This window comes from Variovorax sp. E3 (assembly GCF_016082275.1).
Taxonomy (GTDB): Bacteria; Pseudomonadota; Gammaproteobacteria; order Burkholderiales; family Burkholderiaceae_C; genus Variovorax.
The window spans coordinates 55,040-112,710 of the sequence record NZ_MOWM01000007.1 but is presented as its reverse complement, the minus strand read 5'-3'; the positions used below and the strand labels follow the sequence as shown (position 1 = coordinate 112,710).

Sequence of the window (57,671 nt, the reverse complement as noted above, 5' to 3'; positions counted from 1 at the left end):
ATCGAGGCCGGCGCGCAAGACTTCGAGCCGGCGGGCGAAGGCCACCCCGCGGTGTTCCTCACCGACCCCACCGACCTCGACCTCGTGAGCCGGGCGCTGCCGGCGCAGGGCTTCACCGTGCTGTCGGCCAAGCTGGGCTACAAGCCCAAGAATCCGGTCGACCCGGCGAGCCTGAGCGCGGAGCACCTGGAAGAAGTCGAGGCCTTCCTGGCCGCGATCGATGCGAACGACGACGTGCAGAACGTGTTCGTGGGGCTGGCGGGCTGAGGCCGTTTTTCTTCCGCCAGATGCTTGCCGGAAGATGCCTGTGTGGCGCCGTCCACTACACGGTGGCCGATGAGTTCGGCTACGCGCTGAACTGCCACTGCGCCGACTGCCGCCGCGCGACCGGCTCGGCCTTCAAGCCCTTTGCGGGCATCGAACGCCGCAAGCTGTCGATCACCCAGGGCGAAGAGCTGCTGATGGTCTACGGCCAGAAGGACGCGGGCGACCTGCACTGCGGCCAGTGCGGCTCGCTGCTTTACTCGGTGGTGCGCGACGGCCTGTTCGTGCACGTCACGCTGGGCACGCTGACGGATGCGCCAAGCATTCGCCCGAGCGCGCACATCTTCGTCGGCTCGAAGGCGCCGTGGTTCACGATCACCGACGACCTGCCGCAGTACGACGGCCATGTCGTCGACGCGCGGCCACGCGACGACCGGGCCTGAACCCGTTCAGTCAGCCGCCGCACGTGCGGCACAGCGCGCCGATCTTCAGGCGCTCGTGCGACAGCACCATGCCGTTGGCTTCGCAGGCATCGGCCAGGGCCTTGAACCACGCCTGCGCGTCCGACAGGTCGACAGTGCGCGCGCAAGCCCGGCACTCCAGCCTGCCGCGCACTTGCGCTTGCGGCGCAGGGCTTTGCACCGGAAGCCGGTACGAAGCCGACGCCCTGCCGTTGCGCTCGGACCATTCGCGCTCCAGGCGCCCCGCTTCGAACAGGTGCTTGAGCCCGCGGTACACGGTGTGCGGCCTCAGCACGGCGCCGACCCGCTGCACCACGTACTGGTTGATCTCGTTGGCGTTCAGGCTGCGCCCCTGCGCCTGCGCGATCGCCTCCAGTATCAAGGCATGCTGCTCCAGGGTCCGTTCGGTCACCGGCGCGCGCGCCCCGAAAACCGGGTGATGCGTTCTCGGCCGCCTGGCAAGGTAGCTCGGCGCGCCATCGATCGACGGACCCTGCATGGCATCAGAACTTCGCGTTGAGCGACACGCGGAACGCGCGCGGCGAGCCGGGCGTGATGTTGGTGTTGCTGTTCGCGTTGAGGAAATAGCGCTTGTTGAACAGGTTCTCGACGTTGAGCTGCATCTGCATGTTCTTGTTGAGTGTGAAGAACACCGCCGCGTCGACGCGCGTGTAGCCCGGCAGCGTGACGTTCGGGAACGGGCTGCCCGTGGTGACGATCTGCTGGCTCGACGCGAACATCTTCGACTGGCGGATCACGCCCAGGCCCGCGCCCCACATCGGCGAGAAGTCGTAGCGGTTCCACAGCGCCAGCGTGTGCTTGGGCACCATGCCCACGGTGGCGCCGGCACGGATGGTGGCGGAGGTGTCGGCGCTGAACTTGGCGTCGGTGTACGAGTAGCCGCCCGCCACGCTCCATGCCGGCGTGATGTTGCCGCTCAGGCCCAGTTCGAGGCCTTGCGTGCGCTGGCCCTTGCTGAGGATGGTGCGCGTGCCGGCCGGATCGGTCGGGTCGAGCACGATCACGTTCGAACGGTCGAGGCGGTACAGCGCGGCCGTGGCGGCCAGCGCGGGCGACACGTCCCACTTGGCGCCGATCTCGTAGTTCTTGAACTTCTCGGGCTGGAGGGCCGCGTTGCTCAGGCTCAGCGAGGCCAGCTGGTCGCCGGCGCGCGGCTGGTAGGCGATGCTGTAGTTGGCATACAGCGAGACCTGCTCCACCGGCTTGTAGATCACGCCCACGCGCGGTGACAGCAGGTCGTCGTTGGTCTTGAAGCGGTCGCCGTTGCGGTTGTTGCGGAAGTCGACCTTGAACTGGTCGTAGCGCAGGCCGGCCACCACCTGGAACTGCGGGCTCAGCTCGATCTGGTCCTGCACGTACAGCGCGGCCACCGTGGCCTTGCCGCTGTTGTTGGCATCGGTCGCGGCCTGGCGGTAGACCACCGGCAGGTTGGTGGTCGGGAACGCGAGCGGCACCGTCACGCTGGTCGCGGTGTTGTTGAAGTAGCCGGTGTTGCGGAAGTTGTCCGTGTCCTGCTGGCCGAGCTCGGCGCCCACGAGCAGCTTGTGCTTGATGCCGCCGGTGTTCAGCGAGAAGGTCAGGTCGGTTTGGTTGAAGATGCTCTTGCGCGACGTGGCGTTGTTGTAGGCGTTGATCGCCACGCCCGTTCCCGCGTTGTTCACCGCGCCGGGGAACACGTTCTGATAGAACTTGTCCTGGTTGGACCAGCGCGTGCGGTTGCGCAGCAGCACGCCGTTGTCGAACTCGTGCTCCACCAGCGCGTTGAAGGCGTCGAGCGTGGAGCCCGTCGGGCTGCCGGCCGCGTTGCCGAAGAAGGTCGAGGGCGACGTGACCACCGGCACACCGCGGAACGACGTGATGCCCCGGTCGGCGATGCGGTCGTCCTTGAAGTGCTCGTAGCCCAGCGTGACCAGCGTCTTGGCGTTCGGGCGCCAGCTGATGGTGGGGTTCACGCCCGAGCGCTCGAGCCACACGCCGTCGCGGTAGCTCTTCGAGTTTTCATACATGCCGTTCAGGCGGAACGCCAGCTGGTCGTTGATGGGCTGGTTCAGGTCGACCGTGAAGCGGCGGTTGTCGTGCGAGCCCAGCGTGACCGAGCCGCCGTAGAACGGCGTCCACTCGGGCTGCTTGCTCACGCGGTTGATCAGGCCGCCCGTGGCGCCACGGCCGAAGATCATCGCGTTGGGGCCCTTGAAGACTTCGACGCGCTCGATGTTGTACAGGTCGCGGTAGTACTGCACGTCGTCGCGGATGCCGTCGATGAAGAAGTCGCCGGTGGTGCTGATGCCGCGAAAGATCGGGGTCTCGCGGTTGCCTTCGCCCTGCGCGAAGTTCACGCCCGGCACGTAGCGCGTGGCTTCCGCAATGCTCTGCACGGCGCGGTCGCGCATGTCGTCGCCGGTGATGACGCTGATCGACTGGGGCGTGTCGCGCAGCAGCGTGTCGGTCTTGGTGGCGGTGGTGCTGCGCTTGGCGGCATAGCCCTGCTCGTTCTCCCCGGTGACCGTGACGGTGGGCAGCGCGCTGTTGTTGGCCGGCGTCTGGGCCCATGCGGCGCTGGCGCCGAAGGCCATGGTCGCGCCCGCGGTCAGGAGCTGGATGGCCTGGACGACCGAGCGTTGCGCAAAGCCGGTTCTTCCGGTCGGCTGGGCACACGGGCTGGAATTCTTGTTCATGTTGAAAACGGTGAGAAAGGGGAAGGCGTCGACGACGCCGGTAATGCGAACCATTCGCAAAATCGACGTGAATGTAGAAGCATGTAGTAGTACTGTCAAGTGCTACTAATTCCGAACGAAAGAAAACAAATTCCGTACGCAGCCGGTGACAAATGTGAAAAGCCGAAGAAGAAATTCAGTAGCCGCCAGGGCTACTACCGCGTGATCTCGGCGATCAGGGCGTCTTGCCCGGCGCCTTCTCGACGCGCGGCGTACGCACGCCGCTGATCTGGCCGCGCACGACCTTCCAGAAGTTCTTGGTGCCGTCGAGCAGGCGCCACGCGTTGGAGCGATGGGCCAGCACGCCGACCTCGGGCAGAACGTCGCGCAGGTTCTTCAGGCCGAGGATCTTGAGGTACTTGCGCACCGTGGTCGGGCTGTGAATCAGCAGCACCACGCGCCAGCCATAGTGGCGCCCGAGCATGAGCATGCCGATGGCACTTTCGAGGTCGTCGAGATCGCCATTGAAATCGTCCACCGCGCGATCGACGATGCCCAGAATTTCCTGGTCTTTCAGGGCCATGGCGACAGGGGGAGCGTGGGATTCGGCGGCACGGCGGGAGTTTCGCACGCCTCGCGCCGAGAGCGCATGAGATACTTCAATGAATGCAAATCATTGCCATTTCAAGCGCGTTGCGGTGCGCCATGTCGGCCTGACATGTTCGACGCATTTGCCATCACGGTGCGCGAAGTCGCCGAGCTGATCCTCATCGTCGGCTCGCTCGCCGCCTATTTGCGACAGGCCGGCCGCAACGATCTGATCACCAGCATCGGCTGGGGCCTGGCCGTCGGGCTGGTGCCGGCGTCGGCGCTGGCCATGGTGCTGATCGACGCGGAGTTCGGCAGCGGCGTCGAGGCCGTGCTGGCCGTCGCCATGGCCACCGGCGTGCTGCTGATGGCCGTGGGCATGGGCGCGTCGGCCGGCAAGATCCGCGGCCGCGTGCAGCTCTTCTTCGATGCGTGGCTCGAACGCCCGGCCGCCCCTGTGGCCGTGATCGTCTTCGTGGCGCTGGCCTCGTTTCGCGAGTCGCTCGAAATCGCGGTGTTCGCCCGCGCGATCCACGCGCGCGAAGGCACGGCGGACGCATTGGCCGGCGTCATCTTCGGCGTTGCCGCCGCCAGCCTGCTGCTGCCCGCATGGCGTTGGCTGCGCGTGCGCTCGGGCATGTTGATGGTGTTTCGCGCGTCGGCCCTGCTGCTGTCGCTGCTGTCGATCCAGTTGCTGCTGCACGGCGTGAGCGAACTGCTGCGCGCGCCCATGTTCTCCTCGAGCGGCCTCGACCTGGCCCGGATCGCCGAGCCCTTCCTCGAAGGCGGCCCGCAATACGGCTGGGTGTGCGCGGCACTCATGCTGGTGCCGGTGTCGCTGCTCGCGCGCGGCTGGTGGTCGCGCGTCGGCACTTCCGACTGAAGCTCGCAACCGAGCCGCTCGCTCAGCGCGAGTCAAAGCTCCGACGCTTCCCGGCCACCTTCTTCGGCCCCCGCCAGCTCCTCGAAAGCCTGCATCTCGCTTGTCGACAGGGGTTTGCCGATCGGCGCCGCCGCCTTGCCGACGCGGACCGCCGCCATGTCGGCCTCGTTCGGGTATTGCCCGGCAATCCAGTAGTCGAACACGCGGCGCACGATGGGCGCTGCGTGGGCCGCGCCGAAGCCCGCGTTCTCGACGATGGCGGCCACCGCGATGGTCGGCGCCTCCGCCGGCGCAAAGGCCATGTAGAGCGCGTGATCGCGTTGCCGCTCCTCGAGCGCCTTGCCGCTGGCGCGCGCCTTCGGCCCGAGGCTCACGGCCTGCGCCGTGCCCGTCTTGCCGGCCGAGGTGTAGGCCGCCCCCGAAAACACGCGAGTGCCCGTGCCGCCCTTGGTGACCGCCACCATCGCATTGCGCACCACCTCGACGTGCTTTTGCGCGTAGCCCAGGTCTTGCACCTGCGGCTGCAACTGCTGCACGACCTCCTCGGTGACCGTGTCCTTGATGGCGCGCACCAGGTGCGGCTGAAAGCGCTTGCCGCCGTTCGCCAGCGTGGCGTTGGCCGATGCGAGCTGCAGCATCGTGAAGCTGTTGTAGCCCTGACCGATGCCCAGCGAGATGGTTTCGCCGGGGTGCCAGGTCTTCATGTCGGGGCGCCGGTAGGCGGCGCGCTTCCATGCCTTGCTGGGCAGCACGCCGCGCGATTCGCCAAGCAGGTCGATGCCCGTGTACTGCCCGAAACCGAGGGGCGCCATGAAGTCGTGGATCAGGTCGACGCCCATCTCGTTGGCCAGCGAATAGAAATAGGTGTTGCTCGAGAACTGGATGGCGCGGTGCATGTCCACGCCGCCCAACCCGCCCCGGTGGCTGAGGAAGGTGCGCCCGCCGAAGCTGTAGGAGCCAGGGTCGTTCTCGATCTTGTCCGCGGGGCGCGTGCCGGTCTCCAGCGCCGCCAGCGCCATGAAGGGCTTGTACGTGGAGCCGGGCGGATAGGTGCCGCGCAGGGCGCGGTTCAGCAGCGGCTTGTCGATGGATTCAATGAGCGCCGCCCAGCTTTCGTGGTCGATGCCTTCGACGAACAGGTTGGGGTCGAAGGTGGGCTTGCTCACGAAGGCCAGGATCTCGCCGGTCTTCGGGTCGATGGCCACCAGCGCACCACGGCGCTCACCGTACATGTCTTCGACCAGCTTCTGCAGCTTGATGTCCAGCGACAGCATGACGGTGTTGCCCGGCGTGGCCGGGTGGCGCGCCAGGCGGCGCACGGCACGGCCGCCGGCGGAGGTCTCCATCTGCTCGACGCCGGTCTGGCCGTGCAGCGTCTTCTCGTAGCTCTGCTCGATGCCGAGCTTGCCGATGTAGTCGGTGCCCCTGTAGTTGGCCTGTTCTTCCTCGTCCCAGTCTTCCATCGCGGTCTTCTCGCGCTGGTTGATGCGGCCGATGTAGCCGATGACGTGCGATGCCACGTCGCCATGGGGATAAGTGCGAAACAGGCGCGCCTTGATCTCGATGCCCGGAAAGCGGTAGCGCTGGGCCGCGAAGCGCGCGACCTCTTCGTCGCTCAGGCGGGTGCGCACCGGAATGGAGTCGAAGCTGCGCGAGTCTTCGCGCAGGCGCTTGAAGCGGCGCCGGTCGTTCGGCGTGATCCCGACGATGGCGTCCAGCTCGTCCAGGGCCGCATCGAGGTCGCCCACTTTCGAGGGCGTGATCTCCAGCGTGTAGGCCGCATAGTTCGAGGCCAGCACGACGCCGTTGCGATCGAGGATCTGCCCCCGGTTGGGCACCACCGGCACGACGGCGGTGCGGTTGCTTTCCGCCCGGTCGGCCAGTTCCTCATGCCGCACCACCTGCAGGAAAGCCAGGCGCGCGCCGATCAGTCCGAAACCGAACAACACCACACAGCCGACCACCACCACACGGCGGCGAAAACGGGAAAGCTCGGCGGCGGCATTGCGGATTTCATTCATCTGGGTAAGAGAAAAACTGGGTAAGAGACCCCAGCCATCCGGAGGTTCCCGGAAGTTCCGCATGCGCGGGTCAACGCGCGCGCATCACCGCAGTTGAACGTGTGGCAGCAATTGCATGCCCACCCGCTGCGTCAGCTCCGCGTAGCTGATCGGTCGTCCGGCGCGGGCGTCCTCTGAATTCGGTTGCCAATGCGCCCAGGCCTTGCCCGTGCTCTCGTCGTAGACCAGCTTGAACAGGTGTGTCGGCACGCGCACGCGATTGGCGCCGACCGTCTGGCTGTCGGGGCCGAATACCGGCCCCGTGATCACGAACACGTTGCCCTTGGCACGCAACACATACCGGCGCGTGTCCTGCTCGATCTTCGACCAGGCACCCGAGTTCTGCGCGGGGTTCTGCGGGACCATGTTCGCCAGCGAGAAGCTCTGCGCCATCGCCGTCGGGTTCGACATGTCGCCGGCCGGGGCCATGTGCCCGCGCGCATACCCGGAGCCCTTGTAGTCGCTCAGTTCGGCGCGCTCGCCGCGCGGCAGCCGCGCGTCAGCGAAGAACCTGTTCGTGCGCTTCTCGTTGGCCTCTTCGATGCCCGCGCGCGTCAGCCGCTCGGCCACGAAAACCGGCGTCCTGCTGGCGCCGCTGTGCAAGATCGCAAACGCCTCGTAGCACAACTCGCGCTGCATGGGCGCCTGCGGAACCGACGGTGCGACGCCGCCAGCGAAAAATTGGCGGCAGCCTGAAAACCGGGTGGCGGTGGTCGGGCCCGAATGCTCCGCGGAAGGCGCCGGCGTCGACGATGGGGTGGGCAGGAATCCGCAGCTTGTCGCCTGGATCGAGATGGTGCCGGCGGTGATGAGCCAGACCGCGGTGCGGCGCAGGGTGATGGCGATGGCGCTGGTCGATGATTTGCTGCGCTTGCGTGGCTTCTTCTTGGGCATCGGGGGCGGAATGTTAACCCGCGACACACTCGTGAACAGTGTCAATTAGCCCCGCCGTCGCGCTGGGTTCCGATGCCTTGGCGCACCTTGCAGAGAACGCAGATGGCAGGGGCCATGCTGGCACCCTGGACGCGGAGCTCGCCCACGGCAGCGGGCCCGGAAAGACGTCGCCAGCCAGCACCGGCCCGTCAGCGCCGACGGGGCCGAACCCCTGCCCGGCCGAATGGCGGGCGACTCTTGATCGCCCGCCTCTTACTCGCTTGCGAACTGCTCGCTGCCTACCAGGCCGATCTTCACCACTCCCAGCCGTTGTGCGGCAGCCATGACGCCTGCCACGTGCTTGTACGGAACCAGCTTGCTGGGACGCAGATGCACCTCCGGCTGCTCGGGTTGCCTTGCAACGAGCCAGAGTCGTTTTTCAAGATCCGCGCGGCTTTGCACGATCTCGTCATTCCATTCAATGGTGCCATCGGCCGCGACGCTGATACGCACTTCCTCGGGCGGCTTGGGCGCCTGCGCGGCATTGCTCGGCACGGGCAGGTTCATCTTCACCGCGTGGGTCTGGATGGGGATCGTGATGATGAACATGATCAGGAGCACCAGCATCACGTCGATCAGCGGCGTGGTGTTGATGTCGATCATCATGTCGTCGCCGCCGGTCCCGCTGCTTGCACTGATTGCCATGTCGTTTTCTCCTAGGGGGTGTTGATGCCGGCGGGCGGCTCGGTGATGAAGCCGACCTTGTGGATGCCCGCGCGCTGGCAGGCCGCGACCAGGCGGCCGACAGCTTCGTAGCGCACCTGCGCGTCGCCGCGAATGTGGACCTCGGGCTGGGGCTGCCTGACGGCCGCGGCCTTCAACCGGTTTACGAGGACTTCCGCGTCGGGGAGCCGCTCCACACCCCAATAGATCTCGCCGGCACGGCTGACCGCCAGCACGATGTTCTCGGGCTTGGTCTGCGTCGGCACGTTCTTCTCTTTGGGCAGCTCCAGCTTGATCGACTGCGTGACGACCGGGATGGTGATCAGGAAGATGATCAGAAGCACCAGCATCACGTCCACGAGCGGCGTCGTATTGATGCTGGAGTTCAGCGCCTCTTCCTCGCTGTCGCCCGATGAAATGCTCATCGCCATGGTGTCATCCTTGACTCGATGGAGGGACCAGGCGAGAGCTCATCGCTTGCCGGCGATCAGCACGTTGTGCAGATCGCCGCTGAAGCTTCGCACCCGCTCCATGGCATTCTTGTTGCGGCGAATCAGCCAGTTGTAGCCCATCACGGCGGGCACGGCCACGGCCAGGCCGATGGCCGTCATGATCAGCGCTTCGCCCACGGGCCCCGCGACCTTGTCGATCGATGCCTGGCCCGAGATGCCGATCGCGGTCAGGGCGTGATAGATGCCCCAGACCGTGCCGAACAGTCCCACGAATGGCGCGGTCGATCCGACGGTGGCAAGAAAGGCCAACCCGTCCTGCAGGCGGCTGTTCACCTTGTCCACGGCGCGCTGGATGCTCATCGTGACCCAGGTGTGAAGGTCGATCTGCTCCACCAGCGTTCCCTCGTGATGCTCACTCGCCGTCACGCCCTGTTCGGCGATGTAGCGAAATGCGCTGCCCGTGCGCAACGTGTCGGCGCCGGCACGCACGCTGCCGGCCGTCCAGAATGACTTGCCGGCGGCGTTGGCGGCGTTGAGCAGCTTTTGCTGTTCGAACAGCTTGATGAAGATGATGTACCAGCTGCCGATGCTCATGATCACCATGATGATCAGCGTGCCCTTGGCGACCAGGTCGCCCTGTGCCCAGAGCGCGCCGAGACCATAGGGGTTGTCGACCGCCTCGCTGGCCGCAGCCGGCGCGAGGGCCGGGGCTTCCGTGGCCGCTGGCGTGGGGGCGGACGATTCCGCGAGCGCGGGTGCTTGCGCGGGCGCAGGGCCGGAAGCAGCGGCCGTCTGCGCAAGCGCGCTGACAGAAGGGGCAAGCGATGCAGCAGCGGCAACGGCCAGCACGGCAGCGCGCATGAATTTTTTCAACGACATGAAGGTTTTCTCCGTAGGGAACATGGGCCGGACATTTCCGGCGCGAGGGTGAATCAGTGGACGTATGGACGCATGGACGGCGGCGCGGCGCCTACTCCAGCTTCCACACGTAGTCGACGGTCGTGACAGCGCCGCCCACCGGTCGTCCTTCGGCATCGGTGCCGGGACGAAACGGACACTTGCTCAGCACTTCGACGGCCGCTGCATCGAGCGAGCGGTGTTCGCGGGTGGGTCCGGAGGGCCTCTCGATCTCTGCTTTCGAGACTCTGCCGGTCGCATCGATGGTGAATCGGATGCGCGTCGTGCCGATGGCCTCCGCGCGCAACGCTGCACGCGGGTACTCCGGTTTCTCGCAGGAGGACACGTCGATGCGCGCCGCCGTGCCGGTGGGGCGCGGTGCGGGGGCCGCCGGTGCCGGCGCGCTCACCGCAGGCGCCGGCGGCGGCACGACCTGCGTGGTCGTGATGGTGGGCGCCGGCTCCGGCGACGGTGCCACGCTGACCTCCGGCGGAGGCACGTAGCTGGGCGGTGGCGGCGCGGCCTTGCGTGGTGGCGGCGTTCGCTTGGGCGGCGGTTCGGGGGGCGGGGGCGGTGGAGGCGTGGGCTTTGCCTCGGGGAGGATGCTGACCTCCACCGGTGCCTTGATCACTTCGACGACGCGACGAGCAAGCCCGCTGACCAAGGCCCAACCCAGGAGCAAGTGAAGAAGCACCACGATGCCGAAGCCCGTGAGGTGCTTCGTAGGCCGGCGCTGATGTTCGGTGAAATCCATTCAATACCCTCCAGGCGTCGCCCGTGTCGGCGAGCCGTGTGCACGTGCCGCGCCAAGGACTTTGCGCGCCACGCGGCGATGCGGAAAACGTGGGGCCATGGCGTTCAGCACGGGAACCTCTCCGGCGAGAACGCTTGCGCCGCGGTGTACGGCTTGCGGCCTTCGATCAGGTCCGCCAACAGGCGCGCGCTGGCGGGCCCGAGCGTGAAACCGTGATGCCCGTGGCCGAAGTTGAACCACAGCCGCTTGTGGCGCTGCGCCGGGCCGATCACCGGCTTCATGTCGGCGCAGCATGGGCGGCAACCGAGCCAGGGTTGCGCTTCAACCGGCTCGCCCAGCTTCAGCAAGGTGCGCGCCTCGGCCTCCGCCCCCGCCAGTTGGCGCGACGTCGGCTTGGCGTCGATTCGCGCGATCTCCGCGCCGGTGGTGATGCGCAAGCCGCGCCGTTGCGGCGACATCACGTACCCGCGTTCGGCATCCAGCGTTGGAACCGCAACGCTGCCGCCGCCGACATAGTGCCTGTGGTAGCCGCGCTTGACGAAGAGCGGCACGCGGTAGCCCATGCGCCGCGTCAGCGCGCCGGCCCAGGGCCCCAATGCCACCACCGCATGGCGGGCCTTGACCGCGCCCCCTGCGGTCGCGACTTCCCAGCCACCCGCGCATTCGCGCAAGCTGCCTGCGTCGCCCATCGCCATGCGGCCACCTCTTTGCAGGAACGCGGACGCATAGCGCTCCACCAGCGCGCCGGGATCGCTCACGCTCCAGGACTCGAGCCAGTGAATCGCGCCGGCCAGCGGCACCAGGAACGCAGGCTCGGCCGACGCCAGCGCGCGCGTATCGAGCATGTCGAACGCAATGCCGTATTCGGTGCGAAGTCGCTGTGCCTGCGTCAAGGCAGCCTGCAGCGCCTGCTCGCTGCGATACATCAAGCGCAGCCCCTCGCGCCGCACCAGGTCGCCGGCTTCGGCCAGCGCGATGTAGCCCGCATGCTCGCTGGTCGAATGCGCGATCAGGCCCGCATACTCCTGGCTGATGCGGCGATGCCGCCGCGGCGCCGAATTTCTCCAGTAGCGGACCAATTGCGGAAGCGCGGCCATCAGGCCGGTCATCTGGTAGCGAACGTCCAGCGTCCGGCCGAACGCCGCGCACAGGATGGCGCGCAAGTCGCGCGGAAAAGCGTACGGCTCGACGGCCTCGCGCTGAATGACCCCGGCATTGCCGTAGGACGTCTCGCGGCCGGCCGGCTGCCGGTCCACGAGCGTCACGGCGTGGCCGCGCAGCGTCAGTTCCAGGGCAGTGCAAGCGCCGACCATGCCGGCGCCCAGCACCAGGATTTCTTGGGCCATGTGGGCTCCCGTTCTCAGTGCGGCGAACGCAACGCGGCGATCACGGTGATCTCGACGGCGGCCAGCGGCAAGAGCAACTGCGCGACAACCGTGGTGCGGGTCGGATAGGGGGCGCTGAAATGCCGGCGGTAGACGCTGTTGAATTCGGCAAAGTCTTCCTGCCGGGCGAGATGAACCGTGACCTGCACCACGTCCGCCAGGCCAAGCCCCACGCTGCCCAGGGAGGCGCCGATGCGGGAGAGCGTCAAGTCGGTCTGGGCCGCGATGCCTTCGGGCACGGCGCCGCGCTCGGGAATCGGCAGTTCGCCGGAAAGAAAAAGCAGGCCGTTGGCGGTGCGCAGCTTGGAAAAAGGCAGGGGGCTATCGACAAGAGACATGGAAAATTCGTCGCAGTACGAAGATGTTGAAGTTCGATTGAAAAATCGGCGGCGGCGGCAGGTGCGCCGCCCCCTGGGTCAGAGCAGATCGCGCAGCGTTTTCAGCAATCGCTCGATGTGCTCTGGTTGGTGATCGGCGAACGCGGCGATACGCAAGGCACCGCCGACCCCTGCGCCGACATAGGTCGAATAGGCGATGAAGATCCCTTGCGCCATCAATGCGGCCTGGATGCGCTGCATGTTCCGCGCGTCGCCATGCACGAACGTGGCAATCGGGCCTTCGTTCTCCTCGACGGCCAGACCCAACGCACGCAAGCCCACCTTGAGGACGCGCGCATTGGCGCGCAGCCGCGTCAATGCCTGGGGATGCCCGCGCACGTGCCGCAGGCTTGCCGCGGTCATGGCCGCGCCGGCCGAGCATCCCAGCGCGGCACCGCGCGCGGCGGGGGTCTTCCACAGTTGCGCAATCACGTCGGCGGCTCCCAGGGCCAGGCCGCCGTGGGCCGCGAAAGCCTTGGCCATCGATCCACCGGCCACCACGCGATCGCGTCGCAGCCCCGCGGCTTCCACGGCGCCGCGGCCGTGCGTGCCCAGCGTGCCGAAAGCATGCGATTCGTCGACCACCAGCCAACCGTCGTACGGCGCGATGACGCGGTCATAGTCTTCCAGCGGCGCGATCGAACCGAAGGTCGCGAACATGCCGTCCGTTGCCACCAGCGGCCGCTCGTCGGGGCGCAGCGCGCGGCTGATGGTGCGCGCAAGATCCTCGGGGTCGCGGTGCGCGAACGTGTGGACCGGCCGGCCCGTGATGCTCGCGCCGTCCTGCAGGCAGTAGTGCGCCGCTTCGTCGATGAAGATGGCATCGCAGCGCGGCGCAAGGCCGGTCAGGGCAATCAGGCCGAACAGATAGCCGGCGCCGAAGTACATCACCCCCTCTACGTCGAAGAACCGGCGCGCCTGGTCCTCCGCCTCGAGGTTCGCGCCCAGGTTGAACCCGTAGTGGCGCGCGAGCTGGGAGTGCGCGCCGTAGGTGCGCAACGCATCGCAGCCCGCGTCGATCAGTCCGGGCTCGCTCCCGAGGCCCAGATAGCCCGAGCCGCCGAAGCTCAGGAGCACGCGGCCGTCGACCGTTGCCAGCGCGCCGGTTGGTGATTCCACGCGGCCATGGGTGGTTTGGTGGGGGGCGTTCATGCGAGATGCGGCGCGGGGTTGCCGACAGCCGGGAAGAAGTTCAAGTCGCGCCGCTGGTACGGCAAGCGTGCGAAATCCATCGACAGCGCCGCGCCGGTTTCGACGACATGGCAGTCCGTGGAAAGCTTGGAGAACTCTCCGTAGTAGTGATGGCTCGACTTCACCGCGATGACGCGCGCCTCGTGAAGCGGCACGCCCAGTCCCGTGAGTGCGTCGGGAGACAGGATCTGTTGTCGCCTGCTGGCGAGCACGATGTCCGTCGGCCCTGACCTGACCCAGGCCGCGCGGCCCAGCGGATCGTCGATGTCCCCCACCCATTGCCGATGGCTGCGGGACAGTCCGCGCACCGTCACCTCCAGCGTCAACGGCTGCCCCGAGCTTGCCCCTGCCTTGCCGCCGATGCACAGCGTCAGTTGCGCACCGATTCCGGCGGCAAGGCAGGCGTCGACCGCCTCGGCGTCACAGACGATTCCGATCGCGCTGCGCAGCCCGGTGCGTCGCACGAGCGCCGCCAGCAAGACGGTGTGGTCCCCGGGCGCCCCGCCGCCGGGGTTGTCGCCCGCATCCGCCAGCACGCGCGGCATGAGGGCCTCCGGCCCCGGCACTGCCATGCCGTCGAGGGCTTCGTCGATCGTTTCCAGGCGCGGAAGCAACGCATGCCGCGCACGGTAGAACGCCTGGGCAAGCTCGGTCGCCACGCGCCCGGCCAGTGCGCTGTCGTCGTTCGCGACCACAAGCACCTTGGTTCCGGCATCGGCCACGTCGCCCCACGGAAAGCCGTGGACGAGGCTGGCGGACAGCACGCCGGGGCGCTGCTCGACCTCGTGCAGGCGGTCGACGAGACCGCGCATGGGCTGCGATGTCGTCGGATAGAAGCCCACCATGTGGCAGTCGGCAACGGCCATCACGGGCCGGGTCGCGCCGCTCGCCGCGGCGCGGCACAGCTCGAACAACTCGACGGCGCGCGCCTCGTAGTCGGTATGGGGATATTCGCGCATCAGGACGATGGCATCCGCGTGCTCGATCATCGCTTCGCTCATGTGGCAGTGCGGATCCAGCTCCACGCCGATCACGCAGTCCGAGCCGACGACCTCGCGCACAGCCTGGATCAGGTCGCCCTCGCAATCGTCGACGTCCTCCGAGACCATGGCACCGTGCAGAAAGAGCAGCACGATGTCGACCGGCATGGCCGCCTTCAGCGCGTCGAGAATCTCTACGCGCAAGCGGCGGTACGTCTCGGCCGGCACCCGCCCTGCCGGCTGCGCGATGGCATACAGCCCCTCGCGCACTTCGTCGCCGTAGCGGTGCGCGCACTGGCGCCATTGCGCCACGACGGGACCGACATCGGCCAGTGCCTTCGATGGCACGGGCCCACGGATGATTCCGAGCTCTTCGAAGGCGCGAGCGTGGTGGGAAATGCGGAAAAGGTGTTGGTCTCGGTGACCAGCGCCGACGTGAAAATCTTCATGTGATGAACACTCGTGTCAAAGCGCGCGCAGGCGCGAGGAAAGCGGGAAAGCCAGAACCAGGGCCAGCACGAGGATGGATGCGGGCGCAACCACCCACAGGCCTGCCAACCTGTCGAGCGACGCCGGATCTCCTTCCGGCGGCAGCCTCCCGACCCAGTCCAGGCCGAACCCGATCACGATGCCGCCCAGCGACTGGCCGAGTTTCTCGGCCGAGAACAGGATGCCGAGGTAAAGGCCCAGGCTCTCGCCCCGCGCAGAGGACTTGGTGGCGGTTTCCATCGCCATCGTCGTGATCAGCACCGTGAGGGCGCCGCTGGCAGCGCCGAACAAGGCGCCGCCCGCCACCATCGACGCAAGGCTGCGAGGGCCCGCGGCGAGCCACACGACGCCGACGAGCGACAGTGCCAGTGCGCCCGCCAGGACGCGTTCGGGCTTCACGCGACGCACCAGCCACGGCGCGGTGGCCACGCCGAGCAACAGGGCGACGAAGATCGGCGTCAGCAGAACCGAGAGGTTTTCGGGACCCGCTTTCAGCAGATGCTTGTTGGCATAGGGCAAAGCGCTGAAAAGGGCCGTCGAGCTGGTTCCGAGCAAGACCAGGATCAGTGCGATGCCGTAGAACGCCTTGTTGCGCAGCGTCGCGCGCAGCGCCGTCGGCAGCGCCGTCGGCAGCGTCGGCGTGCTCCGGCCTTCGATGCCCGAACGCAAGGGAACGCGGCGCGTGACCAGCCAGCAAATGCCCAGCGCGGCGAAGGCACCGACGGCCAGCACCGCGGCCATGCCGAGGTAGCCGCCGTGGAACGTGCTGAATCGCGCGACGATCTGTGGGGCCAGCAGCGTGACCAGCAACCCGGCGATCGTCTGCCCCAGCGCGCGGGAAGACATCAAGGTGCTGCGCCCCTGCATCGTGTCGCTCATGTCGCTCGCAATGGCGGTGTGGGCGACAGAAAACACGGTCAGGAGCAGCGACTGTGCAACCAGCAGCATGCCCAACAGCGCCACTCGCGCCATCGGCGGCAGCGACGTCACGGGCAGGAACAGCAGCACCAGAATGCTCGGCAGCGAGAAGGCGCTGAACCCGATGATCCGGCTCCTGCTTCCGATGGCCTGCGCGATGCCGTCGCTGCGGCGGCCGATCCACGGATCCAGCAGCAGGTCCGCCAGCTTCGGAATGGCCAGAAGCACACCGGCAATCGAAGGCGGTATCTGCGCTGTTTCCGTCAGATAGAAGAGAAACAGCAAGGGCACGACACCGGAGCTCAGGGTCGAACCCAGCGACCCCGTGCCGAAGGCCGCGCACACACCGGTGGACGGTTGGCGAGCGTCAGTCATGGGGTGCAACCGGCGCGAGCCGAAGGCCTCGGGTGCGCGCGGTGTCCAGCAACAGTTCGCCGCGGCCCTTCTGTGCGGCAACCAGGCGCAGCGTCCCGTACAGCGGCAGGGTCGGGTCTTCGCTCTTCATCAGGAGCGTGCCCAGGCGCAACGGCTCGAGCCTGAAGATGTTGCGGCCATACAGCCCTGCGACCTCCATCCGCTCGGGCCGGCCTTCTCCGATGACCACGTCCGCGCCCAGGTCCTCGCTGCGCCAGCGACCAGCGAAACGTCCGATGTCGCCGCGCTCGTCATGGCCGCCGTGCGCGTCGATGCGCTCGCACCGGAAGCAATTGCCCTGCTCCGTCACGTCGATCGCGACCACCTCGCCCGCGCCGTTCTCGACGAGTTCGACCTCGAGCGCAATGATCGACAGCAGGTTCACGCGCAATGCCCCCGGCGACGACTGCATCAAGGGCAAGGGCAAGCCGAAGTGTTGCAGGAACAGCGCGTCGTCGCGCCGGACGATGGAGAAGTGCCGTCCGTTCGCCGCGCAGTAGTAGTCTCCGCCCAGGGCTTCGACCAGTTCCGGGTTCGCCGGCGTGTCCGTCGGCGCGAGCACCTCTTCGAGCAGCGTCGTGAGCATTTTCTGCGCGACCTCTGTCGCAGTGACGTCGCTGCGGTTGCTCATGACGATGATCTGGATGCCGTGCTCCGGTGCGGCAAGCATCTGGCAGGTTCCGCCGACCACGCCGCCCGCATGATGGATGATGCGCACGCCTCGCCACGTCTCCCCGATCAGGCCGAACCCGTACGGATGCAGGAAGCCGTTGTTCAACCGGGTCGGCGCCAACATCTCCTCGGACAGGGCCTGCGGCCAGATCCTGGGCGACAGGAGATGCGTGATCCAGCGCTGCATGTCGTCCAGCGTGGAGGCGATGCCGCCCTCTCCCAGGATCACCGAAGGAAAGATGCCTTTCGAAAAACCGCCCTCCGGCTTGGCCACGTGCGAAGTGGCGCTGCCCAGCAGCGGGTCCATGTCGGTCACCCAGAGGAAGGTGTCGTGCATGGCAAGCGGCTCGAACAGCCGCTCGCGCAACCCCTGGGCCAGCGGCACACCGAGGACCCGCTCCAGCACAGCGGACAGCATGCGATAGCCGCCGTTGTTGTACATGAACTGCTCGCCGGGCGCGAAGTTTTCTTCCTGCTGCCGGCACTGATAGCCCAGTGCGCCGTCGGCGGGAACGATGGCCATGCCGTTCGAGATGAGCGAAAGGTCCAGGTAGTCGCGCGTGCCTCCCGTATGGTTCATGAAGTGGCGCAGGGTGCGGTTGCCCTGGCTCGCCGGAAGCTCCGGAAGCCAACGGGCCACCGGCTCGTCGATCGACAGCATCCCTTCGTTGCGCAGCAGCAAAGCGAGTGCGCAGGCAAAGTGCTTCGTCGTCGAGCCGATGCGCATCCTGGTGGACGGGGTATTGATCTGGCCCGAATCCAGGCTGGCCATGCCGTAGCCTTGGCGCAGCAATATCCTGCCCTGGCGTTGTACGCTGGCAATGAGCCCCGGTGCGTCGTTGCGATGGAGACCCGAAAGCAAGGCTTCCAGTTTTTGGGTGTCGGTCAAAGTCATGTCGCGTTTCGATCCTAAAATGAACGAGTAATCATTTATCTAAAAGACAGCATGCCCAAAAGAGACGAGAACCACATGGCCGCGGTGCGCCAGCAGATCCTCGATGCGGCCCGCGCCGTCTTCGAGCACAAGGGGGTGGCGGATGCGTCGATGAACGACGTCAGCACGCAGGCCGGCCTATCGGTGGGCTCCATCTACGTGCACTTCCGCTCCAAGGAAGACGTCCTTCTGCAGCTCATCGAGACGGCGAACGTCAACGCCACGCCGTTCGACGAATGCCAAAGCGCCGCCGACATGCTTGCCCTGGTGGAGCGGTTGCTGAAACTCCAGGAGCGTCCGGATGCGGCGAACCAGGCGGCCCGCACGGCACTGGAAGTCGCCGCGATCACGCGTCGCAATCCGGAGGTCCAGGCCGTGGTGTCGAAGAATTTCAAGAACCTGCGCCGCGCGGTCCTCGACGCTGTCGCGCGCATCGCGAGCGAGGCTGGCCATCTTGAAAAACCCGAGGTACTCGCCATCGGGGAGTCGCTGCTTTCGCTGCTCATTTCCGCGCAAGCGCAGATGCTGATCGGCGTGCCGACGAACACCGAGGCCAAGATGAAGTCGGCCCGGCTGATGATCAGGATGCTGCATGGCGCACCTCTGAAGCCGAAGCGTTGACCGGCGACGCTTCTTCGCGCGGCGGCGGAACAAAGGCGGCCGCCGGAAAGTCGACGAAGCCGTCCGAGTACGTGGCGGCGATTTCCGTATCGCATGCCATGAGCAGCGGCGCATCGAGGTCCACGAGGTCCGCGCCCTGCGCGGCGATGAACGCGGGAAGAATGGCGCGTGACCTGCCTCCCATGCAGCCGACCATCACCCGCAGGCCACGGTGGCGCGCCTCGTTGAGCAGCATCAGTGCCGCGGTGAGCCCGCCGCACTTGTCGAGCTTGATGTTCGCCACCTGGTAGCGCTGCGCCACGTGTTCGAGGTCTTCGATGGTCTGCAGCGATTCGTCCGCGGCGATCGGGATCGGAGATCCGCATCCCTCGAGTTCGGCGTCGCACGCCGCGGGCAGAGGTTGCTCGACAAGCTCGACGCGATTGGCGACGAGCACGCCCAGCATCCGATCGAAGTGGCGCAGGGTCCAGCCTTCGTTCGCATCGACGGACAGTCTTGCGTCGGGCCGCTCGCGCCGCACCGCCGCCACGCGCTCGGCGTCCTGCTCGCTGCCGTCAAGCTTCAGCTTGAGCGCTTGGCGGCAGGATACGAAAGGGCGGCCCGGGCCATCGATGGCGCATCGTCGACGCCCAGCGTCACCATCGTCAGTCGGGGTCGCACACGCTGCAGGAACGCCAGGCGATAGGCCGGCTCCCCGCGCTCGGCTGCAGCGAGTTGCCACATCACCCAGTCCAGCGCATTGCGCGCACCGCCCGCGGGCATCTGCTGTATCCGGCGCCAGGCGCCCGGCAGGTCGCTTGGCAACTGGTCTCGCACGCCCTGCACCTCGGCCAGCATGCGCGCACCCGTTTCGCCGCGATAGAACACGCCGGCGGCTTCCGCATGCGCGACATGGTTGCCGTGCCTGGCTTCGACGCAAAGCACCGACTGGCCCGCGAGCGTGCGGCCCGCAATGGCCAGCGGCTGCTTGAAGCGGATTTCTTCAATGGAGGCTGAAATTTGCATGGCAGTTCCAGCGCCTTCTCAAGAGAAGTCCATGCTCAACTGCAGCCCGATCGTGCGGGGCGCGATCAGATTCACGCGTGCGGGTCCGCCGGCGGTGCTCAGGGTCGTCTCCGCGGAAATCTGTCCGCGGCGGTTGGTGAGGTTGCGCACGTAGAGGCCGAGATTGACGCGCCCCATCTGCACGCCGCCGCGCAAGTCGACGGCGGCGTACGCGGGCAGCCGGTACTGCGGTACGCCGGGGGCCTCCCTGAAGCTGCTCCAACGGTCACCGGTGTAGCGTGCCGTGGCACCGACGTAGGCGGGGTACCCGGCGATCCTGAAGTCATAGTCCGCCTGCAGCGCGGCCGAGAGGCGCGATGTGTTGGGCAGGCGGTCGCCAGCCAGGCCGCCCAGGTCGGGGCTGGCGTCCACCAGCTTCGCATCGATCACGCTGAGCGCTGTGGCCACGCGCAGCGAATCGGTCGCGGCGGCGCGCATCGTCCATTCAAGCCCCCGGGAGCGCGCGCGCCCCGCGTTGCCGATCCCGGAAAAACCTGCGCTGGCCGTGAAGACTTGCATGTCCTTCCAGTCGATCTGGTAGAGCGCGACTTCGGTCGACAGGCGACCTGGCACCACCTCGCCCTTCCAGCCCACTTCGTAGCTCCAGAGGCTGTCGGATTTGAAGGAGGAGTTGCCGAGCGCAGCCCCCGTCAACGGATTCATGATGAGGGGGAGCGGGCCGCCGGGCCGGTAGCCGCTGGCGGCGCGCACGTAGACGGCCTGCTTCTCGGCTGGGCGCCACCTGCCCGTGATCAGCCACGTGGTGACGCCTTCGGAGGATCTCGAGGCTTGCTGCGGCGACGGCGCAAACAGGCCTGTGAACTGCTGCTCGAGCTGCTGGCTGTTTCGGCTGCGTCGCACCCCGAATGTGATGTCCGTCTCGGGCGTCAGATAGTAGGTGCCCGTGCCGAACAAGGCGGTCTCCCGGAATGTCGACGGAAACTTCGCATCCGCGAGCACCGGGTTTGCGGGCTGCAGACTGGCGTCGAACGGCTGCAGGAACTGCGTCTTGGACCCGGACTCGTTCGTGTAGAACATGCCGGCCAGCCATTCGAATTGCCGGCTGCGCGGTGAAGTCAGTCGGACCTCTTGCGTGACCTTGCGGTTGTAGAACGAATAGTCCAGGCCGTACACGGGGTTGACGATGCCCGCGGGCGCCAGAAGCGGTGCATAGAGCGCCGACGCATCGACGCGGCCCGCGCTCGACGAGCGTTGCCAACCGGTGATCGCATCGAGTGTGGCCCACTTGAGGTCGACCTTGAGCGCCGCCGACAGTAGATCGTTGCGCACCTCCATGGGCTCATCGAGAAGCAGTCTCTTGGTGAGAGGTCCATCCACCGGCCGCCCGGTTGCAAGGTCGACGTCTTCAGACGAGGAGCCGTCCCTGCGCTGTCTTTGGGTCAGCGCGGTGATGCGCAGCGAGACATCCTTCGACGGAGTGACCAGGAGCGCGACCCGCGCACCGTCCGTCTTCGATCCGTCGACCAGGCGATTGCCGTGGTTCGTGTCGCGCACGAAGCCGCTTTCGGAGCGCTGGTACACGGTCGCGCGCAGCCCCGCCACGCCTTCGCTGAGCGGGGCGTTCAGCACGCCGCGCAGGACATGGCCCGAGCCTCCACCACGAACGCTCGAAGTTTCCGCCGAGGCCTGCGCGCTGAAGTAGCCGGGATCCGGTTCGACGGCCACGTACTTGACCAGCCCGCCCATTGCGCCGGCGCCGTAGAGCGTTCCCTGCGGGCCGCGCAGCGACTCGACGCTGGCAAGATCGAAGAGGCCAAGATCGAGCGAACTGGAGCCCCCTCCGGCATAGGCGGAGCTCGACCCGAAAGGCACGTCGTCGACATACATACCGACAGTTGCGCCGACTTGGGCACCCGTGGAAATGCCGCGCATCGTGAGCTGGCTGCCGCCCGTCCCTCCGCCTGACTGGCTGTGGTTGACGCCAGGCAGCAGCGCCGCGAGGTCGCTCAGCGACTGATAGCCGCCGCGCTCCATGGCTTCGCCCTTGACCACATCGGCCGTCAGCGGCACCTCTCGAGCCGGCTCCCGGCGACGTTGCGCCGTGACGTTCACGGATTCGATTGCGCTGCTTGCAGGGGCCTTTGCGCCATCTGCATTGACCGAGCGTTCACGCTCGGCGGAACCATCTGTTTGCGCGTATGAAAGAAGGGGAACGCCGCCGCAGGCAAGCGCAACGGCCAGCCGCAAGCAATGCGCCTCAGATCGCGATCTGAAGCCCGAAAAACTGCCAGTCATTTGTCTCTCTCCTAAGTGAATGAGCATTCATTTTTTTAAGAATTATGGAGAGTTCCATCTGCCAACGCAAGCACTCGTTGGAGGAAAGCCTCGTCGCCCGCGGCACGTCAGGAAGGAGAGCAGGCCCACGAACCGGCACGGCCTGGATGGCGCGGTGCCGCGAAACGAATCAGGGTTTCTTGGGAAACGTACGCACGTACGGGGCGCTTGCGCTGAGAGAACAGAGACGCCCGACTTCCAGGCGATGGCGGCCTGTGAAGTGGCTGGCCCTCAATGCATGCATGCGGGCGTGCGCGAGGCCGGGCTGCGGAACCCAGGCGCGAAGAGAAGCTCGCCCCGGACGGCCCGGGCCTTCTGCTGCGCAGAGAACCCGGGCCGGCGAATGGTCGCAGCCACACGCGGGCCCCGATCGATGCACGGCCGCACCGCGCGAGTTCGATGGGGTGCGCCCGCTTGACCGCGGGATCGGAAGTCAGTTCAGCGAATCAAGGCGCAGGCGATACGCCACGCCGTCACGGCCGGGGTCGGCACCGCCATGCAGGCCATCGGCCTGCACCTGCACGCCGTGCACCCAGCCGATGGTGTAGTTGTACGGGTTGCGGCCGACGGCATAGCCCTGTGTTTCCAACATGCGCGTGGTGGAACGCGGAATGCGGTTGCACACGTCGATGGCGTTGCTGGTGGACGAGAAACGCGGCGCCGACACCGCGGCCTGCATCTCCATGCCGTGGTCGATCACGTTGAGCAGCACCTGCAGCACCCCCATCGCGATCTGCGTGCCGCCGGGGGCGCCGAGCACCACGTCGAGCTCGCCATCCTTGAAGGTCATGGTGGGGCATGACGAGGTGAAGCGGCTCTTGCCCGGCCGGATGCTGCCGGCGCGGCCCGGACGCGGATCGAACACGCCCATGCAACCGTTGTACAGGAAGCCCATGCCCGGGGTGATGATGCCCGAGGCATGGCCAGGGAGTGGGTCAGGGAGACGGCGTTGCCGTCGGCATCCACCACGCTCAGGTGGGTGGTGTCGCGCGGCACGGGCGCCCCGGGGTTCACGCGCTCCACGTTGAAGCGGTGGCCCGCGCGGATCTGCTGCGCCACCTCGCGGGCCATGTCCTTGGACAGCAACTGGTCCAGCGGAACGTCGAAGAACTTCGGGTCGCCGATGCAGCGGTCCTTGTCGATGGTCGCCTTCTTCATGGCCTCGCACACCGCCTGCAGGTAGGCGGGGCTGTTGTGCTCCAGGCTCGCCAGGTCGAAGTGCTCGAGGATGTTGAGCATCTCCAGCAGCATGGCGCCGCCGCCCGGCGGCTGGTTGGTGGTGATGGTGCGGTCGCGATAGCGGCCCACCAGCGGCGGGTTGCGCTGCACCTCGTAGCGGGCCAGGTCGTCGAGCGTGATCAGCGCGCCCAGCGACTGCAGGTGCGTCACCATCTTCTGCGCCAGGTCGCCCTGGTAGAACGGGCGCGCGCCTTCTTCGGCGACCTGGCGCAGCACGGCGGCCATGCCTTCGTTGCGCAGCGGCGCGCCGATGGGCTTGGGGCGGCCGTCGGGGCGGCAGTACAACTCGCGACTGTCCTGGCAGTACTGCAGGCGTTCCAGGTTGCCGACGCGGCCCATGCTGGGCTCGTCGATCCAGAAGGCGTGCATGCCGGGGCGCACGAAGTAGCCGTCCGCGGCCCAACGGATGGCGGGCTCCACCACCTGCCGCCACGGCAGGCGTCCGTGCGCCTGGTGCATGGCCTCCAGGCCCTTGAGCGTGGCCGGCGTACCGATGGACTGAGGGCCGATGTCGTTGACCCGGCCCTGGAGGATGAAGCCGAACCCGTCCTTGGTCTCGCCCTCCAGCAGGTGCTCCCACATGTCTTCCCTGGCCGCCAGCGGCGCGGGCGAGTGGAAGTCGAAATACTCGTGCACCCGGGCCGCGGGCAGGTACACGGCAGCGGTGCCGAAACCTGCGATGCCGCACATCAGCGGATCGACCACCGTCTGGGCCAGCGCGGTGGCCACCGCGGCGTCCACCGCGTTTCCGCCCGCGCGCAGGATTTCAATGCCGGACTCGGCGGCCTCCGGCTGCGGGCAGACCACCATGGCTTCTTTTTTCATGACTTGTACTGAGCAGCCCCCGGCTGTATCGGCGATACGGCAAGGGGTGAAGATGGAAGAAAAAAAGCGTCGCGCTTGCGCGGGTCGCCGGCTTACTTGGCGCTCAGGTTCAGTGCCCCGAGCGTGGGGCCCCAGGCCTTGGTGTCACGCGCCGCCGTTTCCATGACCAGCGCCGAAGGCCCGGACATGGGGATCACGCCCATGCTCTTGAGCTTGGCCTGCACGTCGGGGCTCTTGTGGAAGGCTTCCGTCGCCTTGTTGAGCTTTTCCACGATGTCGACCGGCGTGCCGGCGCGTGCCACCACGGCACTCCAGCCCATGTTGTCGAAGCCCTTGACGCCCAACTCGCCCAGGGTGGGCACATCGGGCAGCTCCGGGGTGCGTTGCGGCGACAACACGGCCAGTGGATTGAGCTTGTGGTTCTTAATGTGGGGCAAGGCGGTGCCATACACCGGCGCCATCACTTCGGTCTGTCCGCCGATGGTGGCCAGGATGCCGTCGGCCTCTCCCTTGTAGGGGATGTGGGTCATCGAAATGCCCAGGGCATTGCTCACCAGCTCGACCGCCAGATGGGTGGAATTGCCCAGGCCGGCGGATGCGAAGTTCAGCTTGCCGGGTGCCGCCTTGGCTTTTTCCGTCAGGTCCTTGAGCGTCTTGATGCCCGTGGCCGGATTGGCCGACAGCACGAACGGCACCGTGGTCAGCATGGTCACGCCAACGAAATCCTTCTCCGGGTTGTAGGGCAGCGGCTTGTAGGTGAACTGGTTGAGCACCATCAGTGACACGCTGCCCAACAGCAGGGTGTAGCCATCGGCGGGTGCATTCAGCGCGCTCTGCGCGGCAATGAGTCCGCCCGCGCCCGGCTTGTTTTCCACCACGATGGTGGCGCCAATGGCCTTGCCCGCGTGTTCGGCCCACAGGCGTGCGATCGTGTCGCTGCTGCCGCCCGGGGCCTGCGACACGACCAGGCGCACGGGACGGCTGGGGTAGGCGGCTTGCGCGTACACGGTGGTGGCCGTGGCGGCCGCGAACGCGGCGCCCATCAGGATCTTGTAGACGTTCGTGATTGCTTTGGACACAGGAATTCCTCAGAGGGCTGTCGTGAAAGATGAAGTAATTTTCATGACCAACCCCGCGATCCGCCTAGTGAAAATGCAAAATGGAACCATGAAGATTCACTCATGCTTGAACGCTTAGAAGGCCTGTCCTGGGCGCGTGGCATCAAGGTCCGGCATCTGGAATCCTTCCTGGTGCTGGACGAGGCAGGCACGCTGACCGAGGCGGCGGCGCGGCTGCATATGACGCAATCCGCCATGTCGCACTGGTTGGCGGAGCTCGAACGCGTGGCGGGCACGCCGCTGGTGGTGCGCGGGCGAAAGGTGCAGCTCACGCCGGCGGGGCATCTGCTCAAGCGGCTGGCCATCACCGTGCTGGGCGACGTCGCCCGCACCGGCCGGGAGATGCATGCGGTGGCCGCGGGCCGCGTGCCGCGTCTGAACGTGGGCAGCGTCTGGGCGGGCATCGCCGGCGGCCTGCCCGAAGCCGTGACCGCGTTCCAGCAGCGTCATGCCGACGTGGCCGTGTCCATCCACGACGGGCTGTTCGACGACCTGCTCAAAGGCCTGGACACGCGTGCCATGGACGCCGTGATCGGTGTTCTGGATGCGCGGGCGCACCAGCCGCAGTTGGCACACCGCGTGCTCTTCGACGATCAGGTGAGCATCGTCATCGGTCAGGGCAGCAAGCACTGGGACAGCAACCGGCCGCTGGGCTTTGCCGACGTGCTGCGCGAGAAATGGGTGATGCCGCCCCTTGGCACGCTCACCCGCATCCAGATGGATGCCTACCTCATAGAGCAACAGGCATCGTGGCTCGTGCCCAAGGCAGAAACCTCCTCGCTGGCCATGATGCAGGCACTGCTGCAAAAGGGCGACTATGTCGGCGTGTGCGCGGAATCCATGGCGGACTACATGGCCTCGCTGGGACTGTTCCGCAAGGTCGCCATCGATTCGAACATCCGCTTCGGCCCCATCACCGTGGTGTGGAACCGCGAGCACGTCTCGGCCACCCTCATGGACTTCATTGCCTGCCTCAAGGCGCATGCACGAGGCTTGCCTGGCGCTGCAGTGCATGCGGCGACCGGCGACTAGCGCGCGACTTTGCTCGCGGGTTTCGAGGCAGCAACCTGCCGCCTCTTGGGGCCCGCGGCTTGCGCCCTAGGCGCGACTCGCGGCCCACGACGCAAAGCGTGCCTGATTCTGCTCGTTGGGCGGGTACAGCCCCGGCAGCGCGGAACCGGCCTCCACCTCGCCCATGATCCAGGTTTCCAGGCGCTCCTGTGTCAGTGCTGCCTGCACCACCTCCTCCAGCATCCCTGCCGGGATCAGCACCGCACCGTCGTCATCGGCCACCACCACGTCGTTGGGAAAGACGGCAACGCCGCCGCAGTCGATGGGTTCCTGCCAGCCCACGAAAGTCAGTCCCGCCACCGAAGGCGGTGCGGCTGCGCCCCGGCACCAGATGGGCAGGCCGGTGGCCCGTACGCCCGCCAAGTCGCGCATCACGCCATCGGTCACCAATCCCGCCACGTCGCGCTTTTGCATGCGGGCACACAGGATGTCTCCGTAGATTCCGGCGTCGGCAACCCCCATGGCACCGACCACTGCGATGCAACCCACCGGCATCGCCTCGATGGCCGCGCGAGTCGAGATCGGCGAGGCCCACGCCGCGGGCGTGGCCAAGTCTTCGCGCGCCGGCACGAAGCGCAGCGTAAAGGCCCTGCCGACGCGGCGCGGCTGCCCCTGCGCGAGCGGGCGGGTGCCGCGCATCCAGACATTGCGCAGCCCGTGCTTGAGCAGCACGGTGGTGAGAGTCGCGGTGGAAACCGCGGCCAACGCATCGACCACGGCGGGGTCGAGCGCAAGAGTTTCGATGTTCGTCATGAGAGCGTTCCAGGAAAGCATTCAGATGCTGGCAATCAACCCGCCATCGACGCGCAGGGTCGAGCCGGTGATGTAGCCCGCGCGCGGGCTGGCAAGAAAGGCGACCGCATCGGCGTACTCGCGCGGCTCGCCGTAGCGCCCCAGCGGGATCGCGCCGGTGCTCTCTGCTGCTACGGCTTCAACGGTGCGGCCTTCGCGCTCGGCCTTCTGCGCATCGAGAAAGCGGATGCGTTGCGTGGCGATGCGGCCCGGCAGCACGACGTTGCAGGTGACACCGTCACGGCCCACTTCGCGCGCCAGCGTCTTCGACCACCCCACCAGGGACAGGCGCAGCGCATTGGACAGCCCGAGGTTCGCGATCGGCGCCACCACGCCCGACGACGCGCTGGTGATCACGCGGCCGAAGCCCCGTGCGCGCATGCCGGGCAACGCACGGTCGGTGACGGCGATCACCGACAGCACCATCGCTTCGAAGTGACGGCGCCACAGGTCCAACGCCTGGCCGTGCGCGGTGGTCGGCGGCGGGCCACCGGTGTTGTTGACGAGGATGTCGATCGGACCGAGCCCGCGTTCGATGCGCACCATGCGGTCGTCGATGCAGTCCAGGTCGGCCAGGTCCCACGCCATATCGAGGGCGCGCCCGCCTGCCTCGGTGATGGCCGCGGCGGTACTTGCCGCTGCCTGTGCATCCTTGTCTGCCACGCGACCTGTGCGCCTTCCGCTGCCAACGCCAGCGCGATCGCGCCGCCCAGGCCGCCGCCGCCTCCCATCACCAGGGCCGTGCGGCCCTGCAGTTGCAGATCCATCGGTCGGCCTCCTTCACGAATCGGCCGAGATCTTGCGATCACGGATGAGCTGCGCCCACTTGCGCTGTTCGCCGCGGATGTACTCGCCGAAGGCTTCGGGTGTTCCGCCGCCCTCCTCGGCACCGAACTCGGCCAGGCGCGTCGCCACCTCGGGCTGCGCCAGCACCTTGTTCAGGTCGATGTTCATGCGGCGCACCAGCTCGGGCGGCATCGCGGCCGGGCCGACCACGCCGAACCAGATACTGGCCTCGAAACCGGGAAAGCCCGACTCGGCCAGCGTCGGCACCTGCGACAAGGCGCTCGCACGCCGCGCGCCCGTCTGCGCCAGCGCCACGGCCTTGCCGTCCTTGAGCAGGCCCATCGCGGTGGTCATGCCCTCGAAGGCGAACTTCACGTGGCCGCCCAGCAGATCGTTGACCATCGGGGCCGATCCCTTGTACGGGACGTGCAGCACCTGCACGCCGGCGCGCTGCTCGAACAGCGCGAGCGCCAGGTGTTGCGCCGACCCCGCTCCGGCCGAACCGAAGCTCACCAGACCAGGATGCGCACGGCACGCCGCGAGCAGGCCCGCCAGTGTCGGCATGGGCGAGTCGCGCGATGCGATCAGCACCTGCGGCGTCTTGCCCACCAGCACGATGGGCGCGAAGTCGCGCTCGGCCGAATAGGGCATCTGCGGGTAGAGACCCGGCGCGATGCCCAGCGCGTTGATATGCCCCATCAGCAAGCTTCTGCCGTCGGGCGCGGCTTTGGCAGCCTCGGCGGTGGCGATCATGCCGGCGGCGCCGGCCTTGTTCTCCACCACCACCGGCACGCTCCACAGCGTGGTCAGCTTCACCGAGAGGATGCGCGCCAGGATGTCGGTGCCGCCACCGGGCGGAAAGCCGACAAGGATACGTATCGGGCCACGTGGCAGCGTGGCCTCGGCCCCATGGCTGGTGGCGTGCAGCGCAGGCAGCGCCGCCGCCGCGCCCAGCCAGCCGATGAGTTGACGACGTCTCAGTCTCATGATTTTTGTCTCCGGTCGTTCGTGTTTGTTGTTGGCGGCAGGATTCAGCCGCAGTGGCTCCAGCGGCCGTACTTCGCGACTTCCTTTTCGTCGAAACCGAAGCCCAGCCCCGGCGTCTGGTGCAGCACGACGCGACCGCCTTGATGCGACAGCTGCCGATCGACGAGGCGGCGGAAGTTCAGCACCTGGTCGTCCCAGAAGAACTCGACATAGCGCGCATTCGGCGTGGCGGCCACCAGCGGTGCATGCAGGTCATGGAACCAATGCGGGCACATCTGCACACCGTAACCGGCGGCCATGGCGGCGATGCGTTTCCACTCCGTGATGCCGCCGCACACCGCCGCATCGGTCTGCAGGATCGCGGCGCCGCCCATGTCGAGCAACTGCTTGTGGTACCAGCGGCCGTAGCCGATCTCGGCGGTGGCCACGGGGATGCGCGTCAGCTTCGCGAGCCGGGCGTGGCTCTCGATGTCGTCGGGGCCGAAGGGCTCCTCGATGAAGTACGGGTTGTAGGGCTCGATGCGGCGCAGGTACTCCATCGCCTGCACGGTGTCTACCCAGCCGTTGTTGCAGTCGAGCATCAGCGCCACGTCGGGGCCGATGGCCTCGCGCGCGGCGCGCACCCGCGCTTCTTCGCCCTTCGGGTCCCAGCGGCCGGTTTTCATCTTCACCGCGCCGAAGCCCAGCGCGGCGTAGCTGGCCATCTCTTCGCCGACCATCCCGGCGGTCTTGCCGTCGAGGTAGTAGCCGCCGCTGGCGTAGGCCGGCACGGTGTCGAGCTCGACCGCACCCAGGTATTTGTGCAGCGGCAGGCCGGCCGTGCGTGCGTTCAGGTCCCACAGCGCGATGTCGAGCGCGCTCAGCGCGCGCATCACCGTGCCCATTCGGCCCTGCAGCAGCGCCTCCTGGTACATGCGCTGCCACAGGCCTTCGATGGCCAACGAGTCCTGCCCGAGCAGCACCGGCGCCAGCAGTTGCTCCACCGCGACGCGAAAGAGTTCGCCCGCCGTGCTGCCCACATAGCAGAAGCCGATGCCCTCGACACCATCGGACGAGCGCACCTTCACCAGGCCGTAATGGCGCTCGTGGACAGTGCGGTTGGAAAAAGAGGTGACTTGGTCGAGCGGAACGCGGGCGACGCAGACGTCGATGGACTGGATGACGGGCACGGGAATCTCCGAGGCAGGGTTGTGAGGACGGCGCCAGTCTGCGTCCGATGAAGCATGAAAAACAGCATGCAATCAGGTGTTCAAACCACGCAAAATACGTGGTCATGGACACCAGCTTTCTCGAGACCTTCATCGCGGTCGCCGAAGCCGGCTCGCTCGCCGAAGCAGGACGCCGGCTCGACCTGGCGCGACCACGGTCGCGCAGCAGATCCGTGCGCTGGAGACCGACATCGGCAGCCAGCTCCTGCGCCGCGCCGGCCGCACGGTGCAGCCGACCGTGGCCGGCAACCGCATCCTGGCGCGCGCCCGCACGCTGCTGCGCGATGTGCGCGACCTGCGCTCCGAAGCCTCCGACAACGCGCTGCCCGCCGGCCCGCTGCGCCTGGGCGCCACGCCGACCGCGCTGATGGGCATGCTGCCTCCGGCCCTGGTGCGCTGGCGGCAGATGCATGAAGACATCGAGGTCTACATCGAGCCAGGTACCTCCACCGCGCTGATGGCCAAGGTGCTGGCCGGCGAACTCGACGCGGCGCTGCTGGTGCACCCCACGTTCGCGCTGCCGAAGACCTGCCACTGGGTGCCGCTGCGCCGCGAGCCGCTGATCCTGCTGGCGCCGGCTCAGCTGCGCGTGCGCGATCCGCTGGCCACCGCGGCGCGCGAACCCTTCATCCGCTACGACCGCGGCGTGGTGGCCGGCAAGCTGGCCGACGAGTACCTGCGCCGGCATGGCGTGCGTCCGCGCGTGCAGTTCGAGCTCGACGGCATCGAACACATCGCGAAGCTGGTGGCCGAGGGCCTGGGCGTGTCGGTGCTTCCTGACTGGGCCACGGTGGGCGCGCCGCAGGCCGACCTGAAGCGCTGGCCCTTGCCGGCGCCATGCCCGGTGCGCACGGTCGGGATGCTGTGGCTGCGCGGATCGGCCCGCGCGCCGCTGGCCGACGCGCTGGTGCAGTTGGTGAGCGCGCCCCGCTGAATATCACCGGCCTCAGGCGGGGGCATCCGAGTCCTTCGATCTATCCGCTCGATGCGTTCGGCGCGCATGCGGGCCAGGAAGGCTCCCGGCGGCGCTTTCGCGGAAGCTACCGCGCCATGGGTGAGAACTACGCCAGATACTCGATGGCATCGATCAGGCGGGTACTCGCGACAAAACCCGGACTGAAAAATGCAAAAAAGGCCCGCCCTTGGAAGAGCGAGCCTTGATTGAGAAACCGAAAAGCCGGCTTTTCTGATTTAGAACGGAATGTCGTCATCCATGTCGTCGAAGCCCGACGACGACTTGGCCGGTGCCTGGCGAGGCGCGGGGGCCGGCGCACGCGGAGCCGCCGCGGGCGCGCGCGGGGCGTAACCGCCACCACCACCGCCGCCGCCATTGCCGCCCTGCGAATAACCGCCGCCGCCACCGCCGCCTTGCGAGTAGCCGCCGTCGTCGTCGCTCGGACCCGACGGTCCGCCCTGGCCCTGGCGGGCGCGAGCATCTGCATCTGGTCGGCGCGGATTTCGGTGGTGTACTTTTCGATGCCGTCCTTGTCGGTCCACTTGCGCGTGCGCAGGCTTCCTTCGACATACACCTGCGAGCCCTTGCGCAGGTACTGGCCGGCGATTTCGGCCAGGCGGCCGTTGAAGACGATGCGGTGCCACTCGGTGGCTTCGCGCATTTCGCCGCTTTGCTTGTCTTTCCAGCGATCGGTGGTGGCCACTGTGACGTTCGCGACCTGATCGCCGCTCGGGAAGGTCCGCATTTCGGGGTCGCGCCCCAGGTTGCCGACGACGATGACTTTATTGACCGATGCCATATGCACTGCCCCTGATAAGTAGATGAAGGAGAAGGTTGAGAGGAACCCTCCATTGTGCCCGAAGGCGACTGGCCCGATTTCCCATCGGTGCCAGAATGGCCCTTCCCATGAACCGCGAACCCGACTTTTTCGAGCACCTGCGCAACGAGCTGTCCAGCGGACGCGTCTGGCTCGACCGGGCCATCGTGCTGGGCTACGCCATCGCGGCCGGGATCTTCGTGGTGGGCTTCACGCTCGCCAGCGACTGGGCCTTCGGCGAATTCCACCGTTTCTACCGCGCCTGGCCCTGGGCCGTGCTGCTGACGACGCCGCTCATCGCGGTCGGCATCGTGTGGTTCACGTTGCGCTTCTTCCCCGGCGCGGCCGGCTCGGGCATTCCGCAGATCAAGGCGGCGCTGCACCCGGCCCTGCCGGAGGAGCGGCGCTTCTTCTTCGCCTCGCTGCGGCTCACGGTCGCCAAGATCGGGCTCGGGGTGGCGGGCTTCGCGGCCGGCCTGTCGATCGGCCGCGAGGGGCCTTCGGTGCAGGTGGCGGCCGGCGTGATGCAGCATGCGCGCCGCTGGCTGTCGCCCAACACCACCATCGACAGCCGCGCGCTGCTGGTGGCCGGCGGGGCGGCCGGCATCGCGGCGGCCTTCAATGCGCCGCTGGCAGGTGTCGTCTTTGCCATCGAGGAGCTGTCGGGCCGGCTGGAGGCGCGCTCCAGCGGGCTGATCATCACGGCCATCGTGCTGGCGGGCCTGGTGGCGGTCTCGGCCTTCGGCAACACCAGCTATTTCGGCGTGATCCGCGTGCCCCGGCTGGGCTGGGACGCGCTCGGCCCGGGCCTGCTGGTCACGCTGCTCAGCGGCGCGGCGGGCGGGCTGTTCGCGCGGCTGCTGATTGCGTCGCTCACCGGCACGCCGGGACGCTTCAACCGCTGGCGGGCGCGCTTTCCGCTGCGCTTCGCGGCCGTGGGCGGGCTGGCGGTGGCCGTCATCGGGCTGGTCACGGGCGGTGTCACCTTCGGCGCGGGCTCCGAGGCGGTCAAGCAGATGCTGCAGGGCCACGACGAGCTGACGCCGCTGTACACGCTGCTCAAGTTCATCGCGACCTGGCTCACGGCGTGGTGCGGCGTGCCGGGCGGCATCTTCGCGCCGTCGCTGTCCATCGGCGCGGGCATCGGCGAGGCGGTGGGCCAGTTGGCCAGCAGCGACCTCGGGCCGGCGCTCATCGCCATGGGCATGGCCGGCTTCCTGGCCGCGGTGACGCAGGCGCCGCTCACGGCCTTCATCATCGTGATGGAAATGGTCGACGGCCACTCGATGGTGCTGAGCCTGATGGCCGCCGCCATGCTGGCCAGCCTGGTCTCGCGCATGATCAGCCGCCCGCTGTACGACACGCTGGCCGAGCACATGGTCGGCCGGGCCATCGGCAGCACCGAGCCGGTGCACGCCGCATCGCCGCCACCGGAAGCCCCCACGCCAGAGCCGCCAGAACCAGCCCGCTCGCCATGAATTCCCCGGCGGTCTATCATGTCCGGTTGCCCTCGGACGATCGCCCCCTTGAATTCAACATCCACTGAAGACACCGCGGAGCGCGACGCGCAACGCGAACGCGACACTTACCTCGGCGCGGTGCTGGCGCAGCAGCGCATCAGCATCCGAGGCGCGCGCACCCACAACCTGAAGAACGTCGATCTCGACATTCCGCGCAACAAGCTGGTGGTCATCACCGGCCTGTCGGGCTCGGGCAAGTCGAGCCTGGCGTTCGACACGCTGTACGCCGAAGGGCAGCGCCGCTACGTCGAGAGCCTGTCGGCCTATGCGCGGCAGTTCCTGCAGCTCATGGACAAGCCCGACGTCGACGTCATCGAGGGCCTGTCGCCCGCGATCAGCATCGAGCAGAAGGCCACCAGCCACAACCCGCGCTCCACCGTGGGCACGGTGACCGAGATCCACGACTACCTGCGCCTGCTGTTCGCGCGCGCCGGCACGCCCTACTGCCCCGACCACCACCTGCCGCTGCAGGCGCAGACGGTGTCGCAGATGGTCGACGCCACGCTGGCCCTGCCCGGCGAGCCGCGCCTGATGATCCTGGCGCCCGTGGCGCGCGAGAAGAAAGGCGAGTTCCTGGAACTGTTCGCCGAGATGCAGGCCGCCGGCTACGTGCGCTTTCGCGTCGACGGGCAGACCTACGAATACAACGACCTGCCCAAGCTCAAGAAGACCGAGAAGCACGACATCGACGTCGTCATCGACCGCCTGCGCGCGCGCGCCGACATGCAGCAGCGCCTGGCCGAAAGCTTCGAGGCCGCGCTGCGCCTGGCCGAAGGCCGCGCCATTGCGCTCGAACTCGGCACCGAGGGCGCGCCCGACAAGGAGCACCTGTTCAACGCCAAGTTCTCCTGCCCGATCTGCCACTACTCGCTGTCGGAACTCGAGCCGCGCCTGTTCTCGTTCAACTCGCCCGTGGGCGCCTGCCCCAGCTGCGACGGCCTGGGCCACCGCGAGGTGTTCGACCCGGCGCGCGTGGTGGCCTTCCCGTCGCTGTCGCTGGCCAGCGGCGCCATCAAGGGCTGGGACCGCCGCAACGGCTACTACTTCAGCATGATCGAGAGCGTCGCGAAGCACTACAAGTTCGACGTCGACGCGCCCTTCGAGTCGCTGCCCGCCTCGGTGCAGCAGGTGCTGCTGCAAGGCTCGGCGGCCGAAGAGATCAAGTTCAACTACACCATGGAGTCGGGCAACTTCGCGGGCAAGAAGCTCACGAAGAAGCACCCCTTCGAGGGGATCATCCCGAACATGGCGCGGCGCTACCGCGAGACCGACTCGGTCATGGTGCGCGAAGACCTGGCCCGCTTTCGCAACCTGCAGCCCTGCCCCGACTGCGGCGGCTCGCGCCTGCGCCGTGAAGCGCGCAACGTGTTCCTGGTCGACGAGTCGAGCCGGCCGGCCGACGGCGGCGAGCCGCCGCGCATGGCCATCTTCGAGCTGAGCCACCTCACGCTGCGCGACTCGCTCGCGTGGTTCCAGAACCTGCGGCTGCGCGGCTCCAAGGCCGACATCGCCGACAAGGTGGTGCGCGAAATCGGCCTGCGCCTGAAATTCCTCAACGACGTGGGCCTGAACTACCTGAGCCTGGACCGCAGCGCCGAGACGCTCTCGGGCGGCGAGGCGCAGCGCATTCGCCTGGCGTCGCAGATCGGCTCGGGCCTCACCGGCGTGATGTACGTGCTCGACGAGCCCAGCATCGGCCTGCACCAGCGCGACAACGACCGCCTGATCGGCACGCTGAAGCACCTGCGCGACATCGGCAACAGCGTGATCGTGGTCGAGCACGACGAGGACATGATCCACGCCGCCGACCACGTGATCGACATGGGCCCCGGCGCCGGCGTGCACGGCGGGCGCGTGATGGCGCAAGGCACCTACGCCGAGGTGTCGGCCAACCCCGACTCGCTCACCGGCCAGTACCTGTCGGGCACGCGCAAGATCGAGGTGCCGAAGCACCGCACCGCGTGGCTGCCGGCCGTGAAGAAGCCGGCCTTCAACGAAGGCAAGAAAGCATCGCGCTTTCCGCAGAGCCCCGCCGCCGAACGCCGCGCCGCGCGCGAAGCCGCGCACCTGGCCTCGCAGACCGACCTGCAGGAAATTCGCGTCGTCGGCGCCACCGGCAACAACCTGAAGAACGTGAGCGTCGCCTTCCCGGTCGGCCTGCTGACCTGCGTGACCGGCGTGTCGGGCTCGGGCAAGTCGACGCTGGTGAACGACACGCTCTACACCGCCGTGGCGCGCACGCTGTACCGCGCGCACGAGGAGCCGGCCGCGCATGAATCGGTGGAAGGCATCGAGTACTTCGACAAGGTCATCAACGTCGACCAGAGCCCCATCGGCCGCACGCCGCGCAGCAACCCGGCCACCTACACCGGGCTGTTCACGCCCATTCGCGAACTGATGGCCGAAACCAACACCGCGCGCGAGCGCGGCTACGGCCCGGGCCGCTTCAGCTTCAACGTGGCGGGCGGGCGCTGCGAGGCCTGCCAGGGCGACGGCGTGGTGAAGGTCGAGATGCACTTCCTGCCCGACGTGTACGTGCCCTGCGAGGTGTGCCACGGCCAGCGCTACAACCGCGAGACGCTCGAGGTGCTCTACAAGGGCAAGAACATCGCGCAGATCCTCGAGATGACGGTCGAGACCGCGCACGAGTTCCTCAAGGCCGTGCCGACCATCGAGCGCAAGCTGCGCACCCTGCTCGACGTGGGCCTGAGCTACATCAAGCTCGGCCAGTCGGCCACCACGTTGTCGGGCGGCGAGGCGCAGCGCGTGAAGCTTGCGCTGGAGCTCAGCAAGCGCGACACCGGCCGCACCCTGTACATCCTCGACGAGCCGACCACCGGCCTGCACTTCGCGGACATCGAGCTGCTGCTGAAGGTGCTGCACCAGCTGCGCGACGCGGGCAACACCATCGTCGTGATCGAGCACAACCTGGACGTCATCAAGACCGCCGACTGGCTGATCGACATGGGCCCGGAAGGCGGCGCGGGCGGCGGCACGGTGGTGGGCGAAGGCACGCCGGAGGACATCGCGGCGAACGAGGCGAGCCACACGGGGCGGTACTTGAAGCGGCTGCTGTAGCCATGCCCTCCTTCACCCCCCGCCAGTTCGTCATCCTCGTCCTCCTCACGCTCGCCTGGGGCTTCAACTGGCCCGTGATGAAGCTCGGCGTGGCCGACTACCCGCCGCTGGGTTTCCGCGCCATCTCGATCTGGCTCGGCCTGCCCGTGCTGGCGCTCGCGCTGGTGTGGCTCAAGGTGCCGTTCCATGTGCCGCGCAAGGCGTGGCCCGAGCTGCTGTGGCTGGGCGCCACGAACATGTTCGTCTGGCACGCCTGCATCATCCTCGCGGTGAAGGCGCTGTCGGGCGGGCGCGCGGCGATCCTGGGGTACACGATGCCGGTGTTCTCGGCCGTCCTCGGCGCGCTGCTGTTCTCCGCTGTGCTGGCACGGCGCGCATGGCTGGGCGTGGGCGCCTGCGCGGTGGGCGTGGGGCTGCTGCTGTGGCACGAGCTCACGGACTTCGCCGGCCGGCCGGGCTATGTCGCGCTCGCGCTGGTGGCGGCGGCGACATGGGCGCTCGGCACGCAACTGCTGCGCCACACGCGCATCGGGCTGCCGACGCTCACGCTGTCGTTCTGGATGACGGCGCTGACCGCCGTGGTGATGACCGTGCTGTCGCTGCTGTTCGAGCGCGACCGGCTCTACTGGCCGGGCGCCGTGACGTGGGGTTCGATCGGCTACAACGCGGTGCTGATCTTCGGCTTCGCGCACGCCGCGTGGTTCTACCTGGCGCGCGGCCTGCCGCCCGTGGCCTCGACCCTGAGCGTGATGTTCATCCCGGTGCTCGGCGTGTTCAGCGGCGCGGTGTGGCTCGGCGAAGTCGTGCACTGGCAGGACGGCGTGGCGGTGGCGCTGATGGTGGTCGCCATCGCCTCGGTGCTCTGGCCTTCGCGCGCCGCCGCGAAAGCCTGAAGAGCCACCCTCAGGTCGTCGTCTGCACGTGCAGGCGGCTGGTCTTGCAGCGGTGCAGCGCGCGGTAGTGCTCCAGCGGCCTGCCGTTCGCTCCGTACGCTATCGACTCGATGCGCAGCAACGGCTCCGGCGTGGGCAGGTTCAGCAGCTGGCAGGTGTCTGCATCGGGCAGCACCGCGTCGATCCAGCGTTCGGCGCGCACCAGCCGCAGGCCGTACTGGCGGCGCAGCACGTCGTACAGCGAGCGGTCGTCCAGGCGCGTGCGGTGCAGGCCCGGCGCCAAGTCAGCGGGCACCACGGTTTCCACCAGCAGGCGCAGCTCGCCGTCGACGCTGCGCAGCCGCTTGAGCGCGACCACCTGCGTGTCGTCGGTCAGCCCCAGTGACGCGGCCTCCTGTTCGGTCGGCATGCGCAGCTCCTGCGTGAGGATCTGCGTGCGCACCGAGCGGCCCTTGCGCTCCATTTCGTCGGAGAAGCCGAGCACGGTCGAGACGAAGTCTTCGTCGCGTTCGCGCGCCGACACGAAGGCGCCGCGCCCCTTGATCTTGTAGATGAGGTTGTTGCGCACCAGGTCGGCCAGCGCCTCGCGCACCACGATGCGCGAGATGCCGAACTGCTCGCCGAGCTCGGCTTCGGACGGCAGCTTGGCGCCGATGGGCAGCACGCCCTGCAATATCTGCAGGCGCAGTGCGTCGCGGAACTGGGCCCACAGGGGGGATTCGGAGCCGCGGTCGAGCACGGTCGACATTTCGTTCGGAGAGTTCACGTTAAGACTGGCCGATGGCCGAGCTGGTCGTCAATGATGCATCGAAAGGCATGGGCGCTTCTTGCGCCGCCATCGCCGGTGAAAGGGCCACGCCGTGGCGTTCCCGAAGCGCGGTCGCGCAAGCCTGCAGCTCCCCGCGCTCGTGCGCCGCGTCCCAGCCCAGCGCCTCGGCGGCAATGCCCGCCATTTCGGCGAGCGCGGCATCGGTGACGAGGCCGCGAATCGCGAGCAGCGTGCGGCGGATCACGAGGTCGTCGAGATGCACCACGCCGGTTTCGAGGCAGAGATAGGAAATTTCGGCCACGGAATAGTCGGGCGCGTGCTGCAGCGGCACGTCCCCCGAGGCGCCGAGCCGCTGCACGAGCGGCAAGGCCTTCGAGCCGTAGCGGCGCAGCAGCGCCTGCGCACGCGCGCGGCCCACGCCGGACGACGCCACCATGCGGTCGATGAAGCGTTCGGTTGCCGGCGCATCGGCCGGCAACTCCGCGCCGCCGCCGATCGGAATCAGCTCGGTCGATGCGGTGCGCGGGCGGCCCAGTTGCTGCAGCACTTCGTTCGTCGCCTCTTCGGCCAGCGCGCGGAAGGTGGTCCACTTGCCGCCGACGAGCCCGACGATGGGAATGTCGCGCGTCGCGTTCGGCAAGTCGACCACCACCGAGTGGTCGCGTGAGATCTGCCCCGGCTTGTCGGCGTCGGAGCGCGCGAGCGGCCGCACGCCGACATACGTGTAGACCACGTCGCCACGGTCGAACGACAGGTTCGGGAACACCTCGGCCAGCACGTCGAGCAGGTAGTCGACCTCGGCCGGCTCTGTGGCGATCTGGTCGGGGTCTTCCACCGGGATGTCGGTCGAACCCACCAGCACGCGGTCGAGGAACGGATAGACGATGCACACGCGCCCGTCCACCGCCTCGAAGTACGCCATGCGCCCCTGCAGCGCGTCGCGCAGCGCGGGGTGGTCGAGCACGAGGTGCGAGCCCTTGGTGCCCATCACGCGCGAGCCCGCGCCGCCGAGCACGGCCGTGCTGCGGTCCAGCCACGCGCCGCTCGCGTTCACCACGGTGTCGGCCGTCACGCGCACCACCGCGCCGGTGATCTCGTCGCGCAAGGTGAGGATGTTGCCCGCGCAGCCCATCACGCGGCAGTAGTTCGATGCGGCCGAGCGCGGCTGGTCGCGGCAGGCGTCGCCGATCAGCTCGAGGATGAGCCATTCGGGGTGGCTGATCCATGCATCGAAGAAGGTCGCGGTCCAGCGCACGGCCGCGCGAAACAGGCTGCGGTCGTTCGGCGGCACGCGGCTGATGCGGTGGTTGGGCATCACGCGCTGGCGGCGGCCCAGCAGGTCGTACAGGCGCAGGCCCGCGGCCACGGCCAGCAGCCCGCGCGTGCGCTGCGGCGGCGTGCGGCCGAAGAACTTGAGCGCGCTGCTCATCAGCCCGCCGAAGAAGCTCGACAGCGGCACCACCGTCTTCAGCGGCTGCACCAGGTGCGGGGCGTTGCGCAGCAGCAGGTTGCGCTCGCGCGTGGCCTCTGCCACGAGCGAGAAGCTGCCGTTCTCCAGGTAGCGCAGGCCGCCGTGGATCATGCGCGAGGGCGCGCTGCTGGCGCCCGCGCTGAAGTCGCCCTTGTCGACGATGAGGCAATCGACGCGCTGCAGGCTCAGGTCGCGGAACACGCCCACGCCGTTGATGCCGGCGCCGACGATCACCGTCGAGAAATGGCGGTCGGCCAGCGAAGCCGGGCGCACGAAAGGCAGTTGCCAGGCGCTCATTGCACGCCCCCGGCCAGGTGGGAAAACACAGGAGACATGGTGTCGATCAGTTCGTTGAAACCGGCGTTGAAGTCGGCATGGGCGCGCGCCTGCGCGCCGTCGGGTTCGACCGTGTCGCAGGGCGCGAGCAAGGCGCTGCCCTGCTGCGCGTGGTCGATGCCTTGCGACATGGCGGCGTAGAGCGCGGCGCCGCGCGCACCGGTCTCGTCGTCGGCGCAGCGCTCCACCGCATGGCCCAGAAAGCCCGCCAGCAGCCGCACGAGGCGCGTGTCGCTCGCGCCGCCGCCGAGCACGGTCACGGCCGACACCGGCAGCCCGCAGGCCGCGAGCCGCGCGATGTGGCGCGCATGCAATGCGGCCACCGCGTCGACCACGGCGCGCGCCATGTCGCCGCGCGTGTGGTGGCTCTGGAGGCCGACGAAGCCCGCCGTCAAGCCGCCGCCGCCGTTCACGAACGGCAGGAAGCGCAGGCCGCCCGCGCCCAGCGGCACCGACATCGCCAGGTCGACCACGGCGCGCGAATCGGGCAGGCCCAGCACGCCGGCCAGCCATGCGATGTTGGCCATCGACGAGGGGCTGTTCTCCATGTAGAGCCGCTTGTCGGCGCGCCCGAAATTCACGACCGCCGCCACGTCGGGCTTGGGCTCGATGACCGGGCCGATGACCGCGTTGACGCACCACGTGCCGAACACCGACACCGCGCGACCGCGCCCTTCGGCGCAGATCGCGGTCATCGACGCGAGCAGGTCGATGGCACCCATCGCCACGGGAATGCCCGCGGGCAGGCCGCACAGCGCGGCTTCCGAAGGCCGCAGCCTGCCGATCACCTCGCCGCTGGGCACCAGCGGCCCGAAGGCGCGCGGCCCGAGGTCGGCAATGCCCGATGCGTCGAAGGCCGCCTGCGACCACGTGCCGGTGGCAATCGACACCAGCCCCGCGGTACTGGCGTCGCTCGCGTCGGTCGCGATCTCGCCGGTCAGCAGGAAGCGAGGTAGTCCTTCGCGAACAGCAGCCGGTGCACCGCGCCGCGCTGCACGGCGTCGGTGCCCAGCAGCTCGGCCGCGATCACGGTGGGCTGCCCGGGCCACGGCCTGCAGCCGACGTCGGCGAACAGCGCGCTGCCATGGCCCAGCGACAGCGAGCGCGCCCGCGCGTCGGCCCGCTGGTCGGTCGAGGCGATGGCCCTGCCGCCCGCGAGTTCGTGGCGTGCGTCGAGCGCGTAGAGCCCCGCGCCGTGGCCCGTGCAGCCGATGGCGCGGACCTCGGCCGCGCGGGCGCCGAGTTGGTGGGCGACGTCGCGCAGCACGTGGGTCAGGGCGCAGCGGATGGCGTCCGCCTTCACCTCGCATCCCCCTGCGGGCAGCCGGTCGTGCGGCAGTGGCATGCGGGACAGGGCGACGGGCCGGCCGCTCCCGGCTTCGAGGGCCAGGGCTTTCAGGCTGCTCGACCCCATGTCGATGCCGATCAGTATTTTGGGCTTCATGTCATAACAGCTTCGGCGGAATAAAAGCACGTCGCCAGTAGCGTTTCCCCTAGTTATCCCGCCAAACAGGCAGCGCGTACATTCTAGCCTGTCATAACAACTGTCGTGACAACGAGGATCAGAGAGCTGCCTTGAAAAGCAGCATCAGCAAGCTGTGCCACTCAACGTGAGGAGACAAAAAATGAGGCGTAATTTCCTGAAGTCCGCCGCGGCCGCCGGTATCGGCCTGGCGGGCGCGAGCGCACTCGCGCAACAGCAGCCAGCCGCCCCGGCGGCGGGCGGCGGCCTGCGCGGCAACGCCAGCGACGTCTACGTGATGAACGTGATGGTGTCGGGCGTGGAGTACTGGTTTCCGGTCTACGAAATGATGAAGCAGCTCGGCCGCACGCTGGGCGTTCGCACCCGCTACACCGGCACGCCGGAGTACGACGTGAACAAGCAGCTCGCGTCGTTCGAACAGGAGCTGGCGCGCAAGCCCGCGGGCATTCTGCTGCACCCGATGAACCCCGACCCGTTCATCGAGCCGATCAATCGCGCGGCGGCCATGGGCATTCCGGTCGTCACCTTCGCGGCCGACTCGCCGAACTCCAAGCGCACCTCGTTCATCACGTCGGACAACGACCGCGAAGGCACGCAGGCGGCCGACGCCATTGCCGCGTCGATGGGTGGCAAGGGCGAATACGCCGTGCTCGAGAACCCCGGCCAGGACAACCACGACCGCCGCATCGCCGCCTTCGTGAACCGCATGAAGGCCAAGCACCCGGGCATGAAGCTGGTCGGCCGCGCCGCCAGCAACCAGGACCCGAACAAGGCCTACCAGGCGGTGCTGAGCCTGGCGCAGGCCAACCCGAACCTGGGCGCGCTGTTCATGCCCGAGGCCAACTCGGCGCTCGGCGCGGCGCAGGCCAAGGTCGAGACCAAGAAGAACATCAAGGTGATGTGCTGCGACGTGAACGCCAAGATCCTGGACATGATCAAGTCGGGCGACGTGTTCGGCTCCATCAACCCCAACCAGGGCATGCAGGGCTACATGGGCATGATGATGCTGTTCCTGGCCAAGAACCCCACGCTCATCGACCCGATGAACGACGCCAAGCGCAACGGCACCAACCCGATGGCCGTGCCCTTCCTGGACAACGGCCTGGCGGTGGTGAGCAAGGCCAACGCCGACGACTTCTACTGGGACAAGTACCTCGCGCGCCGTGGCACCAAGGGAATCGGCGAGTGAGTGAGCAAGACGCGATGAGCGCCCTGCTCCAGTTGCGTGGCATCAGCAAGCGCTTCGGCGCTTCGCGCGCGCTCACGGGCGTGGACTTCTCGCTGGCGCGCGGCGAGATCCACGCGCTGTGCGGCGAGAACGGCGCGGGCAAGTCCACGCTGATGAACATCATCGATGGCATCCACCAGCCGGACGAGGGTGAGATCTCGCTCGACGGACAGAAGGTGGTCATCGACGGCCCGGCGCATGCCATGCGCCTGGGCATCGGCCTGGTGCACCAGGAAATCGCCCTGTGCGGCGACGCCACCGTGGCCGAGAACATCTTCATGCCGGAGATCAACGCCGGCAAGCACGCGTGGATGAACTACGCGAGCCTGAACGCGCGCGCCGCCCAGGTGCTGCAGCGGCTGGGGCAGGACGTCGACCCCGCCGCGCTGGTCAAGGACCTGAGCATTTCCACGCAGCAGCTCATCGAGATCGCCAAGGCGCTCACGCTCGACTGCAAGGTGCTGATCCTCGACGAGCCCACCGCCGCGCTCACCGACAACGAATCGGCCGCGCTCTTCAAGGTGCTGCACGACCTGAAGGCGCAGGGCATCGGCATCATCTACATCAGCCACCGCATGGCCGAGATCTTTGCGCACTGCTCACGCGTGACGGTGCTGCGCGACGGGCGCAACGTGCACTGCGGCCCGCTGGCCGAACTCGACGCCGACGGCCTGGTGCGCCGCATGGTCGGGCGCGACCTGGGCAACTACTACCCGCCGAAGCAGGACGATGCAACGCACGGCGAGCCCGTGCTCGAAGTGCGCGACCTCGCCGACGGCGAGCGCGTGCACGGCGTGTCGTTCACGCTGCGGCGCGGCGAGATCCTCGGCATCGCGGGCCTCATGGGCGCCGGCCGCAGCGAGCTCGCCGAAACCGTGTGCGGCCTGCGCCCCGCGCGGCAAGGCAGCGTGCGCCTGCGCGGCAAGACGCTCGCCATCCGCAAGTACAGCGACGCGCTGCGCGAAGGCATTGCCTACCTCAGCGAAGACCGCAAGGCGGCGGGCGTGTACCTGGACCTGCCCATTGCGCAGAACATCGCGTCGATGGCGCTCAAGCGCGTGAGCTCGCGCTTCGGGCTGCTGCAGCGCGCGGCCGAGCACAAGCTGGCGGTGGAGCTGGGCGCCAAGCTCAAGCTCAAGTCCGACGGCGTGGACATCGACGTGGCCAGCCTGTCGGGCGGCAACCAGCAGAAGGTGGCCATCGCCAAGCTGCTGGCCACCAACCCGTCGGTGCTGCTGATGGACGAGCCCACGCGCGGCGTGGACGTGGGCGCCAAGTCGGAGATCCACCACATCCTGCGCGAGCTGGCGAGCCAGGGCGTGGGCGTGGTGGTGATCTCCTCGGAACTGCCCGAGATCATCGGGCTGTGCGACCGCGCGCTGGTGATCCGCGACGGCCGGCTGGCCGGCGAAGTGCAAGACGAAGACATGACGGAAGAGGCGCTGCTGCGGCTGGCCTCCGGACTATGCGAAGAGGAAACGACCCCATGAACTACCCGGCACAACTCGACGCGGGCCTGCCGCCGCGACAGCAGGACGGCGGCCCCATGACCCCCGCCAGCAAGCCCGCCAACAAACTCACCAGCATGCGCGAGATGGGCTTGCTGCTCATCATCGCGGTGCTGTGCGTGGGCATGAGCTTCGCGTCGCCCTACTTCCTGACCTGGGACAACGTGCGCGCGATGCTGCTGTCGTTCTCCATCGAGGGCATCGTGGTGGTGGGCATGACGATATTGCTGATCGTCGGCGGCATCGACCTGTCGGTGGGCTCGGTCGTGTGCTTCGCGATGGTGGTCACGGGCAAGCTCTTTCTCATGGGGTTCGACCCGTGGACGGCGGGGCTGGTGGCCATCGGCGCGAGCGCGCTCATCGGCGCCATGATCGGCGGCTGCGTCACGCGCATCGGGCTGAACCACTTCATCGCCTCGCTGGCGTTCATGGTCATCGTGCGCGGCCTGTGCCTGGCGCTCACGCAGGGCACGCCGCAGTCGCTGTTCTCGCTGCCGGCGGAGTTCAAGTTCATCGGCCAGGGCACGCTGTTCGGCGTTCCGGCGGTCATCCTGATCTTCCTGGCGATCGTGGTGGTGAGCGACTTCGTGCTGCGCCGCTCGACCCTGCTGCGCCGCGTGTTCTACACGGGCAGCAACGAGAAAGCCGCGCTGTACTCGGGCATTCGCGTGGGCAACGTGAAGTTCTGGGTCACGGTGCTGTGCTCGGCCTCGGCGGGCCTGGCCGGGGTGATCTACACGGCGCGCTTCGGCGCGGCCACGCCGACCTTCGGCATGGGCATGGAGCTCAACGTGATTGCCGCGGCCGTGATCGGCGGGGCCAGCCTCAAGGGCGGCTCGGGCACGGTGCTGGGCGCAGTGCTCGGCCTGGCGCTGCTGTCGGTGGTGACCAGCTCGCTGATCCTGCTCGACGTGTCGCCCTACTGGCAGGACGTGATCAAGGGCCTGATCCTGCTCGCGGCCGTGACCATCGACCACATCATGAACACCCGAAAGACCAAGCGATGAGCAACAGCAGCAACAAGACATCGATGAAGAAGACCACGCTCGGCCCCTCGGGCATCGAATGCTCGGCCATCGGCCTGGGCACCTGGGCCATGGGCGGCTGGATGTGGGGCGGCGGGGACAACGCCGCCGCCGTGCTGGCCATCCAGGCCTCGCTCGACGCGGGCGTGACCCTGATCGACACCGCGCCGGCCTATGGCCTGGGCCGCTCCGAGAGCATCGTCGGCACCGCGCTGAAAGGCCGCCGCCACGAGGCCGTGATCGCCACCAAGTGCGGCCTGGTGTGGCACACGCAAAAGGGAACGCACTTCTTTGAAGAAGACGGCCACCCGGTGTACCGCTACCTCGGGCGCGAGTCGATCATCCACGAGGCCGAAGAGAGCCTGAAGCGCCTGCAGACCGACTACATCGACCTGTACATCACGCACTGGCAGGACAGCACCACCCCGGTCGAAGAGACGATGGGCACGCTGCTCGAGCTCAAGAAGCAGGGAAAGATCCGCGCCATCGGCGTGAGCAACGTGAGCCCCGAAACGCTCGCCGAATACCTGCGCTACGGCCCGGTCGATGCGGCGCAGGAGCGCTACAGCCTGATCGACCGCGAGATCGAGCAGACGCTGGTGCCGCTGTGCACCGAGCACAACGTGGCGGTGCTGGGCTATTCGTCGCTCGCGCTCGGCCTGCTGGCTGGCCCGATCGACCCCGCGCGCCAGTTCACCGGCGACGACCAGCGCGCGAGCAACCCGCGCTTCAGCGCCGACAACCGCGCCAAGCTCAAGGCCTTCTTCGACGAACTGGAGCCGCTGCGCCAGCACCTGGAATGCTCCTTCGGCCAACTGATGATCGCGTGGACGCTGGCGCGCGGCAGCGTGTCGGTGGCACTGTGCGGCGCGCGCGTGAGCAAACAGGCCGTGGAGAACGCGGCTGCCGGCTCGGTGCAGCTGCGTGACGACGCGCTGCAACGCATCGACGCCGCCGCGGGCAGGCACCTGCACGCGCTGGCCTGACCCCCCCTTCACTCTCAACACACACACAAGGATTTCTTTCGTATGTCGAAGGACAAGACCGCACGCCTGAACCGGCTGCTGAACAACGGGCGCTGCCTGGACATCGCGCTCGACCACGGCGTGTGCAACGAGCCTCGTTCCTCAGCGGGCTGGAAGACATGCCCCAGGTGATCGACCGCCTCGTGGCGGCCGGCCCCGACGCCATCCAGCTGAACTACGGCCAGGCCGACCTGCTGCAGGACCGCCCGGGCCGCGACAAGCCCGCGCTGGTGCAGCGCATCGACATGGGCAACCCCTACAACGCCACCGCGCACCGCGTGATGTGGGCCGTGCTGCAGAACGAGCACGACCCGGTGCTGCCCGCCGTGCAGCGCGACGCGGCGTGCGTGGTGGTCAACCTGTTCATGCTGCCGAACGAGCCCGACCTGTTCCGCCAGTGCGTGCAGAACATCGCGCGCGTGCGCGCCGACTGCGACCGCTACGGCATGCCGCTGATGATCGAGCCGCTGGTGATGCGCCCGCACAGCGAGCAAGGTGGCTACATGGTCGACGGCGACGCCGAGAAGATCGTCACGCTCGTGCGCCTGGCGCGCGAGATGGGCGCCGACATCGTCAAGGCCGACCCCACCAGCGACCCCGCCGACTTCCACCGCGTGGTGCAGGCCGCGCGCTGCCCCGTGCTCGTGCGCGGCGGCGGGCGCGAAGACCTGCGGCAGGTGTTCGCGCGCTCGCGCGTGCTGATGGACCAGGGCGCGGTCGGCATGGTGTACGGGCGCAACGTGTACCAGCACGCCAACCCGTCGGCGGTGGTGGACGCGCTGATGGCCATGATCCACCGCGGCGCCAGCGCCAAGGAGGCGTGGGACATCTACGAATCGGGCGGCGCGACGAACAGGCATTGAGCTGAACCGAAGCGGCGCGCTCGCGCCGCCTAGAAAAACGAGGAGGGAGAGGCTGTACGGCCGGCGGCGCGAGTCGCCGGCCGGGGTGCGCCCTGCGCGCGTGCTTTTGCAAGTGACCGACACAACAACCTGGAGGCGACGATGAGAATCCGGTATTACTTGATGGCGTTCCTGCTGCCATTCGTCACGCTGATGACGCACGCGGCACTCACCGGGGTCAGTCCGATGACGACCCTGAACAACATGGCGTCGGCGGTTTCCGCGGCCGTGGCCGACCCGCTCCCGCTGCAGGGACCGGGCCTGGGCAACCTCACCTACACATCGGCCGAGCTGTTCAAGCCGGTGTCGATGATCACCAGCCCCGCGCACCCGCTCGACCCGGCGCACAGCAGCGCCTACGAGTCGCGCGAGGTGCCCGCCACCTACCCGGGCCGCAAGGACTACGGCATGAACGCCGGCATCATGGTCAACGGCTACTTCCTGACCTCCTTCGCGCCGGACAGCGGCCTGGGCCCGGGCGGCTTCCTGCTGTACGACGTGTCGAACCCGCGCCAGATCCAGCTCGTGAAGAAGATCTACGAGCCCGAGGCGCGCACCAAGGAGTTCCGCGAGACGCACTCCTTCGGCACCAGCACGATCGGCGGCAAGACCTACGTGGTGCTGCCCAGCATCAACGGCATCGAGTTCTGGGACTTCACCGACGTCAACGACATCAAGCAGGTCAAGAAGTTGGCGCTGCCCGGCGTCAACGGCGGCGACTACGAGAACGTGGCGTGGCAGCTCTGGTGGCAGGCGCCCTACGTGTACGTGGCGTCGGCGGGCCGGGGCATCTTCATCGTCGACGCGCGCGACCCGGCCAACGCCGTGGTCGCGAACCGCGGCGCGGGCAAGCCCAACCCGGTGCCCACGGGCGAGCTCGGCGGCTTTCGCATCGGCCCGATCTTCACCATGGGCAACCACATGGTGCTGACCGCGATGGAAAGCAACGGCGGCTTCGCGAGCCTGGACATTTCCGACCCGCTCAACCCCAAGGTGCTCGACTCCATCGTCGGCACCACGCCGTTCTATTACGCGACCTGCTTCGACGGCAAGAACCTGCATGCCTCGGCGCGCAACAGCGGCGCCAAGATGTACAGCTACGACCTGAGCGACCGCTCGCGCTTCGTGGCCGAGGACAACCGGCTGGTCATCGACGAGCAGCTGTACTGCGCCACGCAGGACAACTACGTCATTCAAGGCGCGCAGACCCGCATCCACAAGGTCGACGTGAGCAACCCGCTGAACCACGTGGAGGTGGGCCGCGGCAGCATCCTGCGCGAGGACGATCCGAACTTCTCGCATTCGGACAACGGCCAGGTCGCGATGTTCGGCAACCTGGTCTTCGTGGGCAACGACCACGGCTCGGGCAGCGGCTTCGTGGTGCACCAGGTCGACCCCGACACCACCAAGCCCGAGGTCAAGCAGGTCTCGCCCGCCAGCGGCGCGAAGCAGCAGGCGCTGACCTCGCGCATCGGCCTGGGCATGACCGACAACATCCGGCCCGAGAGCGTCAATTCCAACACCTTCATCGTGCGGCCGGTGGGCGGCAACACGCTGGCGGGCATCTACAGCGTGCAGCTGGGCATCATCAACTTCTCGCCCGACCAGCCGCTGCAACCGGGCACCAGCTATGAGGTGTTCCTGCCCGCCAACGGCGTGAAGGACTATGCGGGCAACGCCATCGCGGCCGACTACAAGTCGGTGTTCCACACCGGCAACGCGACCGACATCAGCCTCATGCACTACTGGACGCTGGCGGGCAGCCTGTCGGACCAGATCGGCGCCAACAACGGCACGCCCGCCACCGGCGACACGTTCGAGAGCATCGGCCTGAACTTCGCGAACCGCACGGCCGGCGTGCCGCTGAAGAACGACACCGTGGCCACCGTGCTCGGCGGCAGCGCGTCGCTGAGCTTCTACATGAAGACCACGCAGGCCGGCGGCGCCAACTCGTGGACCGCGCCCGGCATCTTCGGGCGCGACCAGTCGGGCGGCGCGGACGACGTGTTCTGGGGCTGGCTCGACAACGGCGGGCGCATCAAGCTGTCGGTCGGCAACGACGCGGGCACCACTTCTTCGGCGGTGGTGAACGACGGCAACTGGCACCACGTGGTGATGACGCGCGACGCGGCCTCGGGCGCGCAGGCGGTGTACGTCGACGGCGTGAAGACCACCTCCGCCGGGCTCACGGGCACCAAGGGCCTGGCCAACAAGTTCCAGCTGCTGGGGCAGATCCAGGGCAACGCCGCGCTCTTCAAGGGCACGCTGGCGGAGGTGCGCGTGTACGGCCGCGTGCTCAGCGACACCGACGTGGCCACGCTGCGCAGCCAGGCCATCATCGGCGACCCCGGCATCGGCGGCGGGCCCAAGCTGGTCAACGGCCAGCTGGTGTTCAACCCGGCCACGCTGGGCGCCAGCGGCGCGCAGTACCGCTGGAACTTCGGCAACGGCACGCAGACGGCCTACTCGAACCAGCCGAACTACACCTACACCTACTCGACGCCCGGCCACTACACGGTGACGCTGACGGTGCGCGACGCGCAGGGCCGCGAGACCTACTACACCTACAACCTCACGGTGATCGCACCGGTCACCGCGCGGGCTCCGACGCACACCACCAACATCGCGGGCGACGCCAACTCGGTGTACTCGGTCAACCCCGACAGCGGCACGGTGGCCGCCATCGACGCGCAGACCCTGGTCAAGCGCTGGGAGACGCGCGTGGGCGACGAGCCCAAGACGCTGGCGGTGGGCCCCGACGGGCGCATCTGGGTGCCGGTGCAGGGCGAGGACAAGCTGGTGGCGCTCAACCCCGCCGACGGCACCGTCTCCGCCACCGTGGCGCTGGCCTACGGCAGCGGCCCCTACGGCGTGGTCTTCACGCCCGACGGCGGCCGGGGCCTGCTCACGCTGGAAAGCAGGTCGGTGCTGATGAGCTTCGATCCGGCCAACGGCAACACCACCGGCGCGGTGGCGCTGCAAGGCGACGTGCGCGGCATTGCCGTGGCGGCCGACTCGCAGGTGGCGTATGTCACGCGCTTCAAGTCGAAGATGACCGGCGGCCAACTGCACAAGGTCAACCTGCAGAGCATGAGCGCCATGGGCACCATCGCGCTGCCGGTGGACACCACCACCGTCGACACCGAGAGCCGCGCGCGCGGCGTGGCCAACTACACGGCGCAGGTGGTGATCTCGCCCGACGGCACGCGCGCCGTGCTGCCCTCGAAGAAGGACAACATCGTGCGCGGCAAATTCCGCGACAACACGAACCTCGTGCACGACCAGACGGTGCGCTCCATCCTGTCGCAGGTCGACCTGCAGGCGGCGGCGGAGAAGTTCGACGAGCAGATCGACTTCGACGACCGGGCCCCGGCGCGCGCCGCGCTGTTCTCGCCGGCCGGCGACTACATCTTCGTGGCGCAGATGGAGGGCAACCGCGTGGCGATCGTCGACACCTACAGCCGGTCGACGCGCGGCGAGATCAACGCCAGCAGCGCGCCGCACGGCCTGTACCTGGACGCGGCGCGCAAGCGGCTGTTCGTCAACAACTTCCTGGCGCGCTCGGTGTCGGTGCACGACGTGGCCTCGGTGCTGAGCTCGGAGACCAACGCCCCGACCTTCCTGCAGAACGTGCAGACGGTGGCGGTGGAGCCGATGGCGGCCGCGGCGCTGCGCGGCAAGCAGGTGTTCTACAACGCGTCGGACCGCCGCATGAGCAAGGACAACTACCTGTCATGCGCGAGCTGCCACGCCGACGGCGGCGACGACGGCATGGTGTGGGACTTCACCCAGCGCGGCGAGGGTCTGCGCCGCACCATCAGCCTGCAGGGGCGGCGCGGCACGGGCCACGGCAAGCTGCACTGGACGGCCAACTTCGACGAGGTGCAGGACTTCGAGAACGACATCCGCAACGAGTTCGGCGGCACCGGCTTCCTGAGCAACGCCGACTTCGCGGCCACGTCCGACCCGCTGGGCGCGCCCAAGGCCGGCAAGAACGCGCAGCTGGACGACATGGCGGCCTACCTGAACTCGCTGAGCAAGTTCATGCGCAGCCCGGCGCGCAACGCCGACGGCAGCCTGAGCGCGGATGCGGTGCGCGGACAGACCCTGTTCAACACCACGGCCCAGTGCGCGACCTGCCACACCGGCGGCACCTTCCGCGACGGACTGCGGCACGACGTGGGCACCATCCAGGCCTCGTCGGGCAAGGGCAGCAACCAGCCGCTGGCGGGCGTGGGCTTCGACACGCCGACCTTGTCGGGCACGTGGAACACCACCGCGTTCTTCCACAACGGCCAGGCCGCCACGCTGCAGGACGTGCTGAACAGCGGGCACGGCAATGCGTCGAGCCTGCCGCCGACGGACGTGGTGGCGCTGCGCGAGTACGTGCGCTCGCTGGACACGGCCCCGGCCGTCGTCACGCGGCTGCGCTCCGACCTGAACCCGACGATGTGCGTGAACATCAAGGGCGCGCTGAACACCAGCGGCACGACCGCGGTGCAATGGCCGTGCGGCAACGCCGGCAACGAGAAGTTCACTGTCACCAGCATCACGGGCGGCTACGTGCAGTTCGTGGCCGAGCACAGCGGCCTGTGCCTGGCGCAGAGCGGCACGGCCACGACCAACGCGCCCGTGGTGCAACTGGCCTGCTCGGCCGGCAACACGACGCAGTGGAGCGTGATCGGCTCGACGCTGCGCAACCGCGCCTCGGGCTCGTGCCTGGACATTCCGAACAGCGCGACGGCGCAGGACACGGCGCTGATCACCTGGACCTGCAACGGAGGGAACAACCAGAACTGGACGCAGATGCCGTAACGGCGTTCGGCCGCTGAGAAAAGAAAAGGCCGCCGCACCGGGCTCTCCGGTGCGGCGGCCTTGCTTTTCAGGCGTGCATCAGCGAACGAACTGGAAGCCCGCGCCGCGCACCGCATGCAGCGGCAGGCGCAGGCCGGCCTGCATGGCCTTGCGGCGCAGCCGGCTGACGATGACGTCCAGGCGCTTCGGATCGTTGTCGTGCGGGGCAACGGCCATGCCGATGAACAGCGCCTCGCGGCTCACGACCTTGCCGTCCTCGCGCAGCAGGCAGGCGAGGAAGGCGCGCTCGGTGGTCGTGAGCTTCAGCGTGCGGCCGGCCGGGTCGCACAGCACCCAGTCGCCCTCGGCCAGTCGCCAGCGCGGGGACGACGGCGACGATGCCGGCGGCGCGGGCACGAGCGGCGCCACGGCGGCCTTCGGCATCATCGCGCGCACCCGGCGTCCCAGCGTGCGAACGGTGGCAATCAGTTCGTCGATGTGGATGGGCTTGACCATGTAGGCGTCGGCCCCCTCCTGCAGCGCCTCGACCCGGTCGTGCACCGCGCCGCGCGCGGACGCCATCACGATGCCGATCGGCCCGGTGGCGCGCAGGTTCGACGCGATCGACAAGCCGTCCTCGCCGTTCAGCGCAATGTCGAGCACCGCCACCTCGCAGGGCGCGAGCGCGTGGGCCTTGTAGAAGGCGGGCGCGTCGGGCACGCCCTGCACTTCGAGGCCGGCGCGGCTGAGCAGCAGCACCATCTCTTCGCGCAGGTCTTCGTCGTCCTCGACGAGGTAGACGCGCAGCGACTTCATGCGGTGCGCGCGCCGCTCATGGGCACCTCGACGCGAAAGACGCTGCCTTGCGGCCCCGAGCGCAACAGCACGGCGCGGCCGCCGTGGGCGCGCGCGATCTCGCTGCACAGGAACAGCCCCAGGCCGGTGCCGCTCGCTTTTCTCGAACTGGTTCCACGAAAAAATCTCTCGAAAATCCTGGCTTGCTCGTCGGGGGGAATGCCGTCGCCGAAGTCCTCGACGTCCACGCGGGCCATGCCGCCGTCGGCCAGCGCGAGGCTCACGCGCACGTCGCACTCGGCGGGCGAATAGTGCACGGCATTTTGCACAAGGTTGTGCAGCGCGATCTCCAGCAGCGCGGCGTCGCCGTCGGTCCAGGTCTCGCATGCGGGCAGCGAGAAATGGATGCGCGCGCGGTCGGTCGGCCCGAAGGCCAGCACGAGCCGCTCGACCAGCGCGCGCAGGTCGACGCGCGCCACCTTCAGCGACGCGCCCTCGGCGTGGAAGCGGTCGTCGGCCAGGCAGTTGACCACCAGCAGCGTGAGCCGCTGCACCGCGCGCCGTATCTTGGCCAGGCGCGGCTGGATCTCCACGCCCGGCAGTGCGATCGACTGCGCGGTGGCGTCGATCACCGCCAGCGGCGTGCGGAATTCGTGCGACACCAGCGACACGAACTGGCGCTGCTGCTGCATGGCCTCGCGCTCCGACGCCAGCGCGCGCTGCAGGCTGGCCTCGGCGAGGCGGCGGCCTTCGATCTCGGCCGCGAGCTGCGCGTTGCTGTGGCCCAGCTCGCGCGTGCGCTCGCGCACTTTGTCTTCCAGCTGGCGTTCGGCGCGCAGTGCATCGTCGAGCGCGCGGGTGCGCGTGGCGCGCAGCTGCAGTTCGGCCTGGCGCGTGCGGTCGGCCACCACGATGGCCAGCAGCAGCATGTAGGCCAGCCGCACGGCGGCCCAGGTCACGCCCAGCCCTTCGTCGGGGCCGACCTCGGTCCACCCCAGCCACTGCAGCCGGCCGAGGCCGCTCGAGAACGCGAGAAACAGCGTCAGCACCGCCGGCCACGCGAACTGCCATTGCCGCTGCACGAACAGCAGCCAGCCGGCCACCAGCACCGAGCCGCCCAGGCCCACGAGATCGATCGTCGCGACCCAGGGCTCGAGCGCTTCGTGGTAGCCAGCGCCGGCAGCCGCGCCGATCAGCAGGTTGAGCGCGGCAAAGACCTGCGCGGTGCGCCAGCGCCCGGCAGGTGCCGCTTCAGCTCGAACAGCCGCGCGACGAACAGCACGATGGCCGCCTGCATCAGCGCCTGCAGCGCGCCGCGCAGTGCCAGGTCGCCCAGGCGCTGCGGCTCCCAGGTCGCGGGAATCGTCTGCCATGCGTGCAGCAGCACGGCCGCGCACATGACGAACGCGAAGTGCAGGAACAGCGTGTCGCGCAGCCAGCGCCAGAACACCAGGTTGACCATCAGCAGCGCGAAGGCCACGCCCATGCTGATGTTCAGGTAGGTGCCGAACTGACGCTGCTGGCGCTCGAAGCCGTTGGGCTGGAGCAGCGAGAAACCGTCGGCACTGGGCGTGTCGTCCAGCCGCAGGTAGTAGGTGGCCGGCGATGCGTGCAGCTGCACCGGAAAGAACAGCTCGGTGGTCGCGAAGCGCCAGTTCAGCGGGAACTGGCGGCCGGTGAGGCTTTGTTCGTAAGCGCCGGCTTCCTTCGGCTCGTACAGCACCACGGAGCCCGGCCGCACCGCGCGCACGCGCAGCAGCCAGTCGTCGCTCGCCTGGGCGTCGCGGGCCAGCGAGAAGCGCACCCAGCACGCCGAGCCCTGCGCGCACTTCAGCGCACCGGCGGCCGTGTCGGCGCGCACGAAGTCGGCATCGCGGCGGCCCGAGAGCACGTCTTCCGCGCGCAGCGTGCCGCCCGGGCCGCGCAGCACCTCGAGCGCGGGCGCGAGGCTGAACGGCCGCGCGATGCCGTCGTCGCCGTCCACGCTCGCGGCATGCACGGCAACCGAAGGCAAGGCCCAGAAGCAGAGCAGCAACATCAGCCAGCGTGCGAGGCGAGCGGAATCGATCGATGGAATGGCGCGGTCTCCGGCGTGAACGACAAGCCCGCGATTCTCACACCGGGCCCATGACCTCCCAGGTCATGGACCGCGCGCACCGGTTTTGGGAAAGTACCTCCATCGATTCATCAACCACCAGGAGAAAACACCATGACCGGCTTCAACATCCTTCCCCTCGCAGTCGCCCTGCTGATCGGCGTCGCCGCCCTCGGCTCGTGCCTGGGCATCGGGCTGGTCGGCCAGAAGTTTCTGGAGAGCACGGCGCGCCAGCCCGAACTGGTCGACACGCTGCAGACCAAGTTCTTCCTGGTGGCGGGCGTGACCGACGGCGCCTTCATCATCGCCACCGGCATCGGCCTGTGGTTTGCCACCGCCAACCCCTTCGGCTGAACGGAACTGACACGGCGCACTGGCACCATTCGTGCTAGCACCGTTGACACCGAATTGTTTATGGTTAAAGTATTTAGCTATCAACGGTTCGATGTCGCCGGTGCCGCATGACGCGGTGCCGGTGCGTCGTTTCTTCCTTCCTTGCCGGAGAACCCATGAGCCATCTGTCGTCCCCGAAGTCGCCCGCGCTGCCGCGCACCCTGCTGTCGCTGCTGCTGTGCGGCGCAGCCCTTGGTTCCGCGGCGTCGGCCATGGCCGCGCCCGTGAAGGTGGGCCTGGCCCTTGACATCTCGGGGCCATTCGCGGCGCTGGGCGCCGAGGCGCGCGACGGCTTCGCGCTCGGCATCAAGCAGCTCAATGGCAAGCTCGGCGGGCAAGACGTGGAGTTCGTGCAGGCCGACATGGCCGGCAGCCCCGACCAGGCCAAGCAGCTGGTCGACCGCATGATCCAGCGCGACAAGATCGACATCTTCAGCGGCCCCATCGGCTCCAACGTGGCGCTGGCCGTGGGCCCGACGCTGTTCAACGCCAAGGTACCGTACCTGTCGGCCAACGCGGGCCCCAGCCAGTTCGCGGGCGCGCAGTGCAATGCCTACTTCTTCGGCACCGCTACCAGAACGACCAGTTCCACGAGGCCGCCGGCAAGTTCGCGCAAGACCGCGCGTTCAAGAAGATCGTGCTGATCGCCCCCAACTACCCCGCCGGCAAGGACGCGCTGGGCGGCTTCAAGCGCCAGTTCAAGGGCCAGGTGGCCGACGAGCTGTACACCAAGCTCGGCCAGATCGACTACGCCGCCGAGCTCGCGCAACTGCGCGCGGCCAAGCCCGACTCGATCTACTTCTTCCTGCCCGGCGCGATGGGCATCAACTTCATCAAGCAGTTCGTGGGCGCGGGCCTGTCGAAGGACATCACGCTGGTCACGAGCGGCTTCTCGGCCGACGAGGACGTGATCGGCGCCGTGGGCGAGCCCATGCTCGGCCTGTTCAACACCTCGCACTGGGCGCACGACCTGGACAACGCGGCCAACAAGCAGTTCGTGGCCGCGTTCCGCAAGGAATACAACGGCCGCTACCCGTCGGTGTACGCCGCGCAGGCCTACGACGCGATCCTGGCGATGGACGCGGCCGTGAAGCAGGCCGGCGGCAACGCGCAGAACCGCGAAGCCGTGGTGGCCGCGCTGAAGAAGGCCAACTACGCATCGACGCGCGGCAACTTCAAGTACGCGAACAACCACTACCCCATCGAGAACTTCTACCTGCGCGTGATCGGCAAGGACGCGCAGGGCAAGGTCACGAACAAGCTGATCAACACGGTGCTGACGAACTACGGCGACTCCTACGCCGACAAGTGCCAACTCAAGTAGCTCGCCCCCAGGCTTCGCGGCACTTCGTGTCCGCTTCTCCTTCCCCCTACCGGGGGCAACACCTGAGGCCCGGCGAAGCCGGTTCCTCGGTGTTTCTCGAATGAAACGCGGGCAACCCTGTTGGATCTATGAGTGGAATTCTTGTTCTCGAGCAGCTGCTCAACGGCCTCGGCTACGGGCTGATGCTGTTCCTGCTGGCGGCCGGGCTCACGCTGGTGTTCGGCATCATGGACGTGCTGAACCTGGCGCACGGCTCGCTGTTCATGGCGGGGGCCTACGTGGCGGCCGAGGCGCACACGCGCACGGGCTCGTTCACGGCGGCCATCGTCATCGCGGTGGCGGTCACGGTGGTGGTGGCGCTGCTGCTCGAAGTGCTGCTGATGCGCCGGCTCTACACGCGCGACCACCTCGCGCAGGTGCTGGCCACCTTCGGCGTGATCCTGGTGGCCGACGACATCGTGACCATGGCCTGGGGCCCGTCGCCGGTGATGGCGCCGACGCCGGCCGCGCTCTCGGGGCCGGTGCAACTGATGGACGGCCTGCCCTACCCCGCCTATCGCCTCGTGATCCTGGTCGGCGGGCTGCTGGTGGCGCTGGCGCTGTATTTGCTGGTGAACCACACGCGCATCGGCATGCGGGTGCGCGCGGGCGCGTCCGACCGGCCGATGGCCGAGCTGATGGGCGTGCGCGTGGGCCGCATCTTCAACGGGGTGTTCCTGCTGGGCGCGGCGCTGGCCGCGCTGGCGGGCGCGCTGATGGGGCCGATCGTCGCGGTGCAGGTCGGCATGGGCGAGGCCATATTGATTCCGGCGCTGGTGGTGCTGGTGATCGGGGGCATCGGTTCGGTGCGCGGGGCCTTCGTGGCCGCACTGCTCGTGGGCGTGGTCGACACCGTGGGGCGCGCTTTCGTGCCGATGCTGCTGCGCGCCACCCTGCCGCCGGCCACCGCGGCCGACCTGGGGCCGCTGTTCGCCGAAGTCGCGATGTACGCGCTGATGGTGGTGGTCTTGATCTTCCGGCCCTCGGGGCTGTTCTCGGCACGCGCATGAAGCAAAGCACTCTCTCTTCACGCCACCTCGGCGTCGGCCTGCTCTTCGTGCTGCTGGCGGCGTTCCCGCTGGTGGCGCCGCTGTTCGGGCTCGAGTTCTACATCGGCTTCGTGCGGCGCGTGCTCATCGTGGCGCTGGCCGCGGCCAGCCTCAACTTCATCCTCGGCTTCGGCGGCATGGTGGCGCTGGGGCATGCGGGCTTCATCGGCGTGGGCGCGTACACGGTGGTGGCGCT

The 57,671-nt window shown here is 68.0% G+C and carries 43 protein-coding genes and 7 pseudogenes (2 of these 50 running past the window's edge); 19 read left to right on the top strand and 31 right to left on the bottom strand.

Features of this window, described 5'->3' with window-relative positions; all coding sequences use genetic code 11:
• Together BMG07_RS04650 and BMG07_RS04645 are read left to right on the top strand one after the other, a co-directional pair.
• Positions 1-267, top strand: partial view of a YebC/PmpR family DNA-binding transcriptional regulator gene (locus tag BMG07_RS04650; RefSeq protein ID WP_198083568.1) — the 3' portion only. The gene continues 447 nt to the left of window position 1, outside the view; only the last 267 of its 714 coding nucleotides appear in the window; the start codon falls outside the window, past its left edge; the stop codon is at positions 265-267.
• 20 nt (positions 268-287) lie between these two features.
• Complete coding sequence (locus BMG07_RS04645) at positions 288-707, top strand: GFA family protein (RefSeq protein WP_198083567.1); 420 nt, start codon at positions 288-290, stop codon at positions 705-707.
• 10 nt (positions 708-717) lie between these two features.
• Here the strand turns inward: BMG07_RS04645 and BMG07_RS04640 are convergent, their stop codons facing one another.
• The 3 genes from BMG07_RS04640 to BMG07_RS04630 all read right to left on the bottom strand — a co-directional run bounded on the left by BMG07_RS04640 (position 718) and on the right by BMG07_RS04630 (position 3,983).
• The gene (locus tag BMG07_RS04640; protein WP_198083566.1) at positions 718-1,137 is read right to left on the bottom strand and encodes a hypothetical protein; all 420 of its coding nucleotides are present in this window, start codon (positions 1,135-1,137) and stop codon (positions 718-720) included.
• Positions 1,138-1,228: 91 nt separating this feature from the next.
• Positions 1,229-3,421, bottom strand: a complete 2,193-nt coding sequence (locus BMG07_RS04635; protein ID WP_198083565.1) for a TonB-dependent siderophore receptor — start codon at positions 3,419-3,421, stop codon at positions 1,229-1,231.
• Positions 3,422-3,635: 214 nt separating this feature from the next.
• Complete coding sequence (locus BMG07_RS04630) at positions 3,636-3,983, bottom strand: hypothetical protein (protein WP_269758642.1); 348 nt, start codon at positions 3,981-3,983, stop codon at positions 3,636-3,638.
• Positions 3,984-4,118: 135 nt separating this feature from the next.
• On the opposite strand from BMG07_RS04630, the gene BMG07_RS04625 reads away from it, so the two are divergent.
• Positions 4,119-4,871: an FTR1 family protein gene (locus tag BMG07_RS04625; protein ID WP_198083564.1), complete on the top strand. Its 753-nt coding sequence runs from the start codon at positions 4,119-4,121 to the stop codon at positions 4,869-4,871.
• 32 nt (positions 4,872-4,903) lie between these two features.
• Here the strand turns inward: BMG07_RS04625 and mrdA are convergent, their stop codons facing one another.
• From mrdA to BMG07_RS04565, 12 genes are all read right to left on the bottom strand, one after another.
• Positions 4,904-6,892 carry a penicillin-binding protein 2 gene (gene mrdA, locus BMG07_RS04620; protein WP_198083563.1) on the bottom strand — a complete coding sequence of 663 codons (1,989 nt, stop codon included), beginning with the start codon at positions 6,890-6,892 and terminating at the stop codon, positions 4,904-4,906.
• A gap of 84 nt (positions 6,893-6,976) precedes the next feature.
• Positions 6,977-7,825, bottom strand: coding sequence for a DNA/RNA non-specific endonuclease (locus BMG07_RS04615; protein WP_198083562.1), 849 nt, complete (start codon positions 7,823-7,825; stop codon positions 6,977-6,979).
• 252 nt (positions 7,826-8,077) lie between these two features.
• Positions 8,078-8,509: a biopolymer transporter ExbD gene (locus BMG07_RS04610; protein WP_198083561.1), complete on the bottom strand. Its 432-nt coding sequence runs from the start codon at positions 8,507-8,509 to the stop codon at positions 8,078-8,080.
• An 11-nt stretch (positions 8,510-8,520) separates the two neighbouring features.
• Positions 8,521-8,952 carry a biopolymer transporter ExbD gene (locus BMG07_RS04605; protein WP_198083577.1) on the bottom strand — a complete coding sequence of 144 codons (432 nt, stop codon included), beginning with the start codon at positions 8,950-8,952 and terminating at the stop codon, positions 8,521-8,523.
• Positions 8,953-8,997: 45 nt separating this feature from the next.
• Positions 8,998-9,858, bottom strand: a complete 861-nt coding sequence (locus tag BMG07_RS04600; protein ID WP_198083560.1) for a MotA/TolQ/ExbB proton channel family protein — start codon at positions 9,856-9,858, stop codon at positions 8,998-9,000.
• A 91-nt stretch (positions 9,859-9,949) separates the two neighbouring features.
• Positions 9,950-10,630, bottom strand: a complete 681-nt coding sequence (locus BMG07_RS04595; protein WP_198083559.1) for an energy transducer TonB — start codon at positions 10,628-10,630, stop codon at positions 9,950-9,952.
• 104 nt (positions 10,631-10,734) lie between these two features.
• Positions 10,735-11,976 (bottom strand): FAD-binding oxidoreductase, encoded by a 1,242-nt coding sequence (locus BMG07_RS04590; RefSeq protein ID WP_198083558.1) that lies wholly within the window; start codon positions 11,974-11,976, stop codon positions 10,735-10,737.
• A gap of 14 nt (positions 11,977-11,990) precedes the next feature.
• Positions 11,991-12,353, bottom strand: coding sequence for a RidA family protein (locus BMG07_RS04585; protein ID WP_198083557.1), 363 nt, complete (start codon positions 12,351-12,353; stop codon positions 11,991-11,993).
• Positions 12,354-12,431: 78 nt separating this feature from the next.
• On the bottom strand, positions 12,432-13,544 hold the full coding sequence (locus BMG07_RS04580) for a pyridoxal phosphate-dependent aminotransferase family protein (RefSeq protein WP_198083556.1): 1,113 nt from the start codon (positions 13,542-13,544) through the stop codon (positions 12,432-12,434).
• Positions 13,541-14,962, bottom strand: a complete 1,422-nt coding sequence (locus tag BMG07_RS43980) for a M81 family metallopeptidase (RefSeq protein WP_307866873.1) — start codon at positions 14,960-14,962, stop codon at positions 13,541-13,543. Before BMG07_RS43980 ends, BMG07_RS04580 begins: the two co-directional genes overlap by 4 nt.
• 66 nt (positions 14,963-15,028) lie before the next feature.
• Positions 15,029-16,345: an MFS transporter gene (locus BMG07_RS04570; protein WP_198083554.1), complete on the bottom strand. Its 1,317-nt coding sequence runs from the start codon at positions 16,343-16,345 to the stop codon at positions 15,029-15,031.
• Positions 16,338-17,951: a serine hydrolase gene (locus BMG07_RS04565; RefSeq protein ID WP_198083553.1), complete on the bottom strand. Its 1,614-nt coding sequence runs from the start codon at positions 17,949-17,951 to the stop codon at positions 16,338-16,340. The genes BMG07_RS04570 and BMG07_RS04565 overlap by 8 nt, the downstream gene beginning before the upstream one ends.
• Before the next feature lie 75 nt (positions 17,952-18,026).
• Here BMG07_RS04565 and BMG07_RS04560 point away from each other — a divergent pair, with 75 nt between their 5' ends.
• Positions 18,027-18,611, top strand: coding sequence for a TetR/AcrR family transcriptional regulator (locus BMG07_RS04560; RefSeq protein ID WP_198083552.1), 585 nt, complete (start codon positions 18,027-18,029; stop codon positions 18,609-18,611).
• Here the strand turns inward: BMG07_RS04560 and BMG07_RS04555 are convergent.
• The 5 genes and pseudogenes from BMG07_RS04555 to BMG07_RS04540 form a co-directional block, all read right to left on the bottom strand.
• Complete coding sequence (locus BMG07_RS04555) at positions 18,571-19,140, bottom strand: enolase C-terminal domain-like protein (RefSeq protein ID WP_307866870.1); 570 nt, start codon at positions 19,138-19,140, stop codon at positions 18,571-18,573. The genes BMG07_RS04560 and BMG07_RS04555 overlap by 41 nt on opposite strands.
• 32 nt (positions 19,141-19,172) lie before the next feature.
• Positions 19,173-19,616, bottom strand: coding sequence for a hypothetical protein (locus BMG07_RS41475; RefSeq protein ID WP_269758641.1), 444 nt, complete (start codon positions 19,614-19,616; stop codon positions 19,173-19,175).
• 18 nt (positions 19,617-19,634) lie between these two features.
• Complete coding sequence (locus BMG07_RS04550) at positions 19,635-21,911, bottom strand: TonB-dependent receptor (protein WP_198083550.1); 2,277 nt, start codon at positions 21,909-21,911, stop codon at positions 19,635-19,637.
• Between the two features lie 472 nt (positions 21,912-22,383).
• A pseudogene (ggt, locus tag BMG07_RS04545) lies at positions 22,384-24,014 on the bottom strand (gamma-glutamyltransferase).
• Positions 24,015-24,106: 92 nt separating this feature from the next.
• A complete protein-coding gene (locus BMG07_RS04540) occupies positions 24,107-25,093 on the bottom strand; it encodes a tripartite tricarboxylate transporter substrate binding protein (protein WP_198083549.1) in 987 nt (328 codons plus the stop codon).
• Positions 25,094-25,195: 102 nt separating this feature from the next.
• Here BMG07_RS04540 and BMG07_RS04535 point away from each other — a divergent pair, with 102 nt between their 5' ends.
• A complete protein-coding gene (locus tag BMG07_RS04535) occupies positions 25,196-26,164 on the top strand; it encodes a LysR family transcriptional regulator (RefSeq protein ID WP_198083548.1) in 969 nt (322 codons plus the stop codon).
• Positions 26,165-26,230: 66 nt separating this feature from the next.
• Here BMG07_RS04535 and BMG07_RS04530 read toward each other — a convergent pair whose 3' ends face one another.
• From BMG07_RS04530 to BMG07_RS04515, 4 genes and pseudogenes are all read right to left on the bottom strand, one after another.
• Positions 26,231-26,956 (bottom strand): ribonuclease activity regulator RraA, encoded by a 726-nt coding sequence (locus BMG07_RS04530; protein ID WP_198083547.1) that lies wholly within the window; start codon positions 26,954-26,956, stop codon positions 26,231-26,233.
• 21 nt (positions 26,957-26,977) lie between these two features.
• Positions 26,978-27,762 (bottom strand): annotated as a pseudogene (locus tag BMG07_RS04525) (SDR family oxidoreductase).
• A gap of 13 nt (positions 27,763-27,775) precedes the next feature.
• A complete protein-coding gene (locus BMG07_RS04520; RefSeq protein ID WP_374221235.1) occupies positions 27,776-28,762 on the bottom strand; it encodes a tripartite tricarboxylate transporter substrate binding protein in 987 nt (328 codons plus the stop codon).
• Between the two features lie 50 nt (positions 28,763-28,812).
• Entirely contained in the window at positions 28,813-29,937 is a 1,125-nt protein-coding gene (locus tag BMG07_RS04515; protein ID WP_198083545.1) for a mandelate racemase/muconate lactonizing enzyme family protein, read from the bottom strand.
• Between the two features lie 104 nt (positions 29,938-30,041).
• On the opposite strand from BMG07_RS04515, the pseudogene BMG07_RS04510 reads away from it, so the two are divergent.
• A pseudogene (locus BMG07_RS04510) lies at positions 30,042-30,910 on the top strand (LysR family transcriptional regulator).
• A gap of 257 nt (positions 30,911-31,167) precedes the next feature.
• Here BMG07_RS04510 and ssb read toward each other — a convergent pair.
• Positions 31,168-31,730: pseudogene (ssb, locus tag BMG07_RS04505) on the bottom strand (single-stranded DNA-binding protein).
• A 107-nt stretch (positions 31,731-31,837) separates the two neighbouring features.
• Between ssb and BMG07_RS04500 the strand changes: the two are divergent.
• Genes BMG07_RS04500 through BMG07_RS04490 form a run of 3 tightly spaced genes read left to right on the top strand, consistent with a single transcriptional unit; the run spans position 31,838 to position 37,239 of the window.
• Positions 31,838-33,226, top strand: coding sequence for a chloride channel protein (locus BMG07_RS04500; protein ID WP_198083544.1), 1,389 nt, complete (start codon positions 31,838-31,840; stop codon positions 33,224-33,226).
• Between the two features lie 18 nt (positions 33,227-33,244).
• On the top strand, positions 33,245-36,346 hold the full coding sequence (gene uvrA, locus BMG07_RS04495) for an excinuclease ABC subunit UvrA (protein ID WP_198083543.1): 3,102 nt from the start codon (positions 33,245-33,247) through the stop codon (positions 36,344-36,346).
• 2 nt (positions 36,347-36,348) lie between these two features.
• On the top strand, positions 36,349-37,239 hold the full coding sequence (locus BMG07_RS04490; protein ID WP_198083542.1) for a DMT family transporter: 891 nt from the start codon (positions 36,349-36,351) through the stop codon (positions 37,237-37,239).
• A 10-nt stretch (positions 37,240-37,249) separates the two neighbouring features.
• On the opposite strand, the gene BMG07_RS04485 is transcribed toward BMG07_RS04490, so the two are convergent.
• From BMG07_RS04485 to BMG07_RS04475, 3 genes and pseudogenes are all read right to left on the bottom strand, one after another.
• The gene (locus BMG07_RS04485) at positions 37,250-37,987 is read right to left on the bottom strand and encodes a GntR family transcriptional regulator (RefSeq protein ID WP_269758651.1); all 738 of its coding nucleotides are present in this window, start codon (positions 37,985-37,987) and stop codon (positions 37,250-37,252) included.
• Between the two features lie 19 nt (positions 37,988-38,006).
• Positions 38,007-39,776 carry a glycerol-3-phosphate dehydrogenase/oxidase gene (locus tag BMG07_RS04480; RefSeq protein ID WP_198083540.1) on the bottom strand — a complete coding sequence of 590 codons (1,770 nt, stop codon included), beginning with the start codon at positions 39,774-39,776 and terminating at the stop codon, positions 38,007-38,009.
• Positions 39,773-41,259: pseudogene (locus tag BMG07_RS04475) on the bottom strand (FGGY family carbohydrate kinase). The gene BMG07_RS04480 and the pseudogene BMG07_RS04475 overlap by 4 nt, the downstream one beginning before the upstream one ends.
• Before the next feature lie 181 nt (positions 41,260-41,440).
• Between BMG07_RS04475 and BMG07_RS04470 the strand changes: the two are divergent.
• The 6 genes and pseudogenes from BMG07_RS04470 (at position 41,441) to BMG07_RS04445 (ending at position 51,801) form a co-directional block, all read left to right on the top strand.
• Positions 41,441-42,487: a substrate-binding domain-containing protein gene (locus BMG07_RS04470; RefSeq protein WP_198083539.1), complete on the top strand. Its 1,047-nt coding sequence runs from the start codon at positions 41,441-41,443 to the stop codon at positions 42,485-42,487.
• 14 nt (positions 42,488-42,501) lie between these two features.
• Positions 42,502-44,016 (top strand): sugar ABC transporter ATP-binding protein, encoded by a 1,515-nt coding sequence (locus tag BMG07_RS04465; RefSeq protein ID WP_198083576.1) that lies wholly within the window; start codon positions 42,502-42,504, stop codon positions 44,014-44,016.
• The gene (locus BMG07_RS04460) at positions 44,013-45,041 is read left to right on the top strand and encodes an ABC transporter permease (RefSeq protein WP_198083538.1); all 1,029 of its coding nucleotides are present in this window, start codon (positions 44,013-44,015) and stop codon (positions 45,039-45,041) included. The genes BMG07_RS04465 and BMG07_RS04460 overlap by 4 nt, the downstream gene beginning before the upstream one ends.
• A gap of 23 nt (positions 45,042-45,064) precedes the next feature.
• Positions 45,065-46,045, top strand: coding sequence for an aldo/keto reductase (locus BMG07_RS04455; protein ID WP_198083575.1), 981 nt, complete (start codon positions 45,065-45,067; stop codon positions 46,043-46,045).
• A 42-nt stretch (positions 46,046-46,087) separates the two neighbouring features.
• Positions 46,088-46,947 (top strand): annotated as a pseudogene (locus BMG07_RS04450) (class I fructose-bisphosphate aldolase).
• Positions 46,948-47,088: 141 nt separating this feature from the next.
• Positions 47,089-51,801 carry an Ig-like domain-containing protein gene (locus BMG07_RS04445; RefSeq protein WP_198083537.1) on the top strand — a complete coding sequence of 1,571 codons (4,713 nt, stop codon included), beginning with the start codon at positions 47,089-47,091 and terminating at the stop codon, positions 51,799-51,801.
• 78 nt (positions 51,802-51,879) lie between these two features.
• Here BMG07_RS04445 and BMG07_RS04440 read toward each other — a convergent pair whose 3' ends face one another.
• From BMG07_RS04440 to BMG07_RS04430, 3 genes are all read right to left on the bottom strand, one after another.
• Positions 51,880-52,596 carry a response regulator transcription factor gene (locus BMG07_RS04440; protein WP_198083536.1) on the bottom strand — a complete coding sequence of 239 codons (717 nt, stop codon included), beginning with the start codon at positions 52,594-52,596 and terminating at the stop codon, positions 51,880-51,882.
• Positions 52,593-53,702 (bottom strand): sensor histidine kinase KdpD, encoded by a 1,110-nt coding sequence (locus BMG07_RS04435; protein ID WP_198083535.1) that lies wholly within the window; start codon positions 53,700-53,702, stop codon positions 52,593-52,595. The genes BMG07_RS04440 and BMG07_RS04435 overlap by 4 nt, the downstream gene beginning before the upstream one ends.
• A 65-nt stretch (positions 53,703-53,767) precedes the next feature.
• Positions 53,768-54,613: a 7TM-DISM domain-containing protein gene (locus tag BMG07_RS04430; protein WP_198083534.1), complete on the bottom strand. Its 846-nt coding sequence runs from the start codon at positions 54,611-54,613 to the stop codon at positions 53,768-53,770.
• Between the two features lie 171 nt (positions 54,614-54,784).
• Between BMG07_RS04430 and atpE the strand changes: the two genes are divergently transcribed.
• The 4 genes and pseudogenes from atpE to BMG07_RS04410 all read left to right on the top strand — a co-directional run.
• A complete protein-coding gene (gene atpE / locus BMG07_RS04425; RefSeq protein ID WP_012745530.1) occupies positions 54,785-55,024 on the top strand; it encodes a F0F1 ATP synthase subunit C in 240 nt (79 codons plus the stop codon).
• 107 nt (positions 55,025-55,131) lie between these two features.
• Positions 55,132-56,387 (top strand): annotated as a pseudogene (locus BMG07_RS04420) (ABC transporter substrate-binding protein).
• A gap of 128 nt (positions 56,388-56,515) precedes the next feature.
• Positions 56,516-57,436 carry a branched-chain amino acid ABC transporter permease gene (locus BMG07_RS04415; protein ID WP_198083533.1) on the top strand — a complete coding sequence of 307 codons (921 nt, stop codon included), beginning with the start codon at positions 56,516-56,518 and terminating at the stop codon, positions 57,434-57,436.
• Positions 57,433-57,671, top strand: the start of a protein-coding gene (locus BMG07_RS04410; RefSeq protein ID WP_198083532.1) for a branched-chain amino acid ABC transporter permease. Its footprint extends 751 nt past the window's final position; only the first 239 of its 990 coding nucleotides appear in the window; the start codon lies at positions 57,433-57,435; its stop codon lies beyond the right edge, outside the window. The genes BMG07_RS04415 and BMG07_RS04410 overlap by 4 nt, the downstream gene beginning before the upstream one ends.

Coding starts and splice junctions, on each gene's coding strand:
- BMG07_RS04645 (WP_198083567.1), top strand. CDS start 288: ATGCTTGCCGGAAGATGCCTGTGTGGCGCCGTCCACTACACGGTGGCC.
- BMG07_RS04635 (WP_198083565.1), bottom strand. CDS start 3,421: ATGAACAAGAATTCCAGCCCGTGTGCCCAGCCGACCGGAAGAACCGGC.
- BMG07_RS04630 (WP_269758642.1), bottom strand. CDS start 3,983: ATGGCCCTGAAAGACCAGGAAATTCTGGGCATCGTCGATCGCGCGGTG.
- BMG07_RS04625 (WP_198083564.1), top strand. CDS start 4,119: ATGTTCGACGCATTTGCCATCACGGTGCGCGAAGTCGCCGAGCTGATC.
- mrdA (WP_198083563.1), bottom strand. CDS start 6,892: ATGAATGAAATCCGCAATGCCGCCGCCGAGCTTTCCCGTTTTCGCCGC.
- BMG07_RS04615 (WP_198083562.1), bottom strand. CDS start 7,825: ATGCCCAAGAAGAAGCCACGCAAGCGCAGCAAATCATCGACCAGCGCC.
- BMG07_RS04610 (WP_198083561.1), bottom strand. CDS start 8,509: ATGGCAATCAGTGCAAGCAGCGGGACCGGCGGCGACGACATGATGATC.
- BMG07_RS04605 (WP_198083577.1), bottom strand. CDS start 8,952: ATGAGCATTTCATCGGGCGACAGCGAGGAAGAGGCGCTGAACTCCAGC.
- BMG07_RS04600 (WP_198083560.1), bottom strand. CDS start 9,858: ATGTCGTTGAAAAAATTCATGCGCGCTGCCGTGCTGGCCGTTGCCGCT.
- BMG07_RS04595 (WP_198083559.1), bottom strand. CDS start 10,630: ATGGATTTCACCGAACATCAGCGCCGGCCTACGAAGCACCTCACGGGC.
- BMG07_RS04590 (WP_198083558.1), bottom strand. CDS start 11,976: ATGGCCCAAGAAATCCTGGTGCTGGGCGCCGGCATGGTCGGCGCTTGC.
- BMG07_RS04585 (WP_198083557.1), bottom strand. CDS start 12,353: ATGTCTCTTGTCGATAGCCCCCTGCCTTTTTCCAAGCTGCGCACCGCC.
- BMG07_RS04580 (WP_198083556.1), bottom strand. CDS start 13,544: ATGAACGCCCCCCACCAAACCACCCATGGCCGCGTGGAATCACCAACC.
- BMG07_RS04570 (WP_198083554.1), bottom strand. CDS start 16,345: ATGACTGACGCTCGCCAACCGTCCACCGGTGTGTGCGCGGCCTTCGGC.
- BMG07_RS04565 (WP_198083553.1), bottom strand. CDS start 17,951: ATGACTTTGACCGACACCCAAAAACTGGAAGCCTTGCTTTCGGGTCTC.
- BMG07_RS04560 (WP_198083552.1), top strand. CDS start 18,027: ATGGCCGCGGTGCGCCAGCAGATCCTCGATGCGGCCCGCGCCGTCTTC.
- BMG07_RS41475 (WP_269758641.1), bottom strand. CDS start 19,616: ATGCAAATTTCAGCCTCCATTGAAGAAATCCGCTTCAAGCAGCCGCTG.
- BMG07_RS04550 (WP_198083550.1), bottom strand. CDS start 21,911: ATGACTGGCAGTTTTTCGGGCTTCAGATCGCGATCTGAGGCGCATTGC.
- BMG07_RS04535 (WP_198083548.1), top strand. CDS start 25,196: ATGCTTGAACGCTTAGAAGGCCTGTCCTGGGCGCGTGGCATCAAGGTC.
- BMG07_RS04530 (WP_198083547.1), bottom strand. CDS start 26,956: ATGACGAACATCGAAACTCTTGCGCTCGACCCCGCCGTGGTCGATGCG.
- BMG07_RS04500 (WP_198083544.1), top strand. CDS start 31,838: ATGAACCGCGAACCCGACTTTTTCGAGCACCTGCGCAACGAGCTGTCC.
- uvrA (WP_198083543.1), top strand. CDS start 33,245: ATGTCCGGTTGCCCTCGGACGATCGCCCCCTTGAATTCAACATCCACT.
- BMG07_RS04490 (WP_198083542.1), top strand. CDS start 36,349: ATGCCCTCCTTCACCCCCCGCCAGTTCGTCATCCTCGTCCTCCTCACG.
- BMG07_RS04485 (WP_269758651.1), bottom strand. CDS start 37,987: ATGTCGACCGTGCTCGACCGCGGCTCCGAATCCCCCCTGTGGGCCCAG.
- BMG07_RS04480 (WP_198083540.1), bottom strand. CDS start 39,776: ATGAGCGCCTGGCAACTGCCTTTCGTGCGCCCGGCTTCGCTGGCCGAC.
- BMG07_RS04470 (WP_198083539.1), top strand. CDS start 41,441: ATGAGGCGTAATTTCCTGAAGTCCGCCGCGGCCGCCGGTATCGGCCTG.
- BMG07_RS04465 (WP_198083576.1), top strand. CDS start 42,502: ATGAGCGCCCTGCTCCAGTTGCGTGGCATCAGCAAGCGCTTCGGCGCT.
- BMG07_RS04460 (WP_198083538.1), top strand. CDS start 44,013: ATGAACTACCCGGCACAACTCGACGCGGGCCTGCCGCCGCGACAGCAG.
- BMG07_RS04455 (WP_198083575.1), top strand. CDS start 45,065: ATGAAGAAGACCACGCTCGGCCCCTCGGGCATCGAATGCTCGGCCATC.
- BMG07_RS04445 (WP_198083537.1), top strand. CDS start 47,089: ATGAGAATCCGGTATTACTTGATGGCGTTCCTGCTGCCATTCGTCACG.
- BMG07_RS04440 (WP_198083536.1), bottom strand. CDS start 52,596: ATGAAGTCGCTGCGCGTCTACCTCGTCGAGGACGACGAAGACCTGCGC.
- BMG07_RS04430 (WP_198083534.1), bottom strand. CDS start 54,613: ATGTTGCTGCTCTGCTTCTGGGCCTTGCCTTCGGTTGCCGTGCATGCC.
- atpE (WP_012745530.1), top strand. CDS start 54,785: ATGACCGGCTTCAACATCCTTCCCCTCGCAGTCGCCCTGCTGATCGGC.
- BMG07_RS04415 (WP_198083533.1), top strand. CDS start 56,516: ATGAGTGGAATTCTTGTTCTCGAGCAGCTGCTCAACGGCCTCGGCTAC.